Below are 57,671 nucleotides of genomic sequence, written 5' to 3' on the forward strand. Positions count from 1 at the left end.
GACAGTAGTTGTCAGTCAAGCCGTTTTATAATAGGGATAATAATTGATCGCTGTTGATGATTGGTTATCACTTGATAGTATACTGGGAGGATTTACAAATGAGTAGCACGGTATATCTTTATGTATTTGACACCATGGCAGACTGGGAAATAGGTTACGTAACTTCCGAACTGAACTCGGGAAGATATTACAGAAAGGGACTCTCCCCATCCAAAATAGTTACTGTGGGAATTGAAAAGACACCTGTAACTACAATGGGCGGATTGAAAATACTGCCTGACCTCCAACTGGATGAGTGCAGCATTGAAAGTACAGATGCATTAATTTTACCCGGTGGAAATACATGGACAGAGTCCATTCATCACCCCATCTTAAAATTTGTTGAGAGGTGTTTACAGGAAAGGGTACTGGTTGCAGCCATTTGCGGTGCTACAATAGGACTAGCCCAAACTGGACTGCTGAATTCACGCTGTCATACAAGCAATGATCTGGGATATCTTAAAATGATCTGTCCCGCTTATACGGGCGAACAGTATTATAAAGAGGAGTCCACTGTAACCGATGGAAAACTGATCACGTCTTCTGGAATAGCTCCTTTGGAATTTGCAGCACATATCTTGAAAGCTCTGGATGTGTTTTCTTCAAAAACATTAGATGCCTGGTATAGTCTTAATAAGACTCACGATTCCCAGTATTTCTATGAGCTGATGGAATCAGTCCAGTGAGGTTATGAATACAAAAGGTTGGAGGACTGTTTATATGGTCAAAATTCTTATCGTGGACGACGATCCGCATATTCGCGCCTTGATCTGCCTTTACTTGAAGAATGAAGGGTTCGATCTGGCTGAGGCGGACAATGGTATCGATGCGCATGCCATCATCAAAGGTTCGGGAATCGATCTGGTTATCCTCGATATTATGATGCCGCATATGGACGGATGGGAGTTATGCCAGGCGATTCGGACAAGTGATCCTGATATTCCGCTTCTGATGGTAACGGCCAAGGGTGAATCGGGTCAAAAGATCAAAGGCTTCCAGCTCGGGACCGACGATTATATGACGAAGCCGTTCGATCCGGCGGAGCTTGTGATGAGGGTTAAGGCATTACTGAGGCGATCCCGGATTGCCTCTTCTCAGGTCATCCCTCTGGGGGATATCGTACTGAACCGGAAAACGTATAAGGTCATGCGGGGAGACCAGGAATTAACTTTGCCTCTAAAGGAATTCGAACTGTTATTCATGCTTGCCGGCCACCCGGGGCAGATCTTCACGCGGGAGCAGCTGATCACCCAGATCTGGGGCATGGATTACGAAGGAGACGACCGGACTGTCGATGTTCATATCAAGCGGCTGCGGGAACGTTTTGCCGGGGATGCCCGCCATTTCCGCATTGAAACGGCACGAAGTGTAGGCTATCGTCTGGCGGTGAATCCAGGGTGAAAACATTATATGTCCGCGTCGTGCTGACTTTTCTGGCTGTTATCGTCATCAGCTTGGTCTCATCCTTGCTAATCTCCCTTGCTCTATTCCAGAAGACTCTGAACGCTACAGGGAAGAACGATATGATTGCGGCCGGCAATCGTATCATACGCGTGTATGAACAGACGAATCCTCCGGATTTGGATATATTAATGGATAATATGGCCGAATTGGTTTCCTATACCCTTCAGCTGTACGACGGTAATGGCGGGGTGAACTCCTATGTACCGACCAAGGGCAGGAAGGCCGGCAAGATTAACCCGGAATCTGTGCGCAAGGTGCTGCAGGGAGAGCTGTACCGTTCACAGGGAAAAGATAACGGAACGTTTGTCGGCCTTCCATTTTTATCTGAAGGGAAACATTATGCCTTATTTTTACAGAGCTCTTCTAAGAACGAAGGCGCGCTCATCCGTTTGTTCTTTACCATCCTGCTTCTCATGCTCACGATCGGAAGCTTGGGCATTCTCGTTGCCGGCAGATACGTGGTGAAGCCTCTCCAAGCGATGACGGATGCGACTAAGCGGCTGGCCAAAGGCGACTTCGAGGTTGAACTGAAAATAAACCGCGGAGACGAACTGGGAACCCTCTCGCGGAGCATTAACGATATGGCCCGGGATATCAGACAAATGGAGCGGATGCGGCAGGATTTTGTATCAAACGTGTCTCATGAAATCCAGTCTCCGTTAACTTCCATCTCCGGTTTTGCGAAGGCGCTGAAGGATGGCAATCTTGTTATCGGGGAGGATGAACGCGTTCGCTACTTGGATATTATCGTTACGGAGAGTGACAGGTTGTCCAGACTAAGCGACAATCTGCTGAAGCTGGCTTCCCTCGAATCGGAGCATCATCCGTTCAAGGCGGAATCCTATACCCTGGATGAGCAGATGCGGCGGGTGATTGTCTCTTGCGAGCCCCAGTGGTCGGCCAAAAACATCCGCGTCGATATGGAGTCTTTTTCAGGGGCTGCAGTCCGAATAACGGCCGACAAGGATCAACTCAATCAAGTGTGGATGAATTTGCTCGGGAATGCCATCAAGTTCACACCTTCCGAAGGACAGGTCTTCATCGTGATCAGCCGGCCCCATCCTAATGAGATCGCTGTAGCAGTAAGCGATTCCGGGATCGGCATTGCGCCAGAGGAGATCAGCTCAATATTTGAGCGCTTCTACAAAGTGGACAAGTCGCGGGCGGAAGACCGGAGCGGCAATGGTCTTGGTCTTGCCATCTCCCACAAGATCGTTGCGCTCCATCATGGAAGCATAGAGGTGAAGAGTACGGTCGGGGTGGGCACAACGTTCACCGTCACACTTCCCGTTATCTCTCCTTCTGATTCTACTCTTTAAGTTCACGCTCCGTTCATATTTCTCCAATAAGCTCACTACGAAACCCATTGAACTGATTGGAGGAATATGAACGATGAGCTTTATACTTAATATTTTCGATTCATTGAAATGGTTAACGGGCTGGGAAATGATTTTGTGCGCGCTGTACTTGTTTGTCTTGCTGGGGTATGTTTTTCTCAAAAATAACCGGTGGTTTTATTTTATTCCCGGCGCGGGCGTAATCATTGCGATTATAAGTCTTATCTGTGGTGATGCCTCTATACTGGCTCTGTTGATTTACTCCTCAACGGCCATACTTTTCTTATTCACCGTTAGAAGAATCTTTAAACCGTCCGTTAAACCCATATCCCCGAAGTTTCGGACCTTCATGGTTATCGTTTTCGTCCTCGGGTCCCTCCCAACGCTATTGGCATTAACCATTGCGGGCGAGGTCCGATATAATCCAGTGAGCGATTTCAGCCATAAGGGCTATACCCAAGCCTTCATTGCGATGAACGAAAGATTGTCCGCCGAATATCCTTTCGGAGACTGGAAAAAAGTCGATTGGGAAGCTAAGCGGAATAAATACGAGCCTTTAATCCTCCAAGCGGAGATCAACCAAGATTCCAACCTCTACTATAAAACTTTAAGGGATTACCTCTTTTCATTCCGTGACGGCCATATCCAAATCGTGAATGAACATCTGTATGACGGGAATAGCACTTTTAAGAAAGAAGCTGGCGGCGGAGTCGGAATCAGCGTGATTCAATTGGATAACGGCAAGGTGTTGGTTAGCTTGCTGGTACCGGGCAGCCCGGCTGACAAATGCGGCATCAAGCTCGGAGCCGAAATTATTACCTGGGATGGAAAAGACGTTCACAAGGCATTGGACCAGACGTTCTGGAGTGAGAACCCGCCGGCAACGGAAGGAGTACGGATTCAGAATCAAGGACGGTTCTTAGCAAGGGCCCCGGTCGGCCAAGACATCCAAGTCAAATTTCAGAATCCGGACGATTCAGCGGCCATAACTGCAACACTTACAGCTTATGACGATCAGTACGAAACCTTGAAGAAAACAAAGGTAAAGCTGAAGAAAGAAGATCCGCCAGTGGAGGGTCAGATCCTTAAGGAGAATTACGGCTATATAAAAATCAGATATTTCCTTCCGGGTACAACGCAATCTGATCCCGCGAAAGTGCTGGAAGATACAATAAAAGAGTTTCAGGAGAAACATGTAAAGGGAATAATCATTGATCTACGGGATAATCCGGGCGGGGATGATGACCTGGTTGCCCAAATGGCAGGACATTTCGTGAATGGGAAAAGGATCTTTGAATACGTCAGTTACTACAACCGGAACACAGGACGCTTCGAGCTCAACCGTGCCGAGACCAGAACCGTTCAACCTTCGCGGATTTACTTTTCAGGGAAGATAGCTGTCCTTATTAATCATAATACCGCGAGCTCGGGGGAAGGATTACCTCTGTTCTTAAAAGGAATGCCGAATGTTAAGATTATCGGCTTTACGCCTACGAATGGTTCGTTCGGTGTCGTATCCGCTCCTATAGAGATGAAGATGCCGGGAGGATATGTCGTACAGTTCCCGGATGGCAGGTCCCTTAATCAAGACCAAAAGATTCAAGGGGATAGCGATGAACACGGACAAGGAGGAGCGACTCCCGACATTACAGTTCCCATGAACGAGCAGACCTTTAAAATGAAATTTATCGAAGGGCAGGACGTGGAATTGAATTATGCGTACCAGGAGCTGATGAATCAGTCCATTGCTGCCCGGGAATTGCATCCCGTAGCCTTTGGTATAGATTGATTTATAGATAAAGTCGGGATACCCCTTATTCAGGCAGGTTGATACAATACAATCAATCGTTGGATCTGACTGAGAGGGGACATGGAATATGGATGATGGGAATAGACAGAAGATTTTAATTAAAAATGAAAAACTGATTAACATGGTTATTGAACGTGCGAAGAGAGATTTTTCTGAGGATATTGCAATCATTGGGCTTACAGGTTCTTTTAGTACCGGAGATTTTCATGAAAAAAGCGACCTTGATCTAATTATCATTAATAACACGGACCGGGGCTGGGGGATCTCTGCTTGTTTTATCCTGGAGGATGTTGGATATGACATCTATTGTACGCCGTGGGAAACAAGAATAGAGGATGAAGCGAATCTCGAGAGTCCCATGATTTCACATCTGGTAGATTTACAGATATTATATTGTGCAAAACCCGAATACATGGATAAGTTAAACCTATATAAACAGAGAGCACTTGATGCTTTAGCCAAGCCCATAGGGAAAGAATGTATCCGTAGAGCGAAAAAGTATTTAGACGTAGCAAAACAGGAATATACGAATGCATTGCTATCTGAAGATTTAGGAGCAATAAGGTATGCTTCATGCGGAGTTTTATTCAATTTGGTAAATGCTCTAACGAATTTGAACAATACCTATTTCAAACGGGGGCTTAAGAGATACCTGGAGGAAATAGGTACATACCGTTATATTCCTTGTGATTTTGAAATGATATATATGGCTGTGATAGATGCGAAGACTCCCCGGGAAATCAGAAGTGCATCCTATAACATTCTTAAGAGCATGAATGATTTATATCATAAAATGGATAAGGATTTCGTAGTGCAACCTGTCCCGGGCTATGATAATCTGGCTGGTACCTATGAGGAGTTATGGTGTAACCTTCGCAATAAGATTATAGTAAGTGTGGAATTAGGTGATAAATCCTATGCCTATCTTACAGCAATGAGTACACAAAATTTTCTTGATGAAATGACAGAAACGAGAGGGACAAAAAAGTTTGAGCTAATGCAGTATTTTGATTCAGATCATCTTAATTTATTTAAAGATCAGTTCCTGCAGGCTATGGATGAATATCTGGAAGAATACAACAGGGTAGGAAGAAAGGTCGAGCGATACGACACCTTTGAGCAATTATATAACCAATATATGAAGCTGTAGGAAATAACTCGGAGATGATTACAATGAATAATAAATTGCTGAATGATTTGATAGTGTCCGTAAAAAGTCAAAATCTTCAGGTGCTAAATGTCCTGGTTAGGCAAGAGGGGCAGATCATAGCGAAACATGATTTTGAAGAAGAAAAGCCTGCTCCTTTGTGGTCAGTAAGTAAAACGTTTACTTCAATGGCAGTTGGGATTGCTATCAGTGAGGGTTACTTCAAAATGAATGACCCTGTTATTGATTTTTTTCCTGATATTCCAAAAGTATATTTAAATGAATATTTAATAAAGATGACTATCCATGATTTGCTGTGCATGGGAACTGGACACGCAGAATGCCCAGTAGTTAAAGCGGATTGGGGAAGCGATACAAGTTGGGATATTTCTCAGTTGTTCTTTGAAGAACCGGTTATCTTTGAGCCTGGGACTCATTTTACATATAACAACTCTGCAACGTACATGCTTTCAAAAATAATAAGCAAGACCACAGGGACTAACTTAGATGATTACTTAGATAAAAGAATATTTCAGCAATTGGATATACCGAAAGCTAAATGGGATACCTGTCCAAAGGGAATTCCGCAGGGATTTGCAGGATTATATTTAACGGCAGAGCAATTATCCAGATTCGGGCAATTAATTCTTGATCAAGGGGTCTGGCAAGGGAAGCAGCTTATTCCTTCAAGTTATATCAAACAGGCAACATCTGTCCAAATTCAAACCAAAGATTTCACCCCGGACTTTGCAACCGCTGACCATCAGCAGGGATATGGATATCACATCTGGATGAACTCCTATCCTAATTCATATCGAATGGATGGTTTATATGGTCAATATGTTGTCATGCTTCCAGATAAGAATGCCGTTGTTACCTATATTTCAAATGAACCACACAACATGACAGGGGTTCTTGAGCTGACCTGGAATACTCTAATTGATAAGCTATAGATCAAGCAGGTTGATCAGATGCTGACCGGTTGGATATGGATTGGGAGGGTGGATATGAAGCTCGAAGATAACGAAATTTTAGAGTTAATACAGGAATCGACGAAGCAATTCATTTCCAATACGGCAATTGTTCTTGAAATGGAAAGCACCCTGCTAAATACAGGATATCAAGCGGTCGGCCTATCCCGGCATAAAGTTCTTATTGATGACCAAGGTACCCAAGAATACATTTCTTTGATCACGAAGATGGCAAATCCAACGGAGCGCCGAATCCTCCACCGATTATTATTGCAGTCAGCTAACGTACCCTACAGTAGAACGCATGACCTCGATTCAGATGACCGGGCCCTTCTATGTATTCAGGATGTGGATTATAAGACTAATTACCAAAGCCTTAATTTCGAGATGCTTCAAAAAAAAGAAATGCATGCCTTGGCTTATATTCACAAAATGAATCACGGATCAAGAGAGGCGTTATCGTGGCTTCCCTTAGCTAATCATGACCATATCGAACAAATGATCTACGGGCGATGGAAACCTGTATGGGAAGAAGCTAAACATAATGAACAGTTTATGGAGACTTTCGGTCAGTATATTCCTGAAGTCGAAGCTGTGTCTGGCAGTATAGTTAATGACATTGAAGTGGTGTTGAACGATGAACATTCGCACACGTTAATCCATAATGACCTCAATCCAGGAAATGTATTGGTGCACAATAATGATGATGTTTTTTTCATTGACTGGGAGGAAGCAAGGTATGGGTCCTTTTTCTTAGACATCCCATTAAGATTTGAATTGAAACAAGCGGTAGCATATCATGATGTGTTGGCTTCGCTTGGATTAGAGATCCATGTTGACCGATTTGAACCGTTGTATGCGATTGCTTCGCGGTATCTCGGCCTACGTTTTATGACTTGGAATTTGGGGGCGTGGACAAGTAGCCCAAGTGCAAAGGATGCTCTGCAAAAATACTTGAACATGGCTACTTCATAAACATCGTCAACGCAGTTCGTCCATTGACTGACGCTCGGGAATTACATCCCCCAGCGTCTTTATTTTTGCGTGTTTACTTTGCTGGAGTAGGAGATCTCTGCTCATATAGAGGGAAAATATTGAAAAACGTCGAATAGGTAACTTCAGAAAAAAGGGGGATTATCATGTTATTTGTCGGAAAAAAACGAAATCAGGTAGTTCGCAGTCCTCGTATGCGCTTGATCCATTATACTGTCCTCTTCGTACTGGTATTCGGAATTGTAAGTACAGGGTTATGTAGTGCAGCAGGCAATATTGCCGCAGCAGATCCAACCAGTGAGGGGAGCGGGTATACCGAAGATCAGCTGGAAGGTCTCCAATTCCTCAACGAGGTGAGAACCCGGGCGGGGATTCCTCCCGTTCAACTGAATGCAGCGATTACTAAGGCGGCAATCTCGCATGCTGAATTTTACAATAACAATCAAGCGGATCTTCCAGGCCTGAGTGCTCACTCCGAAATATCGGGAAAGCCCGGCTATACGGGCCAGTCGGTAATAGCGCGGATGAAGGCGGCGGGTTGGGCGTCGGGATCGCAGGGCTATGCATCTGGAGAGGTCATGCACTTCCAACAAAAGAGCAGTAAAGCAGCTATTCAAGGGTGGCTCGATACAGCCTATCACCGTGACATTATACTGGACCCCCGCTATACAGAGATTGGAATTGGCCTGGTTAACGGTACTGCCGTGTTGGATGCCGGCGGTCCTGGAAAAACACAGCCTGTAGCTGGAGGGATCTCCGTATACCCTTACAATCAGCAGACCAACGTACCTGTTGGGTTCTACGGAAGTGAAATACCGAATCCACTTGAACAATTTGACGCCAAGTACTCGGGTTATATTATTTCTGCAGCTACAGATAAGGATATGATCTCACACCAAACGGTACTTACTGATGAGAAAGGAACGGAGGTTCCTTATTATGAAGAATTTAAAGACGATAATACTCTTTTTATTTATCCCAAGTCGGTATTAAAAGGGAATCACAAGTACACCGTATCCCTGGAATATCAAGTAGAGGGCTCTTTGGATACCCAGACGAAAGTATGGTCTTTCACCACCGGAAAAGGTCATGTCCTAACACAGCTGGTTCCAACCTATAAAGAAATCGTGATCAATGAAGGCGGACCATTTCAGCTTCAAATGGAAGGCAACTATGATGATGGAACAAAGGATGTGCTCTTGGGCGATGAGGTTAAATATTCCGTTAACCGGACTAATGGTCTAAGTGTATCCTCCACGGGAGCTATAATGGGTGTTAAATCAGGGGATTACACCATCACAGCTTCGTTAGGTGCCCTATCTTCACAGCTTAAAGTGAAAGTATATCCAAAATTAAAATCAAAGATCTACCCTGCTGCCGACCCGGGCAAATTGACGGATATTGCCGGGAACAAGGCGTTCCCGGCCATTGAATGGGCACTGAAAGCAGGCATCATGACCGAAGCTGGAAAGGGACTCTTTAAACCCGATGCAGCAGTAAGCGAAGCTGAATTCTGGACCATGCTCCTAAAAGCATACAATGTTAACATTGAAGCTTATCAGCCAGTCAAAATAAAGCATTGGGCAGATGCCGCATACCTGATCGCCAAGGACCGGAATTTCCCGCTGGATGGATTATCCAAACTGCCCGCAAGGGACAGTCGAATTACCCGGCTAAAGATCGCTGAGATTATAGCTGCAGCTGATGGGCTGAATTTCAAAAACTATGATGCTGTGAAGTTCGTGTTAGGGAAGGATTATGTGAGGGGGGTTACGGAGCTGTCCTTGTCGGGGTATCAGGGGGATAAGGGGATTACCCGTGCAGAGGCTGCTCAGATCCTTCAATATTTGCACCCCAAGCTTACTGAATTACGGGGGCGGCCGACGGGTGCAACACCAACTTCAGTTTTAACAGAGCTTCCCCCAAAGGTAGTGTATGTTAAGCCGGATATGTTCACCAATCAAACCCTCTTTGCAGATTTCCATGGAGATCATGCGCTGACTGTTGAAGGAAAGTTCACCCAATTCGCCGGCCAAAGCCTCAAAGTGCGGGTACAAACAGGGGGGAAGCATCCTAAACAGATAGAAGACGTGACTGTAACCTTAGACAGTGAAGGAAAGTTCAAAGTAGAGTCTGGTCCCTACGAACAAGCCTCTTTGAATCTATATCTGGAAACTCCCGAAGGCAGTTACTATTTAGATATACAGTATAACACCATGAATGAGAACCAATATTCCAGTTGATCCAGTTGAATGAAACGAGAACAGCGGAGGAGGCGGCTTATGATTTTCAAAAAAGATCCCATGGATAAAAAGAGCTTGCTTAAAGAACTGGATGCACTTAAATATTCAGACAGAATCCATACAGTAGCCATTCTAGGCCGTGATCATAATGGCTCCACGAAGTACTCCGAATTGCTGTCTTCCTTACTGGAGGGGGGTGCCTATGAGGCACAGCTTGCATTAGCCGGTGCGGATGTCACTCAAGATGCTAAGGTTGTGTTGTCAGCCCTCCGGCATCCTGTGGCAAGTGTCAGAAATACGGCGGCGGGGCTTTTGGCCAAAGTGGGTGCAGACCTGGATATTGAACGCGAGCTTCCTAACCTATCGCATGATTGCCGCCGGAAGCTGCTGCGCTGTGTTTCATTGATCAATCGTCAGGAATTGGCGGAACGCTTGTTGCCTTCTGTATATGCTAGGTGGGGAGCGGAAGAGGCGTCCCTATTGCTATCTGCATGTTATAAGGAAACGGTTCGCAAATGGCTAATGGATATTGGATATGTCATTCATAATTGGCGCAAGCTGGCTAGTCGTCATCTAGACGTGGTTGCAGAGTATTTCAGAACCACTTTGGAGAGCACACCCCCCAGGGAAAAGGGATACGTGTGGTGGAGATTCTCATCGGCTATCGAAATTTTGGGGCATTCCAAGGCGGATTTGCTTTTAGAATGTGCTATGAACCATGGACCCCTGGGGACCATACATCCTGTGCTGAAAAAACAACTCGGCATTTTAGTTCGAATCCATCCTGATGCGGTGTATAGACTGCTTACAAGAAACGAATCGCGTAGCGATCTGCTTGCTCATGGCGTACCTGTTGAGATTCTAATAAGAAGAAATTATTTATCCATCGATCAATGGATTGAATTGGCTAAGTTACTAGCAGATCGTCCTATGCAAATAGCGAAGCTGCTCCATCATATGCCCCCTTCCAGCCGCAAAGTGATTTTTGATGCGGTGTATGCAGAGGATAGACGCCAAGAACGTATTTTTCCGGAAGGATTACTGTATGTATTGCCGCATACGCTGCGTGACAAGGAAGCCGCCCGGATGCTGGGACTTCGTGAAATCAAGGATGACCAGGACCGGACGATTAGAATTACCGCTTGCCGTTCTATTCAACATTCCAGAGAGAAGCTTGAACAAGCCACACAGGTATCGAATGCAGACGAACGCGCCACGGCGCTTATGCAGCTGATCAGGAGTACGGTTCTATCGAGACAGGGCATGGATGAGACGCTGCTGTTCTTGCGCCGGATCAAAAATGACCAGGACCCTGTCCGGGGCGCAGTGTTCAAAGAGCTGTCGGATAGTCCTGCGTCTGTGTTCGCGGATGCCCATGTCCAAGAGCTTACCTTGCTCGTTGATAGTGTTATAGATGCGAGAGATACTTCATATGGTACAAAGTACTGCGTCCAACAGCTGGCATTCGCAATTCTGCGGCATCATGCCTTCGATCCTCAGGGTGAGCTGTTCCAATTCGCTGTTGATACGATCCGGAAACTGGGCAAGCAGAGTGGTCAGCTCTCACTGCCATCCTTAGAGAAGAATGTACCCCGGGGGATTGAAGGGAGCATCTTTGACGCCATTTATCCATTAGCTGTACAAGCCAACCGGAGAGAAGACTACAATCTGGTGATTAGCCTGGCTAACTCATTCGGCAAACGGGGATACGGCATTAACAGACTTCAGAATCTGTTAAAAGAAGCCACGGGAGCAAAAACAGATTCTATAGCTATACAAGCGGCCAGACATTGGCTTGCCCCGCACACCACACGTGATGAAAGAGTGAAAGAGTTACTGGCTTTGGACAAATCGTTCATTACAGTCTATGAAGTGTTCCTCCATCTGCACCGGAAACGTCAAGAGTGGCTGGATCCCTTTATTTCGGGGGCTGCGATCAAAGGCAGGTTTTTATCGGGTAAAACGATTTATCTTCTGCCAGCTGCTGAAGGGTTTAACAGGTGGCTTCCAAGGCAGCAACAATCATTAAGCTCCTTATTCACAAAAGTCGCCTTCGATGCCAAGCGCAGCCTGACCGAACGTTCGAGAGTCATTAGGATCATGGCAAGTATGCCAGATCTTGGCCCGGGTCCCTTACTGAAGCTTGTGCAGGATGAAGAGGTAACCGTAGCAGAAGCTGCACTTCATGCCCTTTCACTTCTGGAAGAGCCGGAAAAGGCGCTTCCTGTTCTGCTGGAGCATCTGGATGGGGATCGGGCCCGTGTAGCCATGTACTCCATACCCAGATGTATCCGCAGGGTGAACCCGGTGTTACTGACTGCAATGCTTAAAGAGCTGTTAAACCGGGATAAGCTGAAAATCACAGTCAGAAAAGAGGCCATCCGGTTACTGGGTGCCTATAGAAGCAGTGACAGTATCCCGCTATTGATGGATGAGTTCGCAAAAACAAACGTACACAAGGATGTAATGATATCCATAGGTCATGCAGCGAGACAGCTTTTGGATGATGAACGCGGCTGGACTCTATTAAAGGCAATGGCTTCTTCAGCAGAAAGCGACATCGTGAGAAGTTTATTATCTCAACAGCCTCATGATCTTCCGCTAGACTATAGAGCGCGCTACTTAGCATTCATCATTGAAATCTCAGGTCATTCGGATGTATTTGTTGGCAGGTGTGCTTTCAGTTGTATGATGCAGTGGATAAGTGGAAATGAAGAAGTTATTGCAGCTGCTACGGCCCAGGCGATTACGGATTTGGAGGATAGCACCAGGTGGGAATTTGCTATGAATACTCTGATCGAAACCTGCCGTGATGGTAAGGTCAATGAGGTCGTAATCAGTGTTTGTCAGAAGCTGGCCAGTGCAGCCATAAGTGATAAGTGGAATGCAACTGCCATAAGAGATTTGCCTCACCGGCAGCGTCTCCTGAAATTTGCAGACCAGCTGACGTCATTGCCGAAGATCACACGCGTAAACCTGATTCCTTTGTATATGGGGATTATTGATGTTCTGGCATCTGATGAGACTTTACAGCAAGTGGTGATGAAATTATATATAGCAGCCATAGACTGGAATGTCGTGGAGGAATCCGCCGCTTATCTCAACCGGATGGTTAACTGTGTTTCAAATCAGCCACAGCTGTTAAGGGATGCTTATCAGCAGGTCGCATATTATTTAAATAACAGTAGGGGTTATTGGAATCCGGAAACCCTATTAGATATTGTAGATCTGCTAGGGGCTGAGGGTAATGGTTACGAGTCTCAGTATCTTGGGCTTTCTGTGCTCGAAGTTGCGGGAAGTGCCCTATTGTGGAGTCCGGAGTGTGCAGACCGTCTGAGGCTGTACAGAAATCACACGAACATTGCGGTTCGCTCACATGCGCTTAACATTTGGACAGCGCTGGATTAGTTCCCCAAATGCCTAGCCGTCCCTTTATAGGGTCGGCTTTTTGCGTTATGAGACAAACGGATATGGATGACTTTCCAAAAATTAGTGAAAAAAATAGGGGGTAAATCTTGAATTTGGTAATTTGAAATGTATGCGCTTACTTCCTATAATTTACATATACAAGACGTAGCTTGTCTTGCATATGTTAGATGACTTTTTTGCTGGGGATGGCTCACAAATGAGAGGGAGTGATTTACTTAGAGTGATAATCTAGTGGATTAAAGTAAGGAATTACAAATCAGAAAATATGGGAGGTACAATCATGTTTAAGTTTAACAAGAAAATCTTGACGTTAGTGATGGCCGTTTCAATGACAGGCCTGTTTGCTGCAACTGCCAGTGCAGATACAGACTATTGGCAGAATTGGACCGATGGCGGTGGAACAGTAAATGCTGTGAACGGATCTGGCGGGAACTATAGTGTTAATTGGTCCAATACCGGCAATTTCGTGATCGGCAAAGGCTGGACCACCGGATCTCCCACCCGGACCATTAACTATAATGCTGGTGTCTGGGCACCTAGCGGCAATGGATATTTGACTCTCTACGGGTGGACGAGAAACTCACTCATTGAATATTACGTCGTTGATAGTTGGGGCACATATAGACCTACTGGAACGTATAAAGGCACTGTGACCAGTGATGGAGGCACTTATGACATCTATACGACTCTGCGAACCAATGCGCCTTCCATTGACGGCTACCAAACATTCACCCAGTTCTGGAGTGTAAGACAGTCTAAGCGGGCAACGGGCAGCAACGTCGCTATCACGTTTAGCAACCACGTTAATGCCTGGCAGAGTAAAGGAATGAATCTGGGCAGCAGCTGGGCTTACCAGGTGTTAGCGACAGAGGGATACCAGAGCAGCGGGAGCTCTAACGTAACCGTGTGGTAACAGTCTTTTAATCTACTGATAGGTGAGTCCTGCCGGTCTCACGGCCGGCGGTATTCATTTTAAAATATTGAGTGAAAGGGCTGAATCCATGAGAAAGCTATCCAGTATCCTTTTAGTGATGATTATGATTGTACTTAGCGCTTGTTCGCAAGAACAGCCTGACAAGTCGCAGGGGAATCCTGACAATCCGCAAGAAAAACCAGAAAACTTTATATGGGTTCAAGGCGGGGCCTTTATGAATACTAAGTCCAGCTACTACGGGAAGAATGTAACTCTAACCGACTTTTATGTAGGAAAATATGAGGTCACTCAAAAAGAGTGGTCTGAGGTCATGGGGAATAATCCGTCAGCTTTTAGAGGCAACAATTTGCCGGTAGAGAGGGTAAGCTGGTATGACGCTGTGGAGTACTGTAATAAAAGGAGTATACAAGAGGGCTTAGAACCCTATTACAATATAGACAAGAATACAATGGACCCGAATAATAAGAGTGATATCGATAATGTTAAATGGACAGTAACGATCAATACAGGAGCTAATGGTTACCGGTTGCCGACAGAAATGGAGTGGGAATATGCTGCCAGCGGAGGCCGGATGAGCAAGAGTTATACATACAGCGGCAGCAATAGTGCAGATGAGGTGGCATGGTATTGGAGAAACACCGGAGATCAATACTTATCTGGTGATTGGAACTGGCCGGTGATAGAAAATAATCATAATCAAACCAAGGCCGTCGGTAACAAAAAGCCCAACGAGCTGGGACTCTATGATATGTCGGGCAATGTCAGAGAATGGTGCTGGAACTGGTACGGAGACTTGAATAATAATAACAGCGGCTCCTACCGGGTTCTTAAAGGCGGCGGTTGGGTGGGCGATGTCAGCAGCAGCGAGCTAACTTTTCAGGGTAAGTTCGAGGCTAGTGGCATAGGCCCTGATCAGGGCTTTCGCGTGTTTCGCAGTGAGTGACCTTCTTGGTGTATCCCTGGATTCTATCTATCGGTCTGTTCCGTCATGAGTCCCCAGCGGATGCCAAACTTATCGACAAGGGAAACCATACAGGAGCTATAGGTCGTACTGCGCAGCGGATGAATGATCGTACCTCCAGCCTTCAAAACTTCATAGGCCTTTTTTACTTGAGTGGCGGTTTCAAAGGTGATCGTAAGAAATAATGATGTGCTTGCAGCAGCTGCTGGGGCTAGTTCATCCGAGAGCATAATGCGCTGTTCCCCGAGATAAGCCTCAGCATGATAGACATAGCCCTTTTGTTCTTCTGTCAATTCATGATTCCAGTCCTGTTGGTTAGCGTCGGTATAATGCAACATGAAGTCTATTCTGATGTCAAACGCTTGCTGATATAGTCCGATGGCCTCTTCGCATTCTCCGTGAAAATGTAACGTAGGTGTTATAATCATTGCTTCATCTCCAGTCCTAGTTGATTGGGAGTTCATCCCAATTGACGTAAAGAGTATAGCATAGGCTCCTTCATTCAACTGTTAATAATGTCAATCATTTTGCGTTTTGCATCCTGGGCTTCAGGGATAGGAAAAAGAACGAAAACATGATTCATTTTGGGATACACAAAGGTGTTGTGAGCGATGCCTTGGTGTATCACATCATATCCTTCCACAGCCAACATGGGGTCTCTTGTCACATAGTCGAACAGCACCGGATTATCCAATACCATATCCACGCATGGAGATAACAAAATAATATCTTTGGGCTGCGGAAGATGATTCATTTGGATGTAATGTGCGAAGCTAAGCGAGATATTTCCGCCTGCCGAATCTCCCATGAGGGTTAGTTGTTCAGGATTCTTAATGGATTCAAGAATTTCTCTGTATAAGTTCAGGAGTCTTGGATAGGTATGCTGATAGTTGAAATTAGGCACCTTGGGATAAATGGGCGCAATGATTTTGGCATTCAAGGTTTGAGCCATGTGATCCATGAACCTGAAGTGAAAAGCTAACAGTTGATGGGTATGGGCACCGCCATGGATATAGAGAATCACCTTCTGATCAGGAGATTTCTTATCATTTAATGTGAATACCTGCATGTCCTCAAAGGAGTACTCCGCAACATCGCTGGATAATTTAACTTTACCTATCCGGTAAGGCTTTATATTTTCTACGCCCATGTGCTCAAGGTGCTTCAGGGTGTTCTCTACTTTTCAAATAGGAAGCTCTTTATAAAACGCCTTTTGTTGTATATTTCCATGTGATAGATAGACCACCTTTCCGTTTGGAGTACGATATCTAGAGTATAAAGGTTGAAGTATACTTCAAGGTCAAGGTATGCAGCCAGAAGATATCCAGGTGAAAATGCCTATATTAAAACTCTACCTTGCCGGATTGAGCTTGCAAGCCCATTATTTAGGTTAAAGGATTCCAAATGATGGGAGACGATGTTCGTAAATGAATGATTTTGTAATCCGCAATCCGCAAGAGGAAGATGCAGCGCAAATTGAAAGTCTGGATTTTGTTCTTAACATGCTGTTTCTGTATCATGGCGATCTGGATAAGCAAAATATGTTCTGCGCAGTTAATGGAGCTGGGGAAATTGTAGCCGTGGCCCATCTGATGGAGCATGATACCTTTCATGCGGTCCGGCAGGCGGATGACAGCAACTTTGTCCGCTATCTGACTTTTGATATTATCTTTGCGGACAATAGGGAGGATGAGCGTGTCAAGGATGCTCTGACAACTGCATTGATCAGACGGTCCAGAGACATCAAAGCGCAGTATCCGGATAAGCGTATTGTGATGGCTAACTATTTTGACACGGATAACCTAAAAGAATTGAGCTATTACCTCGCACGCGGATTTACCATCTTTGATACGATTGTGGTGTTCAAGTATGATCTGGAGCAGGAGATTCCGAGGTATCCATTACCTGATGGTGTGCAGGTACAGCCCTTTGTACTGGATAACAGTGAGGCTCTGGAGAAGTATCACCAAGCGGAACTTGCTTCCTTTGACGGTGTGGCGTGGAGCATGAACCAATTAAGCTGGATGCAGGGAGCGCAGGAAATGGTCAACTTCTGTGCGTTTCATGGCAGCGAGTTGATCGCCAATACCTCTACCTGGAGAATATCAGAGGAGAGAAGTGCAACGGAGAATGTATTTGTCATTCCAGAATGGCAGAAACAAGGTATTGCCCGGAACATCATCTGTACTGCACTGGATTACCTGAAAACGCAGGGGAAAACCATCGCTACCCTGGGCACGCATGGAAACAATCAGAAGGCCATTCGCCTCTATACGCAGATCGGCTACGAGCTGTATGGATTCAGACTGACGGTTGGCTATGAGATTAGTTAAACCGGATGCGGACAGCCGGACGTGTAAAGGATTACCTGTTATCACTTAAAAGGACATAAGAAGACCCCGGTTCCTGGAACCGGGGTCTTCCTTCTGCTATTGGAGCCTTACTGTGTCTCAGGCTTCCATCTTTTGCGCCGAATACAGCCGGTAATACAGACCCCGGCGGGCAATCAATTCATCATGCGAGCCGCTCTCCGCGATGCCTTTGTCCGATACATACATGATGCGGTCGCAGTTCCTAACGGTGGAGAGGCGATGCGCAATAATGAATGAGGTTCGTCCCTTGAGCAGTTCGTTCAGACCTTTCTGCAGCAGGCGTTCCGTCTTCGCATCGATGGACGAAGTGGCTTCATCCAGGATGAGAATCCGCGGATCGGCTAGCAGCGTTCTGGCAAAAGAGATGAGCTGCCGCTGTCCCTGCGACAGCTTGGAGCCGCGCTCATTGACCTCGGTCAGGTAGCCCTTATCGAATTCACGGATGAAATCGTCGGCGCAGACCGCTTTGGCGGCAGCGACGACTTCTTCTTCGGTAGCATCGAGCTTCCCGTAACGGATATTGTCCAGAATGGTGCCCGAGAAGATGAAGCTGTCCTGAAGCATAATCCCCATTTGGCTGCGCAGAGACTTTAGCGTAATCTGCGAGATATCCTGGCCGTCGATCAGAATTCGTCCCCCGGTCAAGTCATAGAAACGCGAGATCAAATTGACGACGGTCGTTTTGCCTGCACCTGTCGGTCCAACCAGGGCAATGCTCTCCCCGGGCTTGACGTCGAAGGAGATATTCTCCAGGATGTTGAGCCCCGGGTCATAGGCGAAGGTCACATCATCGAAGGTGACCCGGCCTTGAACGGGCGGAAGCTCCCGGGCATCCGGAATATCACTGACGGTAACCGGCTCATCCAGCGTTTCAAAGATACGCTCCAGATAGGCTACGGCATTAATGAAGTTATTGTACAGGTTCGAGAGATTCAGAATCGGCTGCCAGAAGCGGGCGGCGTAGCTGCTCATGGCCAGAATGACTCCAAAGGTAACATCCTTGGGGTCCAGGGTCAGCAGACCTACAAGAAAGATCAAGGCTGTAACGATGGTGGACAGGTTGTCTACCGAAAAAGGAATCAGCATATTGTAAGATACCGCCCGCATCCATTCCTTGCGAAAATTGCCGGACAGGCGTGTGAAAATCCCTTCATTCTGCTGCTCACGGGAAAATATCTGTGTCACGCCAATACCGGTAATGCTCTCCTGTGTATAGGCGTTCAGATTGGAGCTTTTGTTGGATACGGCCTGCCATGCGCGCCGCTGCCGGGTTTTGATCAGCAGCATGATGCCTAGGAACACTGGCAGTCCTGCAAGAATGACGAAGGAGAGCCTTACATCCACGGCGAACATGAATGCGGCGATAAAGATTAAATTGACAATCTCCAGAATAAAGTTGATGATCCCGTTCGATAACACATCGGAAACCGCGTTGACGTAGTTCACGACCCGAATCAGGATTTTACCCTGCGGGCGGTCGTCGTAATATTTGAAGGGCAGCTCCTGCAAATGGGCGAACAAATCCGTGCGGATGTCAAATATAATATCCTGCCCGACGCTCGTCATGATCCGTGAGCGGATGGTAGCCAGAATGACGCTGACCACGATGGTCAGCAGCATCAGCAGCGACCACCCCAGCAAATGAAGCTTCTCCTTGGCGGGGATGGTTACGTCTACGACATGCTGCAGGATCAGCGGTGCTGACAATGCGATGGCTGCTGAGAGAGCACTCAGTATAAATGCGACAATCATCGGCGTCTTCTTCCGCCGGATATAGATCATCGCACGGCGGAAGTGCCTGATGTCAAAAGGCGACTCCAGATTCTCGTCGACGTCGAATTTATTCCTGGCCATGAGCCATCACCTGCCTTCCAATACCCTCGTTCTGCAGCATAAATACATCATAATAATAGCCCCGCTGTGCCAGCAGTTCGGCATGGGTGCCTTCTTCAATCAGCCGTCCGCCATCCAGGATGAGGATGCGGTCAGCCTCAGCAGTGGTGGATACCCGCTGCGCGATAATCAGCTTCGTGCAGGGATAGTCCAGCCCACGCAGACTGTTCTGAATGTGCTCCTCCGTCTCCAGATCCACAGCGGAGGTGGTATCATCCAGAACCAGGATGGACCGCTGGACAGCTAGGGCGCGGGCGAGCGCAATACGCTGCTTCTGCCCGCCGGATAGGCCGACGCCGCGCTCCCCGACCACGGTATCATACCCTTCGGGCATCCGGACAATGAAATCGTGAGCGGCTGCGAGTCCGGCATAGGCTACGACCTCTTCCTCCGGAAGCTCGGGTTCGCCATAGGCAATGTTTCCGTCGATGGTATCGGAGAACAGAAGAACGTCCTGAGTGGCCATACCGATATTGCCGCGCAGCTCGTCAAGCTCCAGTTCCCGAACGTCAACCCCGTCTACCAGCACACGCCCGCCGGACACATCATAGAAGCGGGGGATCAGATTGATGAGAGTTGTTTTGCCTGACCCTGTCGAACCCATAATTGCAATGGTTTCGCCGGGCTCCACCGTGAAGCTGACATCATCCAGAACTGTAGCGCTGTCATATTTGAAGGTGACATGCTCGAACGTAATCCGGCCTTCATAGCGGCGTTTGGTGGTAGCCTTATGCTCGTTGACAATAGTCGGCCGGGCGTAATAGATCTCGACGATCTTGGTCAAGCTGGCGAAAAAGCGCTGAATGTCGTTGATAATGATGCCGATGTTGCGCATGGGGTTTGAGATGGCCCAGACCAGTGAGGAGAAGGCAGCGAATTCACCAAAGGTGATCCGGTTATCCATCAGGTAGAGCCCGCCCACCAGCATCAGGATGACATTGAAGCCCTGGGCAAAGGTTTCCAGATACGGGAAGTAATCCAGCCATACGAGCGCTGCTTTTTTATTCGCGGTCGAGAAGTTGATGTTCTTTTCTGTGAATTTCTCGATTTCGTAAGCCTCACGGGCAAAAGCCTTGACCACCCGGTTTCCGGAAATGTTCTCCTGCGTGGTCGTGTTAAGCTGGGACAGCCGCTCGCGCAGGTCCACATACATAGGGCGTACATGCTTGGCAAATATGTAGGCTACGACAAAAATTAGTGGTGACAGGGTGAGCATCCACAACGTCAGGCCGATATCGATGCTGAAAAAATAGATCACGGCGGCCGCGAAAATCGTGAGCGATTCGATGATCGTTTTGAAAATCCACGCCATCGAGTGCCGGACCATGTCCAGATCCCCTGTCATCTTGGTCATGAGATCACCGGTGCGGTTATGGTCGTAATACTCCCGGTCCTGTCCTTGAATCTTGTTGTACAAATAGATGCGGATGCGGTACAGCATGTTCTGCGAAGAGCGCTCATATTGCATGGTCGTAAAATAAGCCAGACCTGTGCGGAGCAGGGAAAAGCCAATCATCCCCAGGCATAGCATAATGAGCAGCCCGCGCTTATCCGTCAGATTCTGCACGGCATCGTCTCCGGCAATGAACGTATCGACGATACGCTGGCTGAGGTACGGATTCACAATCGTCAGACTTGAGCCCGCCACCGATAGGCATAGCGCCAGAATATACCGGGCCCGGTTTCCCTGCAGATTCTGCCACAGCCATTTCAGTTCAAACATTTGATCACCTGTTTCTGCATGTTCTTTCACCCCTGCCATACAGGAGTGAGTGAATAAATCAAAGTGATTATAACACTTACATGCAGCCAGTAACTGGAATTGAATAATTTTCTTGTTACAATCGATTGAACTTTTGAATGCGCAACCAATGGACTAACTTGAAGCTGAAGATGCGCTGGCTGCTGATGCGGCAGCCGCCGCGGCAATAGCGGTCTGCTGCGCGATGACAATGTTGGTAATACTGGTGGTCAGCGTCGTGGTCACTACACCGTTTTTAGCCTCTTCTACATATTTGAAAGCTACCATAGCAGCCGACAGCAGGAGCAGCTCCTGCTTCGTAATGGACCAGCTGCCGAAGCCCTTTTGGGTGCGCAGAAACTCATAGGTCTCCGAGACATCATTCACGATCTCTCCCTGGGTGCAGGGCAGCAGAGATAATACGCCAAGAGAGGATAGGGTATATTCTTTATCCAGCCGGATTCCTCTAGCGCGAAACGCCTCGCGCAGGGCAAGTACGTGGGCTGCTGTTTCCGAGGCATCTTCCCCAAGAACCAGCACCTGCGTCAGCGCCTGTACGCTGTTTCCGGACAGAAACTCGGGTTTCAGCACAGCATATAGCTGCTCCATCCGTTCTACTCCGTTCTCCACGTTGATATCAGAGAGGCCGAGCATCGCAGCGAAGATATAGTCGTCACGGCCCGTAAGGAAAGGGTGCCTGGACTTCATGCGGTCATAGAACGCTTTTGCCCGTTCCACTGTCTGTTGATATTGATCCGATGTTGTATTCACAGCGATCTGATAGGCGGCTATGACAAGATAGTCAGAGGCTCTGAATTTAACATCCTTGAGCATTTCATAGACAGCCAATGTGTCTGCGAGCTGCCGCTCCTGTTCAGCAGATAGGGAGAGCAGGGCGGCAATGCTGATTGCGGTAGTGCCTCTAAATGTAGAAAAGCTTCCGGTATGCTCCTTAATCAATTCATAGCTGGCACGAATCGCGTCACTGTCGGCTATTTTGTTCTCGGCAGTATACAGCAGTGCCGCCAGGCGGTTGACCTGGGCATTTTTCCAGGCAAATCCTTTTTTGACCCGCTGTGCATTCTCAGCAAATAATTCAAGCTTGGCCGAATAAGGCTCTTTCATCGGATACACTCCTCTTATCTAGACTGTATTGAATTTCATAGGATCTCTTACGTATGTTCATTCTCTTCCGTTCCTGTTCAGATCTGCGTGACTTTCATCAAATTTTCAGATTGGACCATTATACTGCTTCTATATATCCAGGCATGTGATAAATACAACACAGGCACTGCTGCTAGGGAGGTTGTCCATGGTAAAGGGAATTCAACGAACATTGTATGTCATACTGGCTCTTTTTATAAGCCTGTTCATCGCTTCCTCCTTCTTTCTCCGGGCGGAGTACAACTACTTTGCAGACGGCGACACGCCGGTTCTGGAACGGCAAAAGCTGCTTATGTTCATTGTGCTGATCTTAGTCGTCCTTGCTGCAAGCATCGTTCTGTATAGAATGTGCCTGAAGCTCGATAAGTACAGTCCGAGGATAGTCATTCCGCTCACGCTGCTTTTTTCTTGTGCCATCCAAATCGTGATCATCTTCCTGTTCACCCGCTTGCCCACGGATGATTCCCAGACGGTGCTCTCACTGGCTATGGATATGCTGTACCGGAACGATTATTCTTCCTTCGAAACAAGCGGCTATCTTCATATGTTTCCGTTCCAATTCTCCATCGTGCTGTATTTGAAGACGCTGCTGTACCTGTTTCCGGATAATTATCTGGTGATCAAGGGTTTCAATATTCTGTTTTCACTGGTTACTACGCTAATGATCTACTTGCTGTACAAAGAGCTCAACACGAAGTCCAAGCTTAATGACTATGGAGTCCTGGTGTTTGCCGCGACTTACATTCCTTCGTTGTTCATGAGTAATCTCATCTATAATGACGTGATTGCCACCGCTTTTCTGACTAGTGCATTCTATTTTGCAATACGGTTCATAAGAACTCATTCACTGAGGGATATCCTCATCGCAGCCATTTTGCTGGCAGTAGGGAACTATTTCCGGAGTATTGGTGTTATTTTCCTGATTACGGTGCTGCTAACTCTTCTATTTCACATGCGGACCCTTGGGCTCAAAAAACTCATCATCGCAGCAGGCATCACAGCCGTACTCTTCAATGTTCCGAACTGGACGCAAAATGCTGTGCTGCAGGCTACACATGTCGTAGAAGAACCGGTCAATACCAACTCAGCGCCTGTCTACATGTGGCTGAATATGGGCATCAATCTGGAGACGTTCGGCTTCTGGGATAACCGGGAGAGCTATAGCATCTATCAGCAGGATGCGGGCTATAACAAGGCGGAAAGCACGGAACTGTTCAAGGAATCCATCGCGAATAAGTTGTCTGCAGCCACGGTGGGCGAGTTAGGGAAGATGTATTATAAAAAGCTGATATGGACCTGGACTGAAGGTACGTACCAGATGGAGCGGTATGGGATAGGTAATGACGGCTCGTCCAGCAATCACGGAAGAATGGGCTTTGTTATGGATAGCTATGTATATCATACGTTTGCTTCGGATGGGTTCAAGGGAGATTCGGATGCCAGAAGAGGATTGATCTGGATGATGTATGTCCTGAATATGGTGATGTATGCTGGTATTCTTGTTCGGTTGATCGGCGGATTAAAGGCTGGACGGTATGCTGAAACTCCTCTGATTCTGGTGATTCTGGGGTTCATCGGATTCTATCTGCTGTGGGAGATCAAGTCCCGCTATATTTATCCGGTGTATCCGCTGCTGATTATATTTTCTTACATGGGATTCAAGGACATATACGATTATATATTCAGAAAGAAGGTGTCATAGGATGCGGAGCAAGAGAACCTGTATCTCAGTGCTGCTTCTAATGCTTAGCTGTTCCATGGTGCTTGTCTCCTGTGACGCCATTACCGCCCAACAAATCCCGAGTACCGACTCCGGTTCAAGGATGAACGGATTCCCGGGAATGAACGGCGGCAAGAACTTTAAGGGTGGAGGCCGGGGGAACGGCGGCTTTCCTGGCATGAATGGCAGGACGCAAAGAAACGGCGGTCAAGGGACGGACGGCGGATCAACCGACGGATCAACGAGTGGATCAACGGGCGGATCAACCAGCGGATCAACGGGTACCAAGTGAATGTGTATGTGTTTCTTCCACTTTCTGAGCTTTGCCCGGAAGCTGGTGAAGGGTGCCACCGAATTGATGTGAATCCATCTTGCCATGGGCCAGTTCTCCTTGCTGCCGGTCCAATGGCGGATACCCTGCGTAAAAAGCTCTTCTTCCGTTAACGTGCCGACCCAGTCCAGCCACTGCTGTTCCATCTGCCGGAATAAGTCCCGCAGCTCGGGAAGGGAATACTCGGCGTATGTTCTGTAAAAAGACTGGTACAGTCCGCCAAGCTGGTTCCATTTGTAGCCCGGAGAGGGCATACTCACGGTCCGGCCTTCCCGTTCATCTTTGTCCCAGCCCATAACAAGCTGAAGCCAGCCTAGCTGGTAGGCAATGACCTCGGCAGGGGTTTTATCTGCTTCGGGTATTCTCACATCTTTCTGGCTATTGTCGATGTCCTCGAATTCTGCATCCAGAAGGATATATTTAGTGTGAATGCCCTCTAGTAGATCCTCCTTGGACAAATACTCATAGCTCGCCATAGCTTTCGCACCTCATTTTTGTCTTTGTTATATCATAGAGCAGTGACAGCAGTATGTCATATTTATCCTATGGGTATGGATTAATACATAACCCGGTTACCTCCGTGATGGGAGAGTAGCCGGGTTTTTCTGTGTTCTTTTGGCATTTAGCTGGTTTGGGAGTATGTATATTTGAAGTTGAATTGAGGAATTAGGAATCGAGAGGAATTGAGAGGAATTGCAGCCGCTCTTAGTGGAAAAAGGATCACTAATGGAACTCATTGGGCTCATGGAGGACTCGTAGTTGGAAAAAGGATCACTAATTCTGCTGAAACCACCTGTAAGGGGGAAATGGACTGGGATTAGATGTACAAAATCCAACTAATCCCCTTTTGAGCTGCAATTCCAGGGGATTAGGTTTACTTTTTCCAGTTCGCTTCAGATCATGCAGCATGATAATATTGGTATCTCTAACCAATGTCATATTATAATAGGCTCAAAAATGAACATGTTGAAGGGAAGTCGATAGATGATTAATTATGAGGATTATGTGAATTCAGCTGGAGCAGTGATTTGGAGAATTCATACGGATGTTCCCTTTATTCCATTATGGCGGCTTTCAACCTCTTGAAGGATAGCTAACTTCCTCCGTTGCACTAAGCTTCCTTTAGACATGCAAAAACTCCTCTTACAGTAACAGGTTTAATGATTTCACCTGTCTACCGTACGGGGAGTATATCACTTTTAGAGAAATAAACTTAACCTCGTAATAATCACCTGGTTCCCTGTGACAGAGGAAGTCATCACTATCATAAGCTTGCTTGATACATTTACGGATTTAGGCTTTACTGTGAAGGGTAACTAGGTAACCGTCTGGGTCGGCAAATGTAAAGGTTCGCCCGAATGGTCCATCTATTGGTGCGGATGTAATCTTTACGCCTGCTGCAATAAGCTTGTCGTGGATTTCTTGCGTATCAGGGGCATGAAGCCAGAGAGCGACACCAAGTCCAGGCTGAGTACCTGAACCGAGTTCTACTCCTGGCATTAGGTCACGAAGAGCAAATGCAATAGGCTTTGTTTCAAAGACCACAGCATGAGGTGGTCCCGCCTGTGAGCGGACAAGTCCGAGATGGTTTTGATAGAATTCCGCAGAGCTTTCAAGATTGCTCACTTGAAGTGAAATGAAGTCGGGTCCAATTACTGACATAGTGTCCTCCTTAGTATATGCGGTAGTTTATGTTACAGGTGTTCATTAATGGCCAATGTACGGAGTGTGTTAATGTTTAGCTTGTGCTACCCTGTACAAAAGGAGTCGCATTCAATACTGAAAACATCAACTAACGTGAGTTTGTTAAGCATTTGTACAAATCTCTCATGGAATCCGCGAAAAGATGCGGTATCCTGTAGCTCTCCAGCAGGGGGAGTACAGTTGACGCTCATCAGCCTTCAGCGTACCATTCGTTTCTTTTAAAGACATGCCATCTAGATAACCTCACTTTCACTTTGGTTGTCTTGAGTATACAATCCCCCTACTGCCAACAGTATGTCAGTAGCGTTCTTTCCATTTTCGATTTCTTCTATTTGGTTTATGAAGCATCTTCATATTGATAACAACTTCTTAAATTCCTACGCAACCTATGGAAAAGACTTATTGGTAAGAAATCATATGGCTTGAACGAAGGGAGCATCAAATGTCCGAGAACATCATAAGGCTGATCCCTGAGGAGAACTATACATCGATACCGGCTCCGCACATGATTCAGAATCTGAGAAGTCTTCTGGATGACCACGCGATCACTTACGATATTCATGTCTTTGATTCCGTCCAGTTTATTGATCAAGGAGGGAATTTCGAGTATGTGGCCTGCCCTTTTTGTTCTGAAATACTGGATGTGGCATGGTGGCAGGAAGAGATGACAAGGAGCTTCGCCCATGATTTTGATGACTTAAGCATACATATGCCTTGCTGCAATCAGGGAACAGATCTTAACCGTCTGGACTATCACTTGCCTGCGGGGTTCGCTAGGTTTGTTATTGAAGGTAGAGGGAATGAAGATGAGTTAACGGATTTGATTCCAGAGATGGAAAGACGGTTAGGGTTCAAATTAACAGTGGTATGGGCTAGGTATTAGTATTTATTTTGAACGGAGGATACAAGTGGGTCAAAGGGCAAATCTCGTCATTGTCAGGAATCGAACTTATGAGTTGTATTATAGCCATTGGTGTGCGAATACGCTGCCACGTGACTTGTTCTGGGGGCCGGAGTATGCTACCCCATTTATTGAAATGCAAACTAAGGTAGATGAATCCAGGTGGCTCAATGATATATGGGCTGAAGGCGGTGCGGTTCTTGATGTAGACATGAAGAAATTGTTGATCTACGGCGGTGAAGATATACGGTTTGACATTCCGCTTCGAAATCTATATTTACAGCTTTTGGGGAAAACGTGGGCGGGTTGGGAAGTGGAATGGGCTTCCGGCGGCATTGCCGATATTGCCTCTTATGTAGGCTACCCCAAGGAAAAGGTGCTAACCGATCATGAGGATGATTTAAAAGATATAAGTTTAGCGCCTCCTGAATACCGGGACTGGGTTGAAACCATAGCCAGTGTAAGCTTCTCAGCAAATGAAATGCTAATGTTCCCCTTAGGGGGAGGGATAGATGAGTATTTATTTCATGGCCCTGAAATGGTCCAGAAGATCAATAGAGCATATGGCTATCCCAAGCTTACGCTTAGCGAATGGAAGAAAGACTTTCCTCTGGGTGGCTTCCATCTGGATATTGCGCAGAAACGATTGGAATTTTGGCATGCTGATGTGATTTCCGGCTTATCCAGGCAGCTTCAGTGTATATGGCCCGGCTGGGATGTCATTGAGAACTATAGTGATTATGAATCACAGCTCCGGAGCACTCACGGGTTGCTGCAGTTCCAAACTGTCCATGAACAGCAGTTATTAGACGAACTAACGGTCCATCTGTTGAATGAATCAACGAGTCCATTAAAGGGGCTGCTCTATATGGCTGAAAAGATGGCTGAGGAAGGCAAGGAGGTGGAGATCAATCCGTACGCTTTGACATTTCACAATCAGCCCTTAACCCAGGAGTTAAAGGCAGAGATACTAGCTTCCGCATTAAAAGGCCTATCCTCATAAACCGTGTGATACTCCGCAACCACGAGTTTCCCGTCCTCAACCGTAAAGGTAAGGCTCTCTTCCGTTTGGTAATGGGCTGGCTCGCTGGTTTGGGTGAGGTAAGTGATGCGGGCGGTGTGGCCCTCCATGTGAATTTTGTAATCGACTACCCAAGGGCTGGACACGCCGATGTTGTAATTCCAGTCCTGGCCGCTTCTTGCGATTTGCTCTTGCTTGAATTGCTCCTTCATGGCTGCCGACATCATCTTATAGCGGGGGGACCGTCACGGGAGACGAGGGCGTTCGCCCAGACGGAAGCAAGCTTGCCCGGCTGATCCACTGAACCTTCCTGCTTGCCGGCCGGGTTGGCGGTAAACCCCACCATGAAGATCACTGATATCACACAGGCTGCGGCGACCGCTCCAACCTTTGGTTTTTTATAGTTCAGGATATTATTAATTCTGGCATGAATGCTGCTCTCGCCAAAGGCAAGCGGACTGCCGGACAGCGGACGCCCCCGTTTTACGGAAAATGCCAGCAGCGAGCGGGAATAACCGGCTTTTGCCCTATTACCCAGTTTGCGCAGCACACTTTCGTCGCAGGACATCTCCATATCCTTGCTCATCAGCATGAAAGAGATCCACATCAGCGGATTGAACCAGTGAAGAGTAAGCACCAGGAACGCAAACGGCTTAATCAGATAATCCCGTCTACGGATATGCGTCAGCTCATGCTCCAGGATATAAGTCAGCTCGTTGTTCCTGAGGCCAACTGGAATCACGATTCTGGGCCGGGTGAAGCCATAGACAAAAGGTGTAGTGACCCGATCCGATTCAAAAACATGTCCATCCACAAGCGTAGCCGTTCTCACCCTGTCCAAGAGCTTAAGGTAGGAAACTACACTGTAGCCCAGCAGCAGCGCGATGCCAACCAGCCAGATTACGGCGGCAAGCACCATAATGATTTGCATGGAATTCACACTTCCGGCTGGGGTGGCAGGGGGCAGCGAAGCATTAACTACTTGGTTGACGATATCGGTCCCAATGTTGACCGCAGGGTATTCATTAGGCCGATCTGACCTGAGACATATTCCATCGCTCCGCTTCCCGTCTGAACATTAGGTACCAGAAAGCTTAGGAGGCTGAGGCCGGAACTATAGCTAAAAGGGAGTATCAGCCGTATGAGCACAGCCGCCCATAATACATACGAAAAGGTTTTGGGGGCTTTACGCAAAAACAGGCGGACGACGATCACGGCAACGGCGACATAACTGGCGGTAATGCTCATATTGAGGATGGCGGTGAACCATGAGGTCATTGGGTGGCCTCCTCAATAATGCGTTTGAGCTGCTCTGCTTCTGTGGGGGAGATCCGGCGGGTACCTAAGAAGGCGGTTAGGAATTTCGGCAATGAGCCGTCAAAGGCTTTGTCGAGCAGGGCTTCACTCTCATATCTTTGGGCATCCCCGCGTTTGATCAGGGCTGTCACTATAGTCTTTTCATTTTGTAAAACCCCACGTTCACACAGCTTCCTTAGTACGGTATAGGTCGTTGATTTTTTCCAGCCTAATTCGCCTTGGCACAGCTTCACCAGTTCAGTTGAATTCACCGGTTCGTGCTCCCAAATGAGCGATACAAATTTATATTCCGCATCAAACAGTTTATACGGCTCCATTTTCTCTCACCTCAAGCCCTAAGTTTATTGCAATAGACCTTTAGCTAGGAGTTTATTGGAGTAGACCTGTTTTGTCAAGGGTGACGAAGTAAGCGCCAGGATTGTAAAAATTAAAGGAGGGTTCAATATTGAATCCAAATGAAGTATGGAGAGCACACGATGAAGAAGCTTCAGTTTCTCTTGATATCTCCATCCGTGAAATGGCGGTTGAAGAGCAGGGCTGCTTGGCTGACATCGATGATTCCTTTATCGTAGATTCAGTTCTCGTCCTGTCATTTTCGGGGAATCAGTTCAACTATACAGTGAAAGATATTCCAAGCTATGAGAAGAGCTACACAGCAGAAGTTTCTGAAGAGGCAGACGCAGCGGACGGTTCCACCGAGCGTATTCATCCCGATCAGGTGACCTATTTGGCTTTTGCCGAAAATCAGATAGTGGGCCGAATTGTGTTGAAGAAGAATTGGAACCATTATGCTTTTGTTGAAATGATACAGGTGGACAAAGCATTCAGACGGCACGGGGTCGGCAGACAATTAATGGAACAGGCCAGACACTGGGCGTTGGAACAGGGACTGCCTGGAATTATGCTGGAAACGCAGAGTATAAACGTGAGGGCTTGCAGGTTCTATGAGAGTATCGGCTTCGTCATTGGCGGATTCGATAAATATGTGTATAGAGGGATTCCAAAAGTGTGTGAAGAGGTTGCGGTGTACTGGTATCTCCATTTCAAGTAGTGGAGGGTTTCGGGAGGTTTTCCAACTTCTGAGCTTGCTCCACGTTAGGGTGATTGGATGCTGCCGGATAACCGATAAAGACTACATGAAGCCGAAGCGGCTTCTGTACATTGAATGAAAACATGGAGGAAATGAAGAATGAAAAGGTTGATGAAGTTACTGCTGGTCCTGTTATTGCTTGCACCGCTACTAAGCAGGCCAGCACTTACTGGCAATACTGCCCAGGCTATGCTGACAGACAGCAAGACATACTTTAATGGAGAGGAACAGTCACTATACGGCTTCAACATAGCGGGCAGCAATTATTACAGTCTGCGGGATATTGCGAAGCAATTATCGGGGACGGCGAGCCAATTCGATGTGACTTGGAATAAACAGCAGAACGCAGTAGAGATTGTAACAGGACAAGCCTATACGCCTGAAGCGTCACCCAACAGCAGCTATTACAGCCGCAGTACAAAATACATAGCCTCACTCTCCACTTCCAAGATCCTGGTCGATGGAAAGCAGCAACAGATTACAGCCTATACGATTTTCAATTAAGAGATTTGTCGGGCAAGATTCCATTTGATATTGAATACGATAACCAAGCCAATCGAATATCGGTCTTCTCGAAGATTCCTGACAACGCCTACCGGGTGAAGACAGCGTTTGGAGCCAAGGATAACGGGGAAACTTCCGATTTCCCGAGATGGAAAAGTCCGGTCACCTCCTACCTGGTCAATAATCAGGATCAGACGGTGAGTGTCATAGAGGCGAATAAAGAGATTACGATTGAAACCTATAATGAGAAATATGAGTTGATTGCCAGCAACAAGCTGGGGTACGAGCTTCCGTTGTTCGGGGGTTTTTATAGCGGCGTAAAATATAACTATATCGCTTTTGGGCAAGAGAATACGGAGGAGAATAACGATAAAGAAGTGATTCGTATTGTCCGGTATGATAAAAGCTTCAACCGGATCGACAGTGTCTCCATTAAAGGCGGGGAGAGCTATACGATTGAACCTTTTGAAGCGGGTTCCGGCCGGATGGCGGAGTACGGGGATACCCTGGTGCTACACACCGCACGTAAAAGATATACAACACCCGATGGATTAAATCATCAGTCCCAGCTTACGATTATGGTAAATACCTCAACTATGAAAGTGACTAATGATCTGGGGAGATTCCAGAAAAATCATGTCAGCCATTCCTTCGATCAATATGTGTTGTTCGACGGCAGTGCTCAGGTACTTGTAGATCATGGGGACGCCTATCCCCGTTCGGTCGTGCTGAGTAAAGGGGACGGGAACAGCTACAGCAAAGTGGATTTGTTTGCTATTCCAGGTGCGATTGGAGCGAATGCTACCGGTGTTTCTATCGGCGGATTTGAAATGTCTTCGGGCAGTTATATCGTCGCGATGAACAGCGTGGACCATTCAGCTGTTACGGAATATACCTCTTATGAGATGGTAGGTCTGGACATAGACCAGCGGGATATCCTACTTAGTGTGCTGCCCAAGTCCAGTATGTCCAGCGCTTCTGTCCAGCACATCACTTTGGCTAAATATGTTGGAACAGACAAGATCGCATCCATTCCTAAATTAGTTAAAATCTCGGATGACAGGCTGATGGTGCTGTGGCAGGAATTCGATAAGAAAGGGAATCCTGGCGACCTGAAATATGTATATATTGATGGAAACGGGCAGGCCACAGGAGGCATTCAGACCCTTGCGCATTTTGCCTTATCTGAGACCAATCCTATTCTGGTTGGTGATAAAATTGTCTGGTACACCAACAACAAGGGCAGCCGGTTATTTTATTCTATTCCGTTGAAATAATAGGGGAGGCGCTTGATATTAAAATCGGCATCCAAACTGACCAAAGTTTGAGTGCCGATTTTTATTATTATGCTGATATTAATCCTTATTCTTTTTTAGATAATAATGATCAAAAGGTATAAAGGGGTTATCCTCTAGCTTAATAAAATGGTTATCCTCTAAGGCTTGAATTCTTTCGATATCATCTGTTGTGGCTTTCGTAATAATATTTTCTATCCCAAAATCCATGTAAAAATGATTAGTTACTATTTTTAGAATCCCGGAAAAAATTGCCCGATTTTCAAGGGATGAAATAACGTCAATTCTCAGAATGCCTGATTGGCAAACACCATCCAGAAACCTTGTTGTATTAGGGATAGGTGCTATTTCAATGGTTCCAATTATTTTATGCAGCTGCTTGTAACGGACACTCCATCGAATAAAAAATCCGGCGTCGAATTCTTTATTCCATCCACTAATCCCTTGTCTAACATGATCTATACTGGGACAATCCCATTCGCTGCCACAATTATCATTATTCATGTGACCTTTCGTTATCGGGTCGGAATAACATTCAAAAAGTTCTTTTGCATCTTCTTCTTTAACTTTTGTGAATACTAAATGATCGGTTTCATAGATTGGACAATGTTCAAATGGATTCATAATATTCATCCCCTTGATTCACCTTCCCCATTAATGTAGATCCTTATCATAGAACGCTTGTTTGTGTTTTTCAATTAAAAAATACATTTTTCCCATATTGTTCACACTGCAAAGAAACCCCAAGAGGCGTTTCATTCCTGCCCCAGTCTTCCTACTTCGTAAGCTCAATGAACTTGCTCGCCGCCGTCGTTAGCGGCATGTTGCGCATCGTCATCATGCCCACCTGGGCAGGGGGGAGCTGCACGTCGAGCTTAATCTCGAAAAGAGAGCCTTCCTCCAGCTCCTTGGATACGAATTCACGGGTGACGAAGGAGATGCCGAGCCCTTTGCGGGCGAATTCGATCAGCAGGCCAACGCTGCCGACCTCAAATTCAGGCTTCAGATCATAGCCGTACCCCTGGAACAAGTCCGTGATCGCCATTCGTGCCCGGCTACTGCGGGAGAAGAGGATAATGGGGTACTGAAGCAGCTCCTTGATCGAGAGCACCTTCTGGTTCAACTCGGCATAATGGCAGCCCGCGATGAAGCAGTCCTGCAGCTGTAGACCCTGCCGCACCTCAAGCTGGGGATCGGTGATGGGCATGCGAACCACGCCCAGATCAACGAGCCCTTCTTTTAAGTAGGAGATGACTTCCGGTGTGGTTCCGTGGATCAGATGCAGCCGGATGCCGGGGTAACGCTGATGAAAGATTTCGATGAAGGGCAGCAGATAATGCTTGAACAGGGAGTCACTGCCGCCGATCCGCAGCTCTCCGTTGTCGAGGTTTTTGAGCTCGGTCATCTTCTTCTCCGCCTGGGTGATCAGGATGTGCGACTGCTCAATATACGAGTATAGGGTGGCTCCTTCCGGTGTCAGGGCGACACCTTTGGAATTCCGGGTAAACAGGGTCAGGCCAAAGCTATCCTCCAATTGCTTAATGGCATGGCTGACGCTCGGCTGGGTAATATACAGGGATTTGGCGGCTTGGGTCAGGCTTCCGGTTTTGGCTGCCCAGTAAAAAACTTTGTACAGTTCAAAATTGTTCATAGACATGGTCTATAGCTCCTGTGAAATATATTAATTACTTGTATAGGTCGTATTTGTATTATAGTGTAACCAGGAAAGTTAAACCAGAGCAGAAGGAGAATGGAGATGGAGGCAACCACATTTGTTTTGTTTGGAGCGACAGGAGATTTAGCCCGTAGAAAGATCTACCCTGCGCTGTATAATCTGTATCTCGATCACAAGCTGCACCATTCATTCTCTGTGATTGGTCTTGGCAGAAGAGAAGTGGCTGATGAAGCCTTTCAGGCTATGGTGGAGCGGTCGATCCGGGACTTTTCCCGGCGGGAAATAAATGATTCTGCGTCCGTGCGCGGCTTCCTGAAGGCCTTCCGATATAATGTGCTGGATGTAGGGCACACAGAGGATTATCTGAAGTTATTGGAGCGGGTGGAACAGCAGGAAGAAGGCATGGGAAGTTCCCCTAACCGGATGTTCTACTTGTCCGTCGGCCCCGAGTTTTTTGAACCGATTGCTTTGAACATTAAAGAGAGTGGCCTGGGTGCCGCCAAAGGCTGGAAACGCCTGGTGATCGAGAAGCCTTTCGGACATGATCTGCAGTCAGCGCAGGAGCTGAATTTGAAGCTGAGCGAGGCTTTTACCGAGGATGAAATTTTCCGGATCGACCATTACCTTGGCAAACCGATGGTGCAGGAGCTGGATGTGTTCCAGCAGACGAATCCGGTGCTTCATGCACTGTGGAACAACCGCTACATTGCCAATGTACAGATTACCGCAGGCGAAACCGTGGGTGTGGAAGAAAGAGCGGGCTATTACGACCATGTGGGTGCGCTCAGAGACATGTTCCAGAATCATATGCTGCAGCTGCTCATGATGCTGGCGATCCGCCTGCCGAAGGACAGTTCTGCCGAAGAGGTCCGCTTCAAGAAGAAAGAGGTTATGGAAGCTCTGGAGCCGCTGGAAGAAGCGGATGTCCAGTTTGGCGTGATCCGGGGGCAGTACAGCGCAGGCACTATCCAGGGCAAACCGGTCACAGGCTATACATCCGAACCAGGAATTGCACCCGGATCGATGAATGATACGTTTATTGCAGCCAGACTTACGATCGATGATCCTTTCTGGAAGGGTGTTCCTTTCTATATCCGGACCGGGAAAAGAATGAAAGAGAAATCCACGCGCATTGTGATTGAGTTCAAAGAGCCGCTCAAGCAGAACTCGTCCGCCGCCGAGGATGATATCCCCAATCTTCTGGTATTCGAGATCAGCCCGAACGAAGGCATTACCCTGCAGCTCAAAGCAAGAGATCCCCGGTACAAAGGGAAGTTCAAGGCAATGCACATTGACTTCCATACGAGCTCTATTGAAGTGCCGGAGGCATATGAGAATCTGATTTATGACGCTTTACACGGTGATCCGTCGTTCTTTGCGCATTGGGATGAGGTGGAGCTGTCCTGGAAATGGGTGCAGCCGATCCTGGATGCTTTTGCCAAGAATAATGTTCCTCTTTATCCGTATGCTGCGGGCACGTTCGGACCAGCTGAATCGGATCAGCTGCTGGCCAAGGATGGACATCACTGGTGGCTCGACTCTGCAATTGAAGAAGAAATGGAAGTGCCATTGCCCGATGCTTCAAATTTTTAATACTAAGTTTAGTTCAACTAAAAATGGAGGTTTACAAATATGAAATTTTTTATCGATACGGCAAATGTGGAAGACATCCAAAAAGCATACCAGATCGGTGTCCTGTCCGGCGTCACTACGAACCCATCCCTGGTCGCTAAAGAAGGCGTGAAATTCGAAGACCGCATTGCAGAAATTCTGCGCATCGTGCCTGAAGTGGAATCTGTATCGGCCGAAGTTACACCGGATGCCGTTACTGCGGAAGAGATGATTGCACAGGCTAACGAGCTGATTAAGATCAACAATTATGATAAAAACATTACCATCAAGCTCCCGATGACGCTCGCAGGTCTGGAGGCCTGCCGGTATCTGACCCAAAAGGGTGTAAAAACCAACGTGACCCTGATCTTCACCGTCAACCAGGCATTGCTCGCTGCCCGTGCAGGAGCCACCTACGTATCGCCATTCCTGGGCCGCCTGGATGATATTTCGGAGGATGGAGTCCAATTGATCGTGAAAGTCGCCGAGCTGTTCCGTATTCATAACCTGGGCGCGCAAATTATCGCCGCTTCGGTCCGCCATCCGGACCACGTGACCCGCGTAGCGATGGCCGGTGCACATATTGCCACCATTCCGTTCAGCGTCATTGAGCAAATCTCCAAGCATCCGCTGACCGATCAGGGACTGGAGAAGTTCGCTGCTGACTGGAAAAAGGCTCCGCAGGTCTAAAACGACTCAGCACATATATAGGAGGTCTATTAACGATGGGTAAACAGCAGATTGGTGTGGTCGGCTTGGCCGTCATGGGCAAGAACCTGGCCTTGAATATGGAGAGCAAAGGGTTCTCGGTAGCCCTGTACAACCGTTCGCGGGAGAAGACGGATGAGCTGCTGGCAGAAGCAGCAGGTAAAAACTTCGCCGGTGCCTACAGCATCGAAGAGTTTGTCGAATCCCTGGAGACGCCGCGCAAAATCATGATCATGGTCAAGGCCGGCAAACCGACAGATGATACGATTCAGCAGCTGGTGCCGCATTTGTCTCCAGGGGATATCCTGATTGACGGCGGGAATGCTTTTTTCCCGGATACGCAAAGACGGAACAAGGAGCTGCAGGCTCAAGGCTTCCGGTTTATCGGCGCAGGGGTATCTGGCGGTGAAGAAGGAGCGCTGAAGGGACCGGCGATTATGCCGGGCGGACAAAAGGATGCCTACGAGCTGGTGGAGCCGATCCTGACAGCCATTTCTGCCAAAGTGGACGGCGATCCTTGCTCGACCTACATCGGGGAAGACGGTGCCGGACACTATGTCAAAATGGTGCATAACGGCATTGAATACGGCGATATGCAGCTTATTGGCGAAGCGTATCAACTGCTGAAGGATGTACTGGGCCTGGACACCCATGAGTTACATGAGATTTTCTCAGAGTGGAACCGCGGGGAGCTAAACAGCTATCTCATCGAGATCACAGCCGACATTTTCGCCAAAGCTGACCCGGATACAGGCAAGCCGATGGTCGATGTCATCCTGGATTCCGCCGGACAAAAGGGAACAGGTAAATGGACAAGTCAAAATGCCCTCGATTTGGGCGTTCCGTTATCCATCATTACTGAATCTGTCTTTGCACGGTTTATCTCGGCGATGAAGGAAGAACGCGTGGCTGCGAGCAAACGTCTGAAGGGCCCTGAAGTCAAGGGTTATGACGGCGATGCCAAGGAATTCATCGAAGCGGTCCGCAAAGCCCTGTATGCCAGCAAAATCGCCTCCTACGCCCAAGGCTTTGCCCAGATGAGAGTGGCTTCAGACGAATATAACTGGAACCTGAGCTATGGCAGTATTGCGATGATCTTCCGTGGAGGCTGCATCATCCGTGCTGGCTTCCTGCAGAATATCAAGGACGCCTATGACCGCGACCCTGAGCTGAAAAACCTTTTCCTGGATGAGTATTTCAGCGGCGTTGTTCACAACTACCAGGAAGCCTGGAGAGATGTGGTTGCGATTGCCGTTAAAAGAGGGATTCCGGTTCCGGCCTTTGCCTCCGGCCTGGCCTATTATGACAGCTATCGTTCGGAACGTCTCCCGGCTAACCTGCTGCAGGCCCAAAGAGATTATTTCGGAGCCCATACCTTTGAACGGCTGGATCAGCCGGGGAGCTTCCATTTTGGGTGGATGGACAGCAAATAATTATCATATAGATTTAACTATGAAGTCCGGGCGAAGTGGCCCGGACTTTTTGTATAAGCACTCCCCAGTTCAACTGGAGGTTCATGAAAGCTTGTAGCTATAAGGAAGAAAATGAAAAACGCTCTCGAAAAAATCGAGAACGTCGGTTGGTTAGCCAGCGGACTTTCGGTGATAATGAGATTTAACTACCGCCGATACCATGGGACATGGTTTGGATTTGAGTACTATCTGCTACGATTTCGATGTTTCCAGAAGGAAAAACAATTACAGCGACCAAACTACATAAAACTAGGAGCTTGATGAATCTTCTTAGCTTTCGCATTCCGCGCTGTTCTGATCAGAAGTTTGTATCTATCCAGTTCTTCTTCTCCTGCTGCATACCGATATTGCTCAAACAGTTCGACACAAGTGATTGCTATACTCTCATTGTTTATCTTAGCGGAGGTTTCCATACTTTGCAGCACGAAGCTGAATTCTTCATTTCGCTTATTGTGTAAGTAATAGGCGGCTAGTTCAGCAAGAAATCTGGCGTGTTTGTCTGCCATAATCTGCTGATTGTATTCACAAAGTTTCGATCTGTATGTCCGATAAGGGATATAGGCAGAGAAGCGCTCCAGAATGTGATCTACATTCCAGTCATACTGGTTAGCCGATTTGATAATATTGTATACAGCCGTAAATATCTCGTCCGGTTGTGTTGAGATATATTCCACATAGTCAGCTAGTACCTCCAGTTGTCCGTCCAGCACGCGATACAAATAGATGTTTGCCGTACCCCACTCCCGGAACTGGGCTAATGTCCGTTGCACTTCTTCATTATCTTCCTGTATCCAGCTTCCGTCCATATAGAGTGGCACACGCTCTATCGCAGACTTATAGTCCCCATATTCCATGCAAATACTTGAGAGAAAGAGATAGGCGTTTAGAATATATAGGTATAGCGGTCTTTGAGGCATTTTTCCGTTGTCTTGTTTACGATTCGACTGGCGATGTAGATTATAACGGAGTGTAGCCAGTCGGAGCATCTTCTGTGCGAGTTCCTCCACTTTAGGCCACTGCTGCAAGGAATAATAGACATTCAGCAGGTCTATTATTCCATCTAATTGATCAGCCTCATCCAGCCGATCTATGTAACACTCGAAGAGGATTGCCTCCCGCGAATTAATGCTCTGATCGTCACCCAGGGCAATTCTAAATAGGCGGTATTGACATAACGCCAGCCGCTCCGAATTCTGATATTTCTCACTGGCACTCACATTCTTATATAGCAGCGCTGCGGCTTGCCATTGCCCCTGCTGATACAGCCCCTCAGCCACTTCAAATAGCATGGGGGCATAGATCAGATTGTCGAGCAGATTCTGAACCACCTGCTCAATGCAATCGAGGCGGCCGAGCGCCGCTGAACGCATCAGAAACGGGCGTAACCGCCGCCAGGTCGGTGCCGAATGATGAAAACATTCATCCACGTATAAGCTGAAGAAATGATCCTCCTGCAGCTTCATTCCCTGAGTGATCCGCTCCAGATGATTCATAGCAATCGGCTGCCGGTCACCAATTACACGACTGAGTGTTCCGGAATTAATTCCGGATTGTATGGAAAATTGATGAATGGACATGTCTTGCTGAGTTAGATAAGCCGCTAATTGATCGCGAATCGTGGTTGTAGGTTTCATGGAAACACCACCTAACTAAATGCCATTAATTAGAATTAATTTTATAGATGTAATAATATGTGATAATATTCCAATGGTCAATAGAGCGGATTAGTAGAAACCGTGAACAACGGGATGGAGTACGGTAAGAACTATCACTAGTCTTGGACGTGAAAAGCAAAGGTCAGTGGCTTGTTATTATCGATAGTAGACATATGTTTCTATCAGAAGGACAAGAGAACTGGTAGGAGTACTTTCACAATTCGCTGCCGCGTGATGATTAGATTGTTTGGGGAGGTGGCCTAAGCTTGCTTACTTATCATCTCTAGCCCTGATCCCTAACCTTTTTTTCCAAAGTTGACATGTTCAAGAAACATGAAATTTCAGTTGCACTATTTTCTCACTTGCAACATTCAAATTAGTACTGTATAGTTCTAGTTATGACAAAGGGAAAAATAATGAATCAAAAACGTGTGATTGAAGTAGCGGCAACATTATTTTTAGAAAAAGGATTTGCTTATACAAGCATGGATGAATTAGTACGTGTAAGCAAAGTCTCAAAATCTAATGTGTATTATCACTTCTCTGATAAGGAGGAATTGTTAGCAGGGGTCGTTGATTATTGGATTGAAACGTATCAGCGTGCAATGGATCAAATACTTTCTCAGAACCAATTATCAGTTGAAGATCGTGTCCAGATGTTTTTAGAGCATTTATCACAGGGAGTTCAGTCAAGAGAGTATAAGGGCAGCTGTCCATTTATTACTCTTTATATTCAAAGTCCTGCACAAGCTACACACATAAAAGAAAAAATAGGTCTCTTTTTTACAGGATTACAAATGAAAGTCTCTCTATTACTAAAACAAGGAGTAGAAAAAGGCGAGTTTAGAAATACGATTCATATTGACGAGGTAGCGGCACTTTTTATAACGAATCTTGAAGGAGCGCTGTTTCTTTCAGAAACATTGAAGGATGCAACTGTTATCATGAAAACAGCCAGCCAATTTTTCAACTTGCTTCGATAAGAGAAGCATTTTTTTTTACACTAAATTAGTACTACACAGTACTAAAAAGGAGAGCGAATGATATGAGGACAATATTTCTAACAGGTGGAACAGGTTTTATTGGGAGGCAATTAGTGGAGGAGCTTCTTAAAGAGGATGTTATGATTTTTCTTTTAGTGAGGTCAAAAAGTAAAGCAACACGTGCTTTTCAAGAAAAAGGTATTTTAAACGAAGCGGCCCTGCACTTTATTGAAGGTGATTTGACAAAAACAGATTTAGGTTTAAGTGATGAAGATAAGGATAGGGTATCGAACACGGATGTTATTATTCACGCAGGTGGACAAATGGATATTCAAGCGACACAGCAAGAGGCAACATCTGTATTTTTAAACGGCGCCAAGCATATCAGTGAATTCGCTAAAAGTATCCATCAATTGAAGGGCTTGCAGCAATTTATTCATGTAGTAGGATATATGTCCCCCTTTGATGATAATAATAGCAAGGTTGCGATTGATGTGTTTAAAGAAGGGCACGACTATTTAAAAATAAAGAATCCTTATGAAAAAACAAAATTCTTAGCAGATCTTTATATTCGCCAGCAGGCATCCGCAATAGGCTATCCGCTTTCTGTGATTAATCCACCAACTGTAGTCGGCAGCAGTAAAACAGGGAGTACGGAGCAAACAGCAGGCTTAGGCTTGCTTGTGGCGAGTATGCGAAGAGGGCTGATGCCATTTATTCCTGGAGGCAAGGGGTATAAATTACCGCTTATTTCAAACGATGAGCTAGCGAAGTTTATTGTTCAGGTTTTTAAGCTGGAGCAATCGTCTATTCAAACATATACACTTGTTCAAGACAACCAGCTTGATCCGGATATATCTGAATTATTAGAAGTTATGTCAGAAAGTATGAATATGGCAGCACCTAAAATCTCTGTGCCCATTCGCTTCGTGAAGGCACTTATGAAAAGTGGGATAAGTAAAATAACACAAATTCCATCTGATGGACTGAACTTTATTACAAATAGAAAGTTTCCAAATGATTCATCGAAAAAAGTCATGGGAGAAGATTGGTTTAATAAGACGGGGGTTATGAATTTTTTTCCAGTCGTAGTAGCGGATTTGGATTATCGCTTGATGAATCAAAATGACCAGCATAATCATGCATTTGAACGAACCTTAATCGGAAACACTGTGATTTATCAAATACAAGGAGAGGGTAAGCCATTTATTTTATTACACGGTTTGTTGAGTGATGGAGAGGATTTATTTCCTTTAGGATTAGAGCTTCATGAAAAAACTGGTCAACCCGTATGGATTCCAGATCTTCCTGGTTTAGGACGTTCCCCTTTTAAACGAGAGAAAAATCTTCTAGATCTCTATTTGAATTTAGTGAAAGAGTTATTGGGAAAAGCTGCTGATGGTGCACATTGGATTGGCCATTCCTTCGGAGCAATTATTCTGCTGGAAGCATTAGTGCGAGAGTACATAAATATGAAGAATACTATTACTTTACTTCAGCCCCCTGTTGCGAAAAGAAATTCTAAATCGTTTAATGTTCCTCAATTTATGAACAAATGGGCATTGAAGTTAGCAACTGCTAATTCAATAGAACGTTATTTAATTGGTAATGGTCTGTTTGAAAATACGGAGAGCATTCCGAAACATTATATTGCAAAAGTAAGCAGCAGCTTTACTTCGCCTAGAATATTAAATACAACTCTTCAGCTAAATCGTTTTCTATCGAAAGACTATCAAGGCGATTTCACCAAAGTACCAAGGTATAAGCTTCATATTATTTGGGGAGATCAGGATAGAAGCTATTCTGCTCCATTACATCTTGGTGAGATTGATGTTGTTCCATATGGTCATCATTTTCCTCTTAGCCATCCGAGGGAAACGGCTTCCTATATACTATGAAATTAATATGATATTTTCAAAATAGACCGGTCGGCACGCTACATCAATTCTAACCATAAACGGTAAACGTATACTGATTGATCCGATGTTGAGTGATGTGGGCAAACTTTCACCTGTGCCTTTAACTCGAATTTATCGTAGAAAGTAAATTGAGCCGAAATCAGCTTGCCAAGTTTCTGAAGGAACAACATCTGGAGGGCTCCGTTTGGGTTCCTGAAGACGGCGAGGTCGTTTCTTTTTGATTCTCCTTTCCTTTTTGAGCGTATACTCCGCGAGGTGAAAAGGTCAGCGATATGTATAAGGGTAAAGATCCTGTAGATGTAATTCTAAAGATTAAGACGGAAGAAATGCAAAAATCCACAATCTCATGCGGTTGTGGATTTACATGGTGGAGTCGAACGTTCCTGCATCCCTTTCCAGTAGGCCAATTCGTTTTTTGTTCTGTTAGAACTTATACGGTTTCGGGGTTATTTTAGCAATCCATAAGAAATGAAAGTCAGCCTTTGTTCTATAATGAAGGGGAACGTCTTAAGATTTGGGTCATGGGGAACGCTAGAAGCTAAGGCTAGAAGCCAAGGAGGCAAGGCAATGAACAAATTCCTGCTCGTATTCCGTATGGATATCACTACCCCGGAAGCGCAGCCTACGCCGGTGCAAATGCAAGGTTACATGGAGCAGTGGGGAGAATGGATCAACAGTCTTGCTGCACAGGACAGACTTGCAGCAGGCGGGAATCATCTATCCGCCGAAGGCAGAGTGCTGCGGCCCCATGGCATAACAACGGATGGACCCTACACTGAGCATAAAGAATCCATGGCTGGGTATATCCTGGTTAACGCAGTGGATATGGAGGAAGCGGTTCAGCTTGCGAAGGGCTGTCCGATTCTGCTCGGTGAAGGGACCAGTGTCGAAGTGAGACCCGTTGCCGGAATGTAGAACAGCAGACGTTCCAATGCACAACAACATTTAGGAGGGATCTGTAGTGCCGAAAATTGTCACGAATCTATGGTTCGATACGGAAGCGGAAGAAGCGGCGAAATTCTATACCTCAGTTTTTAAAAATTCCAAAATCTTGAATACCTCTTATTATGGAGAAGGCGGCAGACGTCCTGCCGGATTGGTGATGACAGTAACGTTTGTACTGGACGGGCAGGTCTACACTGCACTCAATGGTGGCCCGGAGTTCAAATTTACGGAAGCGATCTCGCTGATGGTGAACTGCGAAGGGCAGGAGGAGGTCGACGAGCTGTGGGAAAAGCTGTCCGAAGGCGGCTCGGAAGGGCCGTGCGGTTGGCTGAAAGACAGATACGGTTTGTCCTGGCAGATTTTCCCGGCCGAAGCGGGGAGATTGCTGAGTGATCCGGATCCTGTCAAAGCACAAAGAGTCATGCAGGCGATGCTCCAGATGAGCAAGCTGGACATTGCCGCGTTAGAGCGGGCTCGTGAGGGCAGCGGAGAATAGCTCTGAGAAATAGACAACTGGAATAGAAGTGAACAAAGAGCTGTCCCGCGAGTGATATGCTCCCCATATAGTAGACAGGTGAAATAATAAAAACCTGTTACTGTATGGGGAGCATTTTTATGGAACGAAAGAAGTTTACAGCATTCGCCGAGGAACTTCACATCGAAGCTATTCCGCGTAGCTATAAACACCTCGGAAATCCAATCCTTCCATTCTTTTTGCTCTATTTGAAGGAAGATACTCCATAATAGGTATAGTGAATTTATCGGGCCTGATCTATCTTGTTAACAGCATGAAGAGATATGGGGGAAGGGCTAGATCATCTTGTGGGAATCGCTGGGCGGTTTTACTCAAAACATACGAAAGGAATACGTCAAAATATAGAAGGTGAAATCCAACTGTACAAAGAAATTACATATATATATATATACGTACCAGGAAAGGTAGGGAGTTTTGCCGAACAATTTTGAAAAAGTTAAGTGTTTCCCGACTTCCTAACAAATGATGAGGGTGCAAGGAAACCCTTGTCCGATCTTATGTTGTATAGGGGCTAAATCAAGCCACCCGTAGAATGGGTGATACTGTGACTAACTTCAGTGGAGGTAATTATGACTAATAGTTTAAGGCGAAAAGCAAGAATTCTCAGTTCGCAAGTAAACGTAGTAAAGAAGGTTTTTATCCTCGTATTGGTTCTTGTATTTGGAACGAACACGTTAATGATTGCAAGTGCTAATACTCCCGTAAACGGAAGTACAGATTTCAATTCAGTTAGTGGACCGATCATCATATCTGGATCGTCTACTGGTCCAGGACTAATGGCTACTGATATTAATGGATATGATTTTCTGCTCAAGTCAAGCAGCGCAACAAATTGCTACATTGGTGCAGAATTCCTAACAGGTCAAACCAATCTTATCAGCGGAGCGACCAATGATGGAACTCCATTATCCTACATGGAAGTGTCTTCAAACAGCGGGAAAATATTTGATCTCCAGTCCGTAGATATTGCAATGTCTGGTGTAAGTTTGGGGACAAATGGAAATATTCAACTTATAGGATATGTAAATGGCTTAGCCGTTTCTGGAGCAGTCATGTCTCTAACTGTAACCGATGCATATCTTGGAGGACAACTTGTTACTTTTAATGTATCTTCCAATACTAAATTTGTAGGTATTGATAAATTTCGTATCCAGACCGATGGATCTTATCAAGTTACCGGGGCTTTTGGAATCGACAATATCAATGCAGTTAATTTCAGAAACACAAACACTGCACCTGTTTTTATTGGTGCAACAACCAGTTTTATCGTAAATCAGGATTCAAGTGCAACAGATATCAAAGGTCTGCTTCATGTAAGCGATATCGATCCCAGTCAGGTAGAGACATGGTCACCAAGTACGCAGCCAAATCATGGGACACTCAATTTCTTAAGTGCAACAGCAGCCAGTGGCAGTACTGATATTGCACCAGGAGGAACCATTACCTACACACCTGACAGCGGATATGCAGGGACTGACAGTTTTACTGTTCAAGTTAGTGACGGTACGTCAACTGCGACAAGGACAATTACAGTTACAGTGAATGCCAATCCGACCTACACCGTAACGTATAACGGAAACGGCAACACTGGTGGTACGGTTCCGACCGATAGCAACAGCTATCCGCAGGGGAACATCGTGACGGTGCTGGGGAACACCGGAACGCTGGTGAAGACAGGGTATACGTTTGCAGGCTGGAACACAAAGGCGGACGGAAGCGGCACCGACTACGGGGCGAATGCCACCTTCAGCATGGGAACGGCGAATGCCACCCTTTATGCGAAGTGGGCGGCCAATCCGACCTACACCGTAACGTATAACGGAAACGGCAACACCGGCGGTGCGGTTCCGACCGACAGCAACAGCTATCCGCAGGGGAACACCGTGACGGTGCTAGGGAACACTGGAGCCCTGGTGAAGACGGGCTATACGTTCGCAGGCTGGAACACCGCCGCTAACGGAAGCGGCACCGACTACGGGGCGAATGCCACCTTCAGCATGGGATCGGCGAATGCTACTCTCTATGCGAAGTGGACGTCCAATCCGACCTACACCATAACGTATAACGGAAACGGCAGCACCGGCGGTACGGTTCCGACCGACAGCAACAGCTATCCGCAGGGCAACACCGTGACGGTGCTAGGGAACACTGGAACCCTGGTGAAGACAGGCTATACGTTCGCAGGCTGGAACACCGCTGCTAACGGTAGCGGCACCGACTACGGGGCGAATGCCACCTTCAGCATGGGATCGGCGAATGCCATGCTCTATGCAAAGTGGACAGCCAATCCGACCTACACCGTAACGTATAATGGAAACGGCAACACCGGCGGTGCGGTTCCGACCGACAGCAACAGCTATCCGCAGGGGAACACCGTGACGGTGCTAGGGAACACCGGAACGCTGGTGAAGACAGGCTATACGTTTGCAGGCTGGAACACCGCTGCTAACGGAAGCGGCACCGACTACGCAGCGAATGCCACCTTCAGCATGGGCTCGGCGAATGCCACCCTCTATGCGAAGTGGACAGCCAATCCGACCTACACCGTAACGTATAACGGAAACGGCAGCACCGGTGGTACGGTTCCGACCGACAGCAACAGCTATCCGCAGGGGAACATCGTGACGGTGCTGGGGAACACCGGAACTCTGGTGAAGACGGGCTATACGTTCGCAGGCTGGAACACGAAAGCGGACGGAAGCGGTATGGATTACACGGTTAGCGGCAGTTTCGCGATGGGCTCGGCGAATGCCACCCTCTATGCGAAGTGGACGGCCAATCCGACCTACACCGTAACGTATAACGGAAACGGCAGCACCGGCGGTACGGTTCCGACCGACAGCAACAACTATCCGCAGGGGAACTCTGTGACGGTGCTGGGGAACACCGGAGCGCTGGTGAAGACGGGCTATACGTTCGCAGGCTGGAACACCGCTGCTAACGGAAGCGGCACCGACTACTTGGCGAATGCCACCTTCAGCATGGGCTTGGCGAATGCCACCCTCTATGCGAAGTGGACGGCCAATCCGAGCTTCACCGTAACGTATAACGGAAACGGCAGCACCGGCGGTACGGTTCCGACCGACAGTAACAGCTATCAGCAGGGGAACACCGTGACGGTGCTGGGGAACACCGGAACGCTGGTGAAGACAGGCTATACGTTCGCAGGCTGGAATACCGCCGCTAACGGAAGCGGCACCGACTACGCGGCAAATGCCACCTTCAGCATGGGAACGGCGAATGCCACGCTCTATGCGAAGTGGACGGCCAATCCGACCTTCACCGTAACGTATAACGGCAACGGCAACACCAGCGGTACGGTTCCGACCGACAGCAACAGCTATCCGCAGGGGAACATCGTGACAGTGCTGGGGAACACCGGAATGCTGGTGAAGACAGGGTATACGTTCGCAGGCTGGAATACCGCCGCTAACGGAAGCGGCACCGACTACGCAGCGAATGCCACCTTCAGCATGGGCACGGCGAATGCCACTCTCTATGCGAAGTGGACAGCCAATCCGACCTACACCGTAACGTATAACGGAAACGGCAGTACCGGCGGTACGGTTCCGACCGACAGCAACAGCTATCCGCAGGGTGATGTGGTGACAGTACTAGGGAACACCGGAACGCTGGTGAAGACAGGGTATACGTTCGCAGGCTGGAATACCGCCGCTAACGGAAGCGGCACCGACTACGCAGCGAATGCCACCTTCAGCATGGGCACGGCGAATGCCACCCTCTATGCGAAGTGGACAGCCAATCCGACCTACACCGTAACGTATAACGGAAACGGCAGTACCGGCGGTACGGTTCCGACCGACAGTAACAGCTATCAGCAGGGGAACACCGTGACGGTGCTGGGGAACACCGGAACGCTGGTGAAGACAGGGTATACGTTCGCAGGCTGGAACACCGCCGCTAACGGAAGCGGCACCGACTACGGGGTGAATGCCACCTTCAGCATGGGCTCAGCGAATGCCACCCTCTATGCGAAGTGGACAGCCAATCCGACCTTCACCGTAACGTATAACGGAAACGGCCACACCGGCGGTGCGGTTCCGACCGACAGCAACAGCTATCCGCAGGGGAACACCGTGATTGTTCTAGGGAATACTGGAACGCTGGTGAAGACAGGGTATACGTTCGCAGGCTGGAACACGAAGGCGGACGGAAGCGGCACCGACTACGCGACGAATGCCACCTTCAGCATGGGCACGGCGAATGCCACGCTCTATGCGAAGTGGACGGCCAATCCGACCTTCACCGTAACGTATAACGGCAACGGCAACACCAGCGGTACAATTCCGACCGACAGCAACAGCTATCGGCAGGGGAACACCGTGACGGTGCTAGGGAACACCGGAACGCTGGTGAAGACGGGCTATACGTTCGCAGGCTGGAACACAAAGGTGGACGGAAGCGGCACCGACTACGCGACGAATGCCACCTTCAGTATGGGCTCGGCGAATGCCACCCTCTATGCGAAGTGGACAGCCAATCCGACCTTCACCGTAGCGTATAACGGAAACGGCAGCACCGGCGGTACGGTTCCGACCGACAGCAACAGCTATCAGCAGGGGAACACGGTGACGGTGCTAGGGAACACTGGAACGCTGGTGAAGACAGGGTATACGTTCGCAGGCTGGAACACGAAGGCGGACGGAAGCGGCACCGACTACGCGACGAATGCCACCTTCAGCATGGGCACGGCGAATGCCACGCTCTATGCGAAGTGGACGGCCAATCCGACCTTCGCCGTAACATATAACGGAAACGGCAACACCGGCGGTACGGTTCCGACCGACAGCAACAGCTATCAGCAGGGGCACACGGTGACGGTGCTAGGGAACACTGGAGCCCTGGTGAAGACGGGCTATACGTTCGCAGGCTGGAACACCGCCGCAAACGGAAGTGGCACCGACTATGCGGCGAATGCCACCTTCAGCATGGGCTCGGCGAATGCTACCCTCTATGCCAAGTGGACAGTCAATCCGGCCTTCACCGTAACGTATAACGGCAACGGCAACACCAGCGGTACGGTTCCGACCGACAGCAACAGCTATCAGCAGGGGAACATGGTGACGGTGCTGGGGAACACTGGAACGCTGGTGAAGACAGGGTATACGTTCGCAGGCTGGAACACCGCCGCTAACGGAAGCGGCACCGACTACGCGGCGAATGCCACCTTCAGCATGGGCTCGGCGAATGCCACGCTCTATGCGAAGTGGACGGCCAATCCGACCTTCACCGTAACGTATAACGGAAACGGCAGCACCGGTGGTACGGTTCCGACCGACAGCAACAGCTATCAGCAGGGGCACACGGTGACGGTGCTGGGGAACACCGGAACGCTGGTGAAGACAGGGTATACATTCGCAGGCTGGAACACGAAAGCGGACGGAAGCGGTATGGATTACACGGTTAGCGGCAGTTTCGCGATGGGAACGGCGAATGCCACGCTCTATGCGAAGTGGACGGCCAATCCGACCTTCACCGTAACGTATAACGGAAACGGCAACACCGGTGGTACGGTTCCGACCGACAGCAACAGCTACCAGCAGGGGAACACCGTGACGGTGCTGGGGAACACTGGAGCGCTAGTGAAGTCGGGCTATACGTTCGCAGGCTGGAACACAAAGGCGGACGGAAGCGGCACCGACTACGCGACGAATGCCACCTTCAGCATGGGCTCGGCGAATGCTACCCTCTATGCCAAGTGGACAGTCAATCCGGCCTTCACCGTAACGTATAACGGCAACGGCAACACCAGCGGTACGGTTCCGACCGACAGCAACAGCTATCAGCAGGGGAACATGGTGACGGTGCTGGGGAACACTGGAACGCTGGTGAAGACAGGGTATACGTTCGCAGGCTGGAACACAAAGGCGGACGGAAGCGGCACCGACTACTTGGCGAATGCCACCTTCAGCATGGGAACGGCGAATGCCACCCTCTATGCCAAGTGGACGTCATCAAATGCGCAGTTGTCCAGCTTGTCAGTGGATCAGGGGACATTGACACCAGCATTTACAGCAGCAACTCTGAAATATAACGTGAATGATGTAGCTAATTCGGTTTCAAGCAGCAATCTTTCTTTTACCACAGCGGATTCCCATGCGACGTTTACCGTTTCGGGAGCCGTGTACAGTTCCCTAACGGGCAATATGTATACCTATAGAGCTAACAACTTACAGGTGGGCGCGAACCTGATTCAGATTAGCGTAATGGCCCCAGACGGTACTGGCAATACGTATATGGTAACTGTGAATCGGGAGGATGTATCAAGGCTACCATCACCGGGTGGTCCGCTGGCGGACAGTATAACGCCAACAGTGACACCTGGACCTACGAAACCAGCGGTTGATGTATTCAATAGCGGCATTGTTAATGTAATAAACTTAGTTAATGCTTTCGAGTCCAAGGTAGAGGAAGCTAAGAATTCTAATGTTAAGGTTGAATTTGCTGATACGAAAGGGCACTGGGCCGAAAAAACTATCGATACTTTCGTAAAGCTCCATGTGATTGAAGGTTACAACGATGGTACGTTCAAGCCGGATGGTGAGATCACGCGCGCTGAATTTGCAGTGATTCTGAGTCGGGTATTCGATATCAAAAGCGGCAACAATACTGGTGTTGCATTTAAGGACGTTGGCAGTCACTGGGCGAAAGGCGCCATCGAGAAGCTTGCAGAGGCAGGGGTTATCAGCGGCTACGAGGATGTTACGTTCAAGCCAGATAAAACAATCACCCGCGAGGAAATGGTTGTCCTTTTGTCCCGCATCTTAAACCTTAACAACGTAACGAAGGATACCACCAAAGGCAATTTCAATGACCTGAAGGGTTCCTATGCAGCAAACGAGATCAAAGCTGAAGCACAAGCTGGTATCATAAACGGCAAAGCAGATGGGAAATTTGATGCTAAGAGCAACGCCACACGCGCAGAAGCTCTGCAGATCATCCTGAATGCGCTGAAGCTCAACCCGCAATTGAAGACGCTGTTGGATTCACTTAACTAATGCCGGTTCTCCGAAAAAAAGGGACAAGTGTAATTTGGGGCTGTTGACAAAAGGGGCAACCCAAAAGTGGATTTTCTATGGCGGAAGGCAGTTCTCTTCATTCTTAAAACCACAAAAAGTGAGCAGAGCAGCGATTCTCCTGTTATTGAAGGATCGCTGCTCTGTTTTTTGGTCATGGGTGGCTTGCTTTAGCAGATTATGAGTAAGGGAAAGCCATCCTACCTCAAGCGTCACTTTCTCCATGCCGCGAAGTAGAAATCGCCGGAAGCCCCGGTTGCAGTTGTCCAAATACACTTTCCGGTTCCGTCATTCGACGCACGGCCAAGCGTAACCTTTCTCACTCCGTAGAATTTCCCGGCTGCTGCCAACACCGTAAGCGCCTAAGGTTTATAGTGCGTGCGGCCTTGGCTTTGGACGATTGGGACAGCTTGCGAGAAATGGAGCAACAGTGAGCAAATCATCGGCCGAATAAGAGTGAAACCAAAGAATGCGCCTTCATTCGCGGAGGGGAGGCGTTTTTGGCTTCTTTTGTCATCCCGGACGTTTTACAATAAATGCCCACAGGCGTAAGATTCAAATCAACAACCGAATGTAAGTTAACTGTTCTCATATGGCTGAATTCCGTAATTGGGAACGGGGGAACCAATGGTGAATGCGGCTTTTGCACAGTCAGCTGCCGCTCACCCGGGGTGAATCCCTGCTGCGTGCTGAAAAGCCGCTGTGGCAGGGTAGGGCAATCTCGCTGCCCGAATCCGTCAGCTAACCCCGTAAGCCTCGAAGAGAGAGGATGAGCGCCATGATCGATTAACCGACCACGGAGAGCCCTGCCGCTTCTGTGGTCTTTTTGTTGTGTGTGCAGGAAGGAAAGGCAGTCTGTACAAGGAACTAGAAATCTCATAACAACGATAATTAGAGACATTAAGGGTTATTTAAAATGCTCTATTATAAATGCTTCAAAGGGGGGATTCTTATCGTTACTGTATTTATCGTGTGCTTCTGGGTTGGACTAATACTCCTCCTCAGCGGCGGATTTCATGGGCATGGCCTGGCGGGTCATCTGCATGCGGGCGGCGGCGATGCCGGTGGACCCGGCTTTGTACCCATACTCCCTCTGATGGTGTTTGTCACAGTCTGGGGCGGTACAGGTTACGTGCTTGCCCGGTTCAGCGAAATGAGGATGCTCGCAGTGGTGCTGATTTGTACCGTGCTCGCTCTGCTTCTGGGCTGTGTGATGTATGCGGTGCTGGCCCGGGTGATGACCCGGTATGACAGCAGCATGAATGAACTGGATTACGAGCAGGCAGGGCAGCTCGGGTACATCAGTATCCCTGCAGCGGATGGGGCGGTCGGGGAAATGAAATATGTACTGCACGGAACCATGCGCTCCATTGGAGTACGGGCAGAATCCGGCCAGCAGCTTGATAAAGGCGACAGGGTTATTATTTTGAAGGTGAACAAAGGAATGGCGGCAGTCACCCTCTTCGAGAGGGATATCGATCAATTATAATTCACGGGGAGTGTCAATCTAAATGGTTATTCTGTATGTAATTGCGGCAATTGTTGTTGTTATTCTGCTGGCCTTGTTCAGTATCGTGAACTCTTATAAAAAGGTTCCGCCCAATCAGGCGATGATCGTCTACGGCCTTGGCGGAAAAAGAGTGGTCCAGGGCGGCGGGACGTTCGTCATCCCCGGCTTCCAGAACAATAAGACCATCTCCATGATGCTGATGAGCTTCGACGTCATCCCGGCGCAGGCGATGTTCTCCAAGCAAGGCATCAAGCTCAACCTGGAGGCGGTGGCTCAGATTAAGATAAAAAGCGATCCTACCGCTATTCTGACTGCCAGTGAGCAGTTTATCGACCGGCCGGAAGAAGACCGCGAGACGATTATCCTGCATTCGGTGGAAGGCCATTTGCGCGGCTTAATCGGACAATTAACAGTGGAATCCATTCTCAAGACTCCTGACGAAATCAACAGCAAGATGCGGGAGACCTGCTCGGAAGACCTCGACAAGATGGGACTTGAGGTAGTCAGCTTCACCATTAAGAAAATTACGGATGACAAAGGATATATCGACAATATGGGGGTTCCGGAAATTGAGCGCATCCGGCGGGATGCCAGCATCGCCAAGGCGGAAGCGGAACGCGACATTCAGATCAAGCAAGCCGAGGCGGAGAAAGAATCCTCCATTGCCAAAGCTAATGCGCATCAGGCCACCATTGAAGCAGGAACTGCCGCCCGCGCCAAGGAATCTCAGTTTGAGAAGGAATTGAACATTAAGCAGGCGGACTTTAAGCTGGAGACTGAAGTGAAGAAAGCACAGGCGGATCTTGCATACGAATTACAGCAGAACAAAATCAAGCAGTCGCTGGTTACCGAGCAGGTCAAGATCACGCAGATGGAAGCGGAGGCGAACCGGACCGTCCGGGAAATCGAAGTTGAGCTGAGACAGAAGGAGCTGGAGGCAACGGTGATCAAGCCTGCTGAGGCGGAGAACCAGGCTACGATCATGAGAGCGGAAGCCGCCAAGCAGCGGCAGATTCTTGAGGCGGAAGCAGAGGCAGCCACCACGACCAAACGGGGGCTGGCAACAGCGGAAGCAGAGCTGGCGAAAGGGAGAGCCAACGCAGAAATTGTTCAACTGGCTGGAGCGGCGGAAGCAGGGGCACTGGAGAAGAAAGCCGAAGCGTACAAACAGTTTACGCAAGCCGCACTCACAGTGGAATTCTTAAAAGTTCTGCCAGAGCTGGCTGAAAAAATCGCTTCCCCGCTGGCCAAGGTCGATAAGATTACAGTGATTTCACAGGATGGAGCTTCATCCGGGGTGAATAAAATCACCGGTGATATCGCTAAAATCATGGCTCAGGTTCCTGAATTGACCCAGTCGCTTACCGGCATGAATTTTACAGAGGCGCTCAGCGGGCTGCTTGGCCGGAATAAAGAGCAGTAATTCTATAGCGTTATACCATACTATAATACTTCCTACTCGTAAAACAGCGGGGGTGTCCCACTTAGGGGACATCCCTTATTTTGCTGCTCCCGAGAGCGTTACCACTCCACAATGTACTATCTCTTCTATGACAGTTATACTAAAACTACTATGTGATTTAGGATGAATAATTGGTGAATAAAGGGAGGATACATGATGATTAGAGCCACACAAGACAATGAATATGTTGAATTGACGAGTCCCACTCAGCTCCCCAAAGCTTCAGGGTTTCTATGGAACGAGAAGATGATGATTCACGTCAATTGCCGCGGATATGCGGTCGCGCAGTTTATGCAGCCAGAGCCTGCCAAGTATTCCTATGCGCCGAATCTGGAAGCGAAGACCTTCATGCAGCCGGAGCAGCCCTACTATGCCCATCATCCCGGCCGGTTTCTCTATGTAAAGGATGAAGAGACGGGTGAGATTTTCTCGGCACCGTATGAGCCGGTTCGTGTTCTGCCGGACCAATACACTTTTGCTGTAGGGAAACACCATATTGTCTGGAAGCTTGAGCATCTTGGCATTGCTGTGGAAATGACGCTCAGCCTGCCCAAAGACGAGGCCATGGAGCTATGGCGGGTGAAGGTGAAGAATCTCTCGGACCGGAAGCGGAAGCTCAGTATCTATCCTTATTTTACGGTGGGCTACATGTCGTGGATGAATCAGTCGGCGGAGTATCATGAAGAGCTGCAGGGAATGGTCTGTTCTGCGATTACCCCATATCAGAAATATCAGGACTATGCGAAGATCAAGCAGCTGAAGGACAAAACCTTCCTCCTGGCCGATCAGCCGCCGCGCGCCTGGGAAGCCAGCCAGGAAGCTTTTGAAGGTGAGGGCGGGATTGGCATGCCATCGGCCGTTCAGCAGGAGGAGCTCTCCAAAGGGGATGCCCGTTATGAGATGCCGCTGTGTGTCCTGCAATACAGTCTGGAGCTTGCGCCTGGTGAAGATAAGCTCTACCGCTTTATTTTTGGTCCGGCCAAAACAGAAGAGGAGATCGCGCAGATCCGCCAGCAGTATTTCCTAAATGCAGCTTCCGGCGGTGAGGATGGATTTGCTGCGGCGGAGCGGGAATATGCGGGATATATACAGGAGGGCAAAGGCTGCATCGAGATTAAGACGCCTGATCCTGAACTGGACAACTTTGTGAATCACTGGCTGCCCCGGCAAATGTATTATCATGGCCAGACCAACCGCCTGACGACAGACCCGCAGACCCGGAACTATCTCCAGGACAATATGGGAATGAGCTATATCAAGCCACAGATGGCAAGAAATGCGTTTCTCACGGCGTTAAGCCAGCAAAATGCAAGCGGTGCCATGCCGGACGGAATCATTCTGCATGAAGCGGCTGAGCTGAAGTACATCAATCAGGTTCCGCATATGGATCATTGTGTCTGGCTGCCCATTTGTCTGAGCACCTATCTGGATGAAACGAATGATTACACCATTCTGGAGGAAGAGGTTGCTTTTGCGGGCGGGGAAGAGACGGCTACCGTATATGAACATATCAACCGGGCGATGTTCTGGCTGATGGAGGCAACGGATGAGCGCGGCTTGAACTATATCGACCAGGGCGACTGGTGTGATCCGATGAACATGGTGGGCTACAAAGGCAAAGGCGTCTCCGGCTGGCTGACCATGGCATCTGCTTATGCCTTCATGATCTGGGCGGATATCTGCGCTACAAGCGGACGGCCGGAGATGAGCAGGAAGCTTGCTGCGGCAGCGGATGAGGCGAATGTGGTCATTAATCAATATCTGTGGGACGGCAACTGGTATGCCCGGGGAATCACCGATGATAACGTGGTATTCGGCATCAGTAAGGATACGGAGGGGCGTATTTTCATTAACCCTCAGGGTTGGGCTCTGCTGTGCGGGGCTGCGGATGCCTCGAAGCAGGAGAAGCTGATGCGTGCGGTCAAGGAGCAGCTGGAAACCCCTTATGGTCTGGAAAAGCTGTCGCCATCCTACACCGCCATGCGTGAGGATGTGGGCAGAGTCACGCAGAAGCATCCGGGAACCGCCGAGAACGGGGCGGTGTATAACCATGCAGCAGCCTTTTATATCTATGCGCTTTACGCCGTGGGTGAACCGGATGATGCCTTCCGCCTGCTTCGCAAAATGATCCCCGGACCAGACCCTCAGGATCTGATCCGACGCGGCCAATTGCCTGTGTTCATCCCCAACTATTATCGGGGGGCTTACCGACAGTTTCCGCGTACCGCCGGACGTTCCAGCCATTTGTTCAATACAGGGACGGTGCCATGGGTATACCGCTGCCTGATTGACGGTCTGTTTGGGGTACAGGGGAATGAGGAGGGAATCCGCATCCATCCTCAGCTTCCTGCACACTGGGAAGAGGCGTCGGTCAAACGGAGCTTTAGAGGGGCCGATCTGCATGTTGCGATGAAACGGGAGGCGGGTGTGACTGCTGTAGAAGTGTATGTAAACGGCAGCCGCATCGAAGATGGCATAATCAAGAATGTGGAAGCTGGCAGGGTATACGACGTTTTGGTGAAGCTGCCACCTCAATAAACCGATATAATAGGGAGCCACAGAAAAACTCCATGAAGGGAATTACCTAAGCTTGAGAACGACCATTACAGCTTTCTTTTCCAGAGCCATACCCTTGTTTCTCATTGCGGCAGCCTACTTTTTGTCTACCCGTACGAATGCCATGTCTGATTCACAGCTGGCGGCGGCGAGTCTTTCTCCGTATGTTATTTTTGGCGTGGGGGCCATATTATCCTGGAAGTTTAACCGTAGCCGGGAATTCTACATTCTGATTATTCTGGCGGTTTGCCTGGCCTCCACAACCTATTTACCGGAAATTCCGGGTATGGCAATGCGGAAGGAGGATATCTATTCTATTATCTGTCTGGTGATTCCATTGAACATTGCGTTGTTTTCGTTTTTTAAAGAGCGGGGCATCATCAGTTTATGGGGCAGCCTTCGGATCGCTCTGATCTTGGCAGAGTGCCTGTTTCTGTTCTGGCAGATGAAATCAGGGGACAGCAAATGGCTTAATCTATTGAATACAGATGTTGTACCTGTAAATCTTCACGACGTCACTCCCATACCGCAGCTGTCTGTTATTGCATTTGTCGTCACTTTAGCTATTCTGCTAGTCAGGTTAATCGTATACCGGTCCTCATCACAGGAAATTTCATTCATCAGTGTCCTGCTAGCCATGTTTTACGTGCTGGATCAGAGCAGCAGTCCGCTGCTGTATTCGATATTTTTTGCCGTTTCAGGGGTGGTTCTTATTCTTTCGATCATTCAGGATTCGTATTCGATGGCTTTTTCCGATGAGCTTACCGGATTGCCTTCGCGGCGGGCGCTCAAGCAGGACATGATGAAGCTGGGCTTTAACTATACCATTGCGATGCTGGATATTGATTTCTTCAAAAAATTCAATGACACCTATGGACATGATACCGGAGATGAAGTGCTAAAGCTGGTGGCATCCACCTTACAGGACGTTACCGGCGGCGGGAGAGCCTTCCGCTATGGCGGGGAGGAATTCACGATTCTTTTTCCGGGGAAAAACATCAATGATGTGCTCCCCCATCTCGAAGAGCTGCGGGACAAGATATCCAAGCGGGCCTTCACCCTGCGCGCCAAAGGCAGATCCAAAAGCAAATCCAAAAAAAGATCTGCCAGCACAAAAGCCACTAAGCAAATCTACATAACTGTAAGCATCGGGGTTTCTCAGAAGAACGAGAAGTACAAAACCACGGAAAGCGTAATGAAATCAGCGGACACCGCCCTATAC

General features: G+C 47.9%; 44 protein-coding genes, 1 pseudogene and 1 riboswitch (1 of these 46 running past the window's edge). Of the genes and pseudogenes, 30 read left to right on the forward strand and 15 right to left on the reverse strand.

The annotated features are described in order from the left end of the window. Positions 1-98 precede the first annotated feature (98 nt). The 11 genes from A3842_RS19495 (at position 99) to A3842_RS19545 (ending at position 15,310) form a co-directional block, all read left to right on the forward strand. The gene (locus A3842_RS19495; RefSeq protein ID WP_074102440.1) at positions 99-725 is read left to right on the forward strand and encodes a type 1 glutamine amidotransferase family protein; all 627 of its coding nucleotides are present in this window, start codon (positions 99-101) and stop codon (positions 723-725) included. Positions 726-759: 34 nt separating this feature from the next. Beyond that, entirely contained in the window at positions 760-1,440 is a 681-nt protein-coding gene (locus tag A3842_RS19500) for a response regulator transcription factor (protein ID WP_074102441.1), read from the forward strand. Then, complete coding sequence (locus A3842_RS19505) at positions 1,437-2,822, forward strand: sensor histidine kinase (RefSeq protein WP_074102442.1); 1,386 nt, start codon at positions 1,437-1,439, stop codon at positions 2,820-2,822. The genes A3842_RS19500 and A3842_RS19505 overlap by 4 nt, the downstream gene beginning before the upstream one ends. Positions 2,823-2,895: 73 nt before the next feature. Then, entirely contained in the window at positions 2,896-4,629 is a 1,734-nt protein-coding gene (locus A3842_RS19510; RefSeq protein WP_074102443.1) for a S41 family peptidase, read from the forward strand. A gap of 88 nt (positions 4,630-4,717) precedes the next feature. Continuing rightward, positions 4,718-5,800 (forward strand): nucleotidyltransferase domain-containing protein, encoded by a 1,083-nt coding sequence (locus A3842_RS19515; protein ID WP_074102444.1) that lies wholly within the window; start codon positions 4,718-4,720, stop codon positions 5,798-5,800. A gap of 23 nt (positions 5,801-5,823) precedes the next feature. Beyond that, entirely contained in the window at positions 5,824-6,750 is a 927-nt protein-coding gene (locus tag A3842_RS19520) for a serine hydrolase domain-containing protein (protein WP_074102445.1), read from the forward strand. Between the two features lie 54 nt (positions 6,751-6,804). After that, positions 6,805-7,743 carry a phosphotransferase gene (locus A3842_RS19525; protein WP_074102446.1) on the forward strand — a complete coding sequence of 313 codons (939 nt, stop codon included), beginning with the start codon at positions 6,805-6,807 and terminating at the stop codon, positions 7,741-7,743. A gap of 164 nt (positions 7,744-7,907) precedes the next feature. After that, positions 7,908-10,004: a CAP domain-containing protein gene (locus A3842_RS19530; protein ID WP_074102447.1), complete on the forward strand. Its 2,097-nt coding sequence runs from the start codon at positions 7,908-7,910 to the stop codon at positions 10,002-10,004. A gap of 39 nt (positions 10,005-10,043) precedes the next feature. Next, a complete protein-coding gene (locus A3842_RS19535; RefSeq protein ID WP_074102448.1) occupies positions 10,044-13,412 on the forward strand; it encodes a HEAT repeat domain-containing protein in 3,369 nt (1,122 codons plus the stop codon). Between the two features lie 301 nt (positions 13,413-13,713). After that, positions 13,714-14,346: a glycoside hydrolase family 11 protein gene (locus tag A3842_RS19540; RefSeq protein ID WP_074084335.1), complete on the forward strand. Its 633-nt coding sequence runs from the start codon at positions 13,714-13,716 to the stop codon at positions 14,344-14,346. Positions 14,347-14,434: 88 nt separating this feature from the next. Beyond that, positions 14,435-15,310, forward strand: coding sequence for a formylglycine-generating enzyme family protein (locus A3842_RS19545; RefSeq protein ID WP_074102449.1), 876 nt, complete (start codon positions 14,435-14,437; stop codon positions 15,308-15,310). A gap of 23 nt (positions 15,311-15,333) precedes the next feature. Here A3842_RS19545 and A3842_RS19550 read toward each other — a convergent pair whose 3' ends face one another. After that, positions 15,334-15,756, reverse strand: a complete 423-nt coding sequence (locus A3842_RS19550) for a VOC family protein (RefSeq protein WP_074102450.1) — start codon at positions 15,754-15,756, stop codon at positions 15,334-15,336. A 74-nt stretch (positions 15,757-15,830) separates the two neighbouring features. Then, positions 15,831-16,478: an alpha/beta hydrolase gene (locus tag A3842_RS19555; RefSeq protein ID WP_143186322.1), complete on the reverse strand. Its 648-nt coding sequence runs from the start codon at positions 16,476-16,478 to the stop codon at positions 15,831-15,833. Between the two features lie 277 nt (positions 16,479-16,755). Here A3842_RS19555 and A3842_RS19560 point away from each other — a divergent pair, with 277 nt between their 5' ends. Beyond that, positions 16,756-17,661: a GNAT family N-acetyltransferase gene (locus A3842_RS19560; protein WP_074102451.1), complete on the forward strand. Its 906-nt coding sequence runs from the start codon at positions 16,756-16,758 to the stop codon at positions 17,659-17,661. Between the two features lie 117 nt (positions 17,662-17,778). Here the strand turns inward: A3842_RS19560 and A3842_RS19565 are convergent, their stop codons facing one another. The 3 genes from A3842_RS19565 to A3842_RS19575 form a co-directional block, all read right to left on the reverse strand. After that, positions 17,779-19,554 carry an ABC transporter ATP-binding protein gene (locus A3842_RS19565; RefSeq protein ID WP_074102452.1) on the reverse strand — a complete coding sequence of 592 codons (1,776 nt, stop codon included), beginning with the start codon at positions 19,552-19,554 and terminating at the stop codon, positions 17,779-17,781. After that, positions 19,541-21,316: an ABC transporter ATP-binding protein gene (locus A3842_RS19570; RefSeq protein ID WP_074102471.1), complete on the reverse strand. Its 1,776-nt coding sequence runs from the start codon at positions 21,314-21,316 to the stop codon at positions 19,541-19,543. The genes A3842_RS19565 and A3842_RS19570 overlap by 14 nt, the downstream gene beginning before the upstream one ends. Positions 21,317-21,469: 153 nt before the next feature. Next, entirely contained in the window at positions 21,470-22,459 is a 990-nt protein-coding gene (locus A3842_RS19575; protein WP_074102453.1) for a DUF4003 family protein, read from the reverse strand. A gap of 187 nt (positions 22,460-22,646) precedes the next feature. Between A3842_RS19575 and A3842_RS19580 the strand changes: the two genes are divergently transcribed. Then, positions 22,647-24,200, forward strand: coding sequence for a glycosyltransferase family 39 protein (locus tag A3842_RS19580; protein ID WP_074102454.1), 1,554 nt, complete (start codon positions 22,647-22,649; stop codon positions 24,198-24,200). A gap of 225 nt (positions 24,201-24,425) precedes the next feature. On the opposite strand, the gene A3842_RS19585 is transcribed toward A3842_RS19580, so the two are convergent. Continuing rightward, entirely contained in the window at positions 24,426-25,025 is a 600-nt protein-coding gene (locus A3842_RS19585) for a ClbS/DfsB family four-helix bundle protein (RefSeq protein ID WP_083609655.1), read from the reverse strand. 817 nt (positions 25,026-25,842) lie between these two features. After that, entirely contained in the window at positions 25,843-26,211 is a 369-nt protein-coding gene (locus A3842_RS19590) for a VOC family protein (protein WP_074102455.1), read from the reverse strand. 484 nt (positions 26,212-26,695) lie between these two features. Here A3842_RS19590 and A3842_RS19595 point away from each other — a divergent pair, with 484 nt between their 5' ends. Both A3842_RS19595 and A3842_RS19600 read left to right on the forward strand, forming a co-directional pair. Further along, positions 26,696-27,136 carry a hypothetical protein gene (locus A3842_RS19595; RefSeq protein WP_074102456.1) on the forward strand — a complete coding sequence of 147 codons (441 nt, stop codon included), beginning with the start codon at positions 26,696-26,698 and terminating at the stop codon, positions 27,134-27,136. Between the two features lie 25 nt (positions 27,137-27,161). Further along, entirely contained in the window at positions 27,162-28,157 is a 996-nt protein-coding gene (locus A3842_RS19600) for a hypothetical protein (protein WP_074102457.1), read from the forward strand. Here the strand turns inward: A3842_RS19600 and A3842_RS32100 are convergent. The 4 genes from A3842_RS32100 to A3842_RS19615 are packed head-to-tail and all read right to left on the reverse strand — an operon-like array spanning position 28,091 to position 29,809. After that, positions 28,091-28,387: a hypothetical protein gene (locus A3842_RS32100; RefSeq protein WP_143186323.1), complete on the reverse strand. Its 297-nt coding sequence runs from the start codon at positions 28,385-28,387 to the stop codon at positions 28,091-28,093. The two genes, A3842_RS19600 and A3842_RS32100, sit on opposite strands and share 67 nt — an antisense overlap. An 11-nt stretch (positions 28,388-28,398) precedes the next feature. Further along, complete coding sequence (locus A3842_RS19605; RefSeq protein WP_083609656.1) at positions 28,399-29,226, reverse strand: M56 family metallopeptidase; 828 nt, start codon at positions 29,224-29,226, stop codon at positions 28,399-28,401. Further along, entirely contained in the window at positions 29,154-29,453 is a 300-nt protein-coding gene (locus A3842_RS19610; RefSeq protein ID WP_074102459.1) for a M56 family metallopeptidase, read from the reverse strand. The genes A3842_RS19605 and A3842_RS19610 overlap by 73 nt, the downstream gene beginning before the upstream one ends. Next, on the reverse strand, positions 29,450-29,809 hold the full coding sequence (locus A3842_RS19615; RefSeq protein WP_074084346.1) for a BlaI/MecI/CopY family transcriptional regulator: 360 nt from the start codon (positions 29,807-29,809) through the stop codon (positions 29,450-29,452). Before A3842_RS19615 ends, A3842_RS19610 begins: the two co-directional genes overlap by 4 nt. A 200-nt stretch (positions 29,810-30,009) precedes the next feature. On the opposite strand from A3842_RS19615, the gene A3842_RS19620 reads away from it, so the two are divergent. The 3 genes from A3842_RS19620 (at position 30,010) to A3842_RS19630 (ending at position 32,363) form a co-directional block, all read left to right on the forward strand. Further along, positions 30,010-30,543 carry a GNAT family N-acetyltransferase gene (locus A3842_RS19620; protein ID WP_074102472.1) on the forward strand — a complete coding sequence of 178 codons (534 nt, stop codon included), beginning with the start codon at positions 30,010-30,012 and terminating at the stop codon, positions 30,541-30,543. A gap of 138 nt (positions 30,544-30,681) precedes the next feature. Further along, complete coding sequence (locus A3842_RS19625) at positions 30,682-31,086, forward strand: hypothetical protein (RefSeq protein ID WP_074102460.1); 405 nt, start codon at positions 30,682-30,684, stop codon at positions 31,084-31,086. Between the two features lie 5 nt (positions 31,087-31,091). Further along, on the forward strand, positions 31,092-32,363 hold the full coding sequence (locus tag A3842_RS19630) for a hypothetical protein (protein WP_074102461.1): 1,272 nt from the start codon (positions 31,092-31,094) through the stop codon (positions 32,361-32,363). Positions 32,364-32,441: 78 nt separating this feature from the next. Here the strand turns inward: A3842_RS19630 and A3842_RS19635 are convergent, their stop codons facing one another. Both A3842_RS19635 and A3842_RS19640 read right to left on the reverse strand, forming a co-directional pair. Continuing rightward, entirely contained in the window at positions 32,442-33,005 is a 564-nt protein-coding gene (locus A3842_RS19635) for a GNAT family N-acetyltransferase (protein WP_074102462.1), read from the reverse strand. 151 nt (positions 33,006-33,156) lie between these two features. Next, positions 33,157-34,038 (reverse strand): LysR family transcriptional regulator, encoded by an 882-nt coding sequence (locus tag A3842_RS19640; protein WP_074084350.1) that lies wholly within the window; start codon positions 34,036-34,038, stop codon positions 33,157-33,159. Positions 34,039-34,137: 99 nt separating this feature from the next. On the opposite strand from A3842_RS19640, the gene zwf reads away from it, so the two are divergent. The 3 genes from zwf to gndA are packed head-to-tail and all read left to right on the forward strand — an operon-like array spanning position 34,138 to position 37,808. Then, positions 34,138-35,649 carry a glucose-6-phosphate dehydrogenase gene (gene zwf, locus A3842_RS19645; RefSeq protein ID WP_074102463.1) on the forward strand — a complete coding sequence of 504 codons (1,512 nt, stop codon included), beginning with the start codon at positions 34,138-34,140 and terminating at the stop codon, positions 35,647-35,649. Between the two features lie 39 nt (positions 35,650-35,688). Beyond that, a complete protein-coding gene (gene fsa, locus A3842_RS19650; RefSeq protein ID WP_074102464.1) occupies positions 35,689-36,357 on the forward strand; it encodes a fructose-6-phosphate aldolase in 669 nt (222 codons plus the stop codon). Positions 36,358-36,392: 35 nt separating this feature from the next. After that, on the forward strand, positions 36,393-37,808 hold the full coding sequence (gene gndA, locus A3842_RS19655; protein WP_074084353.1) for an NADP-dependent phosphogluconate dehydrogenase: 1,416 nt from the start codon (positions 36,393-36,395) through the stop codon (positions 37,806-37,808). A 278-nt stretch (positions 37,809-38,086) separates the two neighbouring features. Here gndA and A3842_RS19660 read toward each other — a convergent pair whose 3' ends face one another. Continuing rightward, complete coding sequence (locus A3842_RS19660) at positions 38,087-39,481, reverse strand: transcriptional regulator (RefSeq protein WP_083609657.1); 1,395 nt, start codon at positions 39,479-39,481, stop codon at positions 38,087-38,089. Between the two features lie 437 nt (positions 39,482-39,918). On the opposite strand from A3842_RS19660, the gene A3842_RS19665 reads away from it, so the two are divergent. The 5 genes from A3842_RS19665 to A3842_RS33385 all read left to right on the forward strand — a co-directional run bounded on the left by A3842_RS19665 (position 39,919) and on the right by A3842_RS33385 (position 50,903). Continuing rightward, the gene (locus A3842_RS19665; RefSeq protein WP_074084354.1) at positions 39,919-40,485 is read left to right on the forward strand and encodes a TetR/AcrR family transcriptional regulator; all 567 of its coding nucleotides are present in this window, start codon (positions 39,919-39,921) and stop codon (positions 40,483-40,485) included. Positions 40,486-40,547: 62 nt separating this feature from the next. Next, on the forward strand, positions 40,548-42,383 hold the full coding sequence (locus A3842_RS19670; RefSeq protein ID WP_074102465.1) for an alpha/beta fold hydrolase: 1,836 nt from the start codon (positions 40,548-40,550) through the stop codon (positions 42,381-42,383). 588 nt (positions 42,384-42,971) lie between these two features. Further along, positions 42,972-43,319, forward strand: coding sequence for a YciI family protein (locus A3842_RS19675; protein ID WP_074102466.1), 348 nt, complete (start codon positions 42,972-42,974; stop codon positions 43,317-43,319). A gap of 46 nt (positions 43,320-43,365) precedes the next feature. After that, entirely contained in the window at positions 43,366-43,845 is a 480-nt protein-coding gene (locus tag A3842_RS19680; RefSeq protein WP_074102467.1) for a VOC family protein, read from the forward strand. 716 nt (positions 43,846-44,561) lie between these two features. Continuing rightward, complete coding sequence (locus A3842_RS33385) at positions 44,562-50,903, forward strand: InlB B-repeat-containing protein (RefSeq protein ID WP_256701768.1); 6,342 nt, start codon at positions 44,562-44,564, stop codon at positions 50,901-50,903. 180 nt (positions 50,904-51,083) lie between these two features. Here the strand turns inward: A3842_RS33385 and A3842_RS33910 are convergent. Continuing rightward, positions 51,084-51,263 (reverse strand): annotated as a pseudogene (locus A3842_RS33910) (transposase); the annotation flags it as partial. A 242-nt stretch (positions 51,264-51,505) separates the two neighbouring features. After that, positions 51,506-51,692, forward strand: a riboswitch (cyclic di-AMP (ydaO/yuaA leader). Between the two features lie 145 nt (positions 51,693-51,837). Between A3842_RS33910 and A3842_RS19690 the strand changes: the two are divergent. The 4 genes from A3842_RS19690 to A3842_RS19705 all read left to right on the forward strand — a co-directional run. Further along, on the forward strand, positions 51,838-52,410 hold the full coding sequence (locus A3842_RS19690) for an NfeD family membrane protein (RefSeq protein ID WP_074084359.1): 573 nt from the start codon (positions 51,838-51,840) through the stop codon (positions 52,408-52,410). 22 nt (positions 52,411-52,432) lie between these two features. Further along, positions 52,433-53,854 carry a flotillin family protein gene (locus tag A3842_RS19695; protein ID WP_074084360.1) on the forward strand — a complete coding sequence of 474 codons (1,422 nt, stop codon included), beginning with the start codon at positions 52,433-52,435 and terminating at the stop codon, positions 53,852-53,854. A gap of 195 nt (positions 53,855-54,049) precedes the next feature. After that, positions 54,050-56,431 carry a GH36-type glycosyl hydrolase domain-containing protein gene (locus A3842_RS19700; protein ID WP_074102469.1) on the forward strand — a complete coding sequence of 794 codons (2,382 nt, stop codon included), beginning with the start codon at positions 54,050-54,052 and terminating at the stop codon, positions 56,429-56,431. Positions 56,432-56,483: 52 nt separating this feature from the next. Beyond that, positions 56,484-57,671: the 5' portion of a GGDEF domain-containing protein gene (locus tag A3842_RS19705; RefSeq protein ID WP_074102470.1), read on the forward strand. The gene runs 39 nt beyond the window's last position; only the first 1,188 of its 1,227 coding nucleotides appear in the window; the start codon lies at positions 56,484-56,486; its stop codon lies off the right edge, out of view.

The sequence above is a fragment of the Paenibacillus sp. P3E genome, assembly GCF_001909045.1.
Lineage (GTDB): Bacteria > Bacillota > Bacilli > Paenibacillales > Paenibacillaceae > Paenibacillus_AQ > Paenibacillus_AQ helianthi.

Excerpts from the sequence above, each read along its gene's own strand:
- A3842_RS33385 (WP_256701768.1), top strand. The coding sequence starts at position 44,562 with ATGATTGCAAGTGCTAATACTCCCGTAAACGGAAGTACAGATTTCAAT.
- A3842_RS19565 (WP_074102452.1), bottom strand. The coding sequence starts at position 19,554 with ATGGCCAGGAATAAATTCGACGTCGACGAGAATCTGGAGTCGCCTTTT.
- A3842_RS19610 (WP_074102459.1), bottom strand. The coding sequence starts at position 29,453 with ATGACCTCATGGTTCACCGCCATCCTCAATATGAGCATTACCGCCAGT.
- A3842_RS19585 (WP_083609655.1), bottom strand. The coding sequence starts at position 25,025 with ATGGCGAGCTATGAGTATTTGTCCAAGGAGGATCTACTAGAGGGCATT.
- A3842_RS19620 (WP_074102472.1), top strand. The coding sequence starts at position 30,010 with ATGGCGGTTGAAGAGCAGGGCTGCTTGGCTGACATCGATGATTCCTTT.
- A3842_RS32100 (WP_143186323.1), bottom strand. The coding sequence starts at position 28,387 with ATGAAGGAGCAATTCAAGCAAGAGCAAATCGCAAGAAGCGGCCAGGAC.
- A3842_RS19555 (WP_143186322.1), bottom strand. The coding sequence starts at position 16,478 with ATGGGCGTAGAAAATATAAAGCCTTACCGGATAGGTAAAGTTAAATTA.
- A3842_RS19500 (WP_074102441.1), top strand. The coding sequence starts at position 760 with ATGGTCAAAATTCTTATCGTGGACGACGATCCGCATATTCGCGCCTTG.
- fsa (WP_074102464.1), top strand. The coding sequence starts at position 35,689 with ATGAAATTTTTTATCGATACGGCAAATGTGGAAGACATCCAAAAAGCA.
- A3842_RS19560 (WP_074102451.1), top strand. The coding sequence starts at position 16,756 with ATGAATGATTTTGTAATCCGCAATCCGCAAGAGGAAGATGCAGCGCAA.
- A3842_RS19520 (WP_074102445.1), top strand. The coding sequence starts at position 5,824 with ATGAATAATAAATTGCTGAATGATTTGATAGTGTCCGTAAAAAGTCAA.
- A3842_RS19540 (WP_074084335.1), top strand. The coding sequence starts at position 13,714 with ATGTTTAAGTTTAACAAGAAAATCTTGACGTTAGTGATGGCCGTTTCA.
- A3842_RS19615 (WP_074084346.1), bottom strand. The coding sequence starts at position 29,809 with ATGGAGCCGTATAAACTGTTTGATGCGGAATATAAATTTGTATCGCTC.
- A3842_RS19590 (WP_074102455.1), bottom strand. The coding sequence starts at position 26,211 with ATGTCAGTAATTGGACCCGACTTCATTTCACTTCAAGTGAGCAATCTT.
- A3842_RS19530 (WP_074102447.1), top strand. The coding sequence starts at position 7,908 with ATGTTATTTGTCGGAAAAAAACGAAATCAGGTAGTTCGCAGTCCTCGT.
- A3842_RS19515 (WP_074102444.1), top strand. The coding sequence starts at position 4,718 with ATGGATGATGGGAATAGACAGAAGATTTTAATTAAAAATGAAAAACTG.
- A3842_RS19595 (WP_074102456.1), top strand. The coding sequence starts at position 26,696 with ATGTCCGAGAACATCATAAGGCTGATCCCTGAGGAGAACTATACATCG.
- A3842_RS19570 (WP_074102471.1), bottom strand. The coding sequence starts at position 21,316 with ATGTTTGAACTGAAATGGCTGTGGCAGAATCTGCAGGGAAACCGGGCC.
- A3842_RS19660 (WP_083609657.1), bottom strand. The coding sequence starts at position 39,481 with ATGAAACCTACAACCACGATTCGCGATCAATTAGCGGCTTATCTAACT.
- A3842_RS19635 (WP_074102462.1), bottom strand. The coding sequence starts at position 33,005 with ATGAATCCATTTGAACATTGTCCAATCTATGAAACCGATCATTTAGTA.
- gndA (WP_074084353.1), top strand. The coding sequence starts at position 36,393 with ATGGGTAAACAGCAGATTGGTGTGGTCGGCTTGGCCGTCATGGGCAAG.
- A3842_RS19625 (WP_074102460.1), top strand. The coding sequence starts at position 30,682 with ATGAAAAGGTTGATGAAGTTACTGCTGGTCCTGTTATTGCTTGCACCG.
- A3842_RS19550 (WP_074102450.1), bottom strand. The coding sequence starts at position 15,756 with ATGATTATAACACCTACGTTACATTTTCACGGAGAATGCGAAGAGGCC.
- A3842_RS19575 (WP_074102453.1), bottom strand. The coding sequence starts at position 22,459 with ATGAAAGAGCCTTATTCGGCCAAGCTTGAATTATTTGCTGAGAATGCA.
- A3842_RS19700 (WP_074102469.1), top strand. The coding sequence starts at position 54,050 with ATGATTAGAGCCACACAAGACAATGAATATGTTGAATTGACGAGTCCC.
- A3842_RS19670 (WP_074102465.1), top strand. The coding sequence starts at position 40,548 with ATGAGGACAATATTTCTAACAGGTGGAACAGGTTTTATTGGGAGGCAA.
- A3842_RS19675 (WP_074102466.1), top strand. The coding sequence starts at position 42,972 with ATGAACAAATTCCTGCTCGTATTCCGTATGGATATCACTACCCCGGAA.
- A3842_RS19695 (WP_074084360.1), top strand. The coding sequence starts at position 52,433 with ATGGTTATTCTGTATGTAATTGCGGCAATTGTTGTTGTTATTCTGCTG.
- A3842_RS19495 (WP_074102440.1), top strand. The coding sequence starts at position 99 with ATGAGTAGCACGGTATATCTTTATGTATTTGACACCATGGCAGACTGG.
- A3842_RS19535 (WP_074102448.1), top strand. The coding sequence starts at position 10,044 with ATGATTTTCAAAAAAGATCCCATGGATAAAAAGAGCTTGCTTAAAGAA.
- A3842_RS19640 (WP_074084350.1), bottom strand. The coding sequence starts at position 34,038 with ATGTCTATGAACAATTTTGAACTGTACAAAGTTTTTTACTGGGCAGCC.
- A3842_RS19545 (WP_074102449.1), top strand. The coding sequence starts at position 14,435 with ATGAGAAAGCTATCCAGTATCCTTTTAGTGATGATTATGATTGTACTT.
- A3842_RS19580 (WP_074102454.1), top strand. The coding sequence starts at position 22,647 with ATGGTAAAGGGAATTCAACGAACATTGTATGTCATACTGGCTCTTTTT.
- A3842_RS19665 (WP_074084354.1), top strand. The coding sequence starts at position 39,919 with ATGAATCAAAAACGTGTGATTGAAGTAGCGGCAACATTATTTTTAGAA.
- A3842_RS19525 (WP_074102446.1), top strand. The coding sequence starts at position 6,805 with ATGAAGCTCGAAGATAACGAAATTTTAGAGTTAATACAGGAATCGACG.
- zwf (WP_074102463.1), top strand. The coding sequence starts at position 34,138 with ATGGAGGCAACCACATTTGTTTTGTTTGGAGCGACAGGAGATTTAGCC.
- A3842_RS19510 (WP_074102443.1), top strand. The coding sequence starts at position 2,896 with ATGAGCTTTATACTTAATATTTTCGATTCATTGAAATGGTTAACGGGC.
- A3842_RS19690 (WP_074084359.1), top strand. The coding sequence starts at position 51,838 with ATGCTCTATTATAAATGCTTCAAAGGGGGGATTCTTATCGTTACTGTA.